General features: G+C 72.7%; 41 protein-coding genes and 1 pseudogene (1 of these 42 running past the window's edge). 13 read left to right on the forward strand and 29 right to left on the reverse strand.

Translation table 11 applies throughout. The features are described 5' to 3' along the window. Positions 1 to 230: 230 nt before the first annotated feature. The 5 genes from F8279_RS08300 to F8279_RS08320 all read right to left on the reverse strand — a co-directional run bounded on the left by F8279_RS08300 (position 231) and on the right by F8279_RS08320 (position 7,035). Positions 231 to 1,337, reverse strand: coding sequence for a glycosyltransferase family 39 protein (locus F8279_RS08300; protein WP_151499574.1), 1,107 nt, complete (start codon positions 1,335 to 1,337; stop codon positions 231 to 233). 207 nt (positions 1,338 to 1,544) lie between these two features. Then, positions 1,545 to 3,869, reverse strand: a complete 2,325-nt coding sequence (locus tag F8279_RS08305; protein WP_091417325.1) for a glycoside hydrolase family 3 N-terminal domain-containing protein — start codon at positions 3,867 to 3,869, stop codon at positions 1,545 to 1,547. A gap of 39 nt (positions 3,870 to 3,908) precedes the next feature. After that, on the reverse strand, positions 3,909 to 4,775 hold the full coding sequence (locus tag F8279_RS08310; RefSeq protein ID WP_091417322.1) for a carbohydrate ABC transporter permease: 867 nt from the start codon (positions 4,773 to 4,775) through the stop codon (positions 3,909 to 3,911). Continuing rightward, positions 4,772 to 5,770, reverse strand: a complete 999-nt coding sequence (locus F8279_RS08315) for a carbohydrate ABC transporter permease (RefSeq protein ID WP_151499575.1) — start codon at positions 5,768 to 5,770, stop codon at positions 4,772 to 4,774. Before F8279_RS08315 ends, F8279_RS08310 begins: the two co-directional genes overlap by 4 nt. Next, positions 5,767 to 7,035, reverse strand: a complete 1,269-nt coding sequence (locus tag F8279_RS08320; RefSeq protein ID WP_225853191.1) for an ABC transporter substrate-binding protein — start codon at positions 7,033 to 7,035, stop codon at positions 5,767 to 5,769. Before F8279_RS08320 ends, F8279_RS08315 begins: the two co-directional genes overlap by 4 nt. Positions 7,036 to 7,212: 177 nt before the next feature. Between F8279_RS08320 and F8279_RS08325 the strand changes: the two genes are divergently transcribed. Beyond that, the gene (locus F8279_RS08325; protein ID WP_091417312.1) at positions 7,213 to 8,217 is read left to right on the forward strand and encodes a LacI family DNA-binding transcriptional regulator; all 1,005 of its coding nucleotides are present in this window, start codon (positions 7,213 to 7,215) and stop codon (positions 8,215 to 8,217) included. A gap of 209 nt (positions 8,218 to 8,426) precedes the next feature. Next, complete coding sequence (locus F8279_RS08330; RefSeq protein WP_091417308.1) at positions 8,427 to 9,620, forward strand: endo-1,4-beta-xylanase; 1,194 nt, start codon at positions 8,427 to 8,429, stop codon at positions 9,618 to 9,620. A 69-nt stretch (positions 9,621 to 9,689) separates the two neighbouring features. Here the strand turns inward: F8279_RS08330 and F8279_RS08335 are convergent, their stop codons facing one another. From F8279_RS08335 to F8279_RS08350, 4 genes are all read right to left on the reverse strand, one after another. Continuing rightward, positions 9,690 to 10,250, reverse strand: a complete 561-nt coding sequence (locus F8279_RS08335) for a DUF5872 domain-containing protein (RefSeq protein WP_151499576.1) — start codon at positions 10,248 to 10,250, stop codon at positions 9,690 to 9,692. A 37-nt stretch (positions 10,251 to 10,287) separates the two neighbouring features. Continuing rightward, entirely contained in the window at positions 10,288 to 10,842 is a 555-nt protein-coding gene (locus F8279_RS08340) for a hypothetical protein (protein WP_151499577.1), read from the reverse strand. A gap of 67 nt (positions 10,843 to 10,909) precedes the next feature. Then, positions 10,910 to 11,623, reverse strand: a complete 714-nt coding sequence (locus F8279_RS08345; RefSeq protein WP_151499578.1) for a hypothetical protein — start codon at positions 11,621 to 11,623, stop codon at positions 10,910 to 10,912. Beyond that, a complete protein-coding gene (locus F8279_RS08350) occupies positions 11,616 to 12,227 on the reverse strand; it encodes an RNA polymerase sigma factor (protein ID WP_151499579.1) in 612 nt (203 codons plus the stop codon). The genes F8279_RS08345 and F8279_RS08350 overlap by 8 nt, the downstream gene beginning before the upstream one ends. A gap of 40 nt (positions 12,228 to 12,267) precedes the next feature. Between F8279_RS08350 and F8279_RS08355 the strand changes: the two genes are divergently transcribed. Both F8279_RS08355 and F8279_RS08360 read left to right on the forward strand, forming a co-directional pair. Beyond that, positions 12,268 to 13,842, forward strand: a complete 1,575-nt coding sequence (locus F8279_RS08355) for an FMN-binding glutamate synthase family protein (protein WP_151499580.1) — start codon at positions 12,268 to 12,270, stop codon at positions 13,840 to 13,842. Positions 13,843 to 13,898: 56 nt separating this feature from the next. Then, on the forward strand, positions 13,899 to 15,101 hold the full coding sequence (locus tag F8279_RS08360) for a sugar efflux transporter (protein WP_225853192.1): 1,203 nt from the start codon (positions 13,899 to 13,901) through the stop codon (positions 15,099 to 15,101). Positions 15,102 to 15,113: 12 nt separating this feature from the next. Here the strand turns inward: F8279_RS08360 and F8279_RS08365 are convergent, their stop codons facing one another. After that, positions 15,114 to 15,764, reverse strand: a complete 651-nt coding sequence (locus F8279_RS08365) for a bifunctional 2-polyprenyl-6-hydroxyphenol methylase/3-demethylubiquinol 3-O-methyltransferase UbiG (protein ID WP_151499581.1) — start codon at positions 15,762 to 15,764, stop codon at positions 15,114 to 15,116. Positions 15,765 to 15,939: 175 nt separating this feature from the next. Here F8279_RS08365 and F8279_RS08370 point away from each other — a divergent pair, with 175 nt between their 5' ends. The 3 genes and pseudogenes from F8279_RS08370 to F8279_RS30945 form a co-directional block, all read left to right on the forward strand. Further along, the gene (locus F8279_RS08370; RefSeq protein ID WP_013286814.1) at positions 15,940 to 16,170 is read left to right on the forward strand and encodes a DUF2188 domain-containing protein; all 231 of its coding nucleotides are present in this window, start codon (positions 15,940 to 15,942) and stop codon (positions 16,168 to 16,170) included. Between the two features lie 235 nt (positions 16,171 to 16,405). Beyond that, positions 16,406 to 21,868, forward strand: coding sequence for a carboxyl transferase domain-containing protein (locus F8279_RS08375; protein WP_151499582.1), 5,463 nt, complete (start codon positions 16,406 to 16,408; stop codon positions 21,866 to 21,868). 144 nt (positions 21,869 to 22,012) lie between these two features. Continuing rightward, a pseudogene (locus F8279_RS30945) lies at positions 22,013 to 22,216 on the forward strand (hypothetical protein); the annotation flags it as partial. On the opposite strand, the gene F8279_RS08380 reads toward F8279_RS30945, so the two are convergent. Further along, a complete protein-coding gene (locus tag F8279_RS08380) occupies positions 22,192 to 22,596 on the reverse strand; it encodes a Fur family transcriptional regulator (protein ID WP_013286817.1) in 405 nt (134 codons plus the stop codon). The pseudogene F8279_RS30945 and the gene F8279_RS08380 overlap by 25 nt on opposite strands. Positions 22,597 to 22,824: 228 nt before the next feature. On the opposite strand from F8279_RS08380, the gene F8279_RS08385 reads away from it, so the two are divergent. The 3 genes from F8279_RS08385 to F8279_RS08395 are packed head-to-tail and all read left to right on the forward strand — an operon-like array spanning position 22,825 to position 25,258. Beyond that, on the forward strand, positions 22,825 to 23,388 hold the full coding sequence (locus F8279_RS08385; protein WP_151499583.1) for a copper chaperone PCu(A)C: 564 nt from the start codon (positions 22,825 to 22,827) through the stop codon (positions 23,386 to 23,388). Continuing rightward, positions 23,385 to 24,611 carry a Dyp-type peroxidase gene (locus F8279_RS08390; RefSeq protein ID WP_091417273.1) on the forward strand — a complete coding sequence of 409 codons (1,227 nt, stop codon included), beginning with the start codon at positions 23,385 to 23,387 and terminating at the stop codon, positions 24,609 to 24,611. The genes F8279_RS08385 and F8279_RS08390 overlap by 4 nt, the downstream gene beginning before the upstream one ends. A 20-nt stretch (positions 24,612 to 24,631) precedes the next feature. Further along, positions 24,632 to 25,258, forward strand: coding sequence for a copper resistance CopC family protein (locus F8279_RS08395; protein ID WP_151499584.1), 627 nt, complete (start codon positions 24,632 to 24,634; stop codon positions 25,256 to 25,258). Between the two features lie 115 nt (positions 25,259 to 25,373). Here F8279_RS08395 and F8279_RS08400 read toward each other — a convergent pair whose 3' ends face one another. From F8279_RS08400 to araB, 9 genes are all read right to left on the reverse strand, one after another. Next, the gene (locus tag F8279_RS08400; protein WP_175438669.1) at positions 25,374 to 26,363 is read right to left on the reverse strand and encodes a LacI family DNA-binding transcriptional regulator; all 990 of its coding nucleotides are present in this window, start codon (positions 26,361 to 26,363) and stop codon (positions 25,374 to 25,376) included. 317 nt (positions 26,364 to 26,680) lie between these two features. Then, on the reverse strand, positions 26,681 to 28,750 hold the full coding sequence (locus tag F8279_RS08405) for an RICIN domain-containing protein (RefSeq protein ID WP_151499585.1): 2,070 nt from the start codon (positions 28,748 to 28,750) through the stop codon (positions 26,681 to 26,683). Between the two features lie 248 nt (positions 28,751 to 28,998). After that, on the reverse strand, positions 28,999 to 30,501 hold the full coding sequence (gene araA / locus F8279_RS08410) for an L-arabinose isomerase (RefSeq protein ID WP_091417261.1): 1,503 nt from the start codon (positions 30,499 to 30,501) through the stop codon (positions 28,999 to 29,001). Positions 30,502 to 30,527: 26 nt separating this feature from the next. Beyond that, positions 30,528 to 31,520 carry a galactofuranose ABC transporter, permease protein YjfF gene (gene yjfF / locus F8279_RS08415; RefSeq protein ID WP_091417258.1) on the reverse strand — a complete coding sequence of 331 codons (993 nt, stop codon included), beginning with the start codon at positions 31,518 to 31,520 and terminating at the stop codon, positions 30,528 to 30,530. Further along, positions 31,517 to 32,587 (reverse strand): ABC transporter permease, encoded by a 1,071-nt coding sequence (locus F8279_RS08420; RefSeq protein WP_151499586.1) that lies wholly within the window; start codon positions 32,585 to 32,587, stop codon positions 31,517 to 31,519. Before F8279_RS08420 ends, yjfF begins: the two co-directional genes overlap by 4 nt. After that, positions 32,584 to 34,125, reverse strand: coding sequence for a sugar ABC transporter ATP-binding protein (locus F8279_RS08425; protein WP_151499587.1), 1,542 nt, complete (start codon positions 34,123 to 34,125; stop codon positions 32,584 to 32,586). Before F8279_RS08425 ends, F8279_RS08420 begins: the two co-directional genes overlap by 4 nt. A 72-nt stretch (positions 34,126 to 34,197) precedes the next feature. After that, positions 34,198 to 35,193 carry an ABC transporter substrate-binding protein gene (locus F8279_RS08430; RefSeq protein WP_091417248.1) on the reverse strand — a complete coding sequence of 332 codons (996 nt, stop codon included), beginning with the start codon at positions 35,191 to 35,193 and terminating at the stop codon, positions 34,198 to 34,200. Positions 35,194 to 35,293: 100 nt separating this feature from the next. Then, positions 35,294 to 35,974 (reverse strand): L-ribulose-5-phosphate 4-epimerase, encoded by a 681-nt coding sequence (locus tag F8279_RS08435; protein WP_175438668.1) that lies wholly within the window; start codon positions 35,972 to 35,974, stop codon positions 35,294 to 35,296. Further along, a complete protein-coding gene (gene araB, locus F8279_RS08440; protein WP_091417244.1) occupies positions 35,971 to 37,653 on the reverse strand; it encodes a ribulokinase in 1,683 nt (560 codons plus the stop codon). The genes F8279_RS08435 and araB overlap by 4 nt, the downstream gene beginning before the upstream one ends. A gap of 640 nt (positions 37,654 to 38,293) precedes the next feature. Between araB and F8279_RS08445 the strand changes: the two genes are divergently transcribed. Further along, positions 38,294 to 39,949 (forward strand): glycoside hydrolase family 27 protein, encoded by a 1,656-nt coding sequence (locus F8279_RS08445; protein ID WP_151499588.1) that lies wholly within the window; start codon positions 38,294 to 38,296, stop codon positions 39,947 to 39,949. Positions 39,950 to 40,008: 59 nt separating this feature from the next. On the opposite strand, the gene mmsB is transcribed toward F8279_RS08445, so the two are convergent. The 7 genes from mmsB to rph form a co-directional block, all read right to left on the reverse strand. Beyond that, on the reverse strand, positions 40,009 to 41,259 hold the full coding sequence (mmsB, locus tag F8279_RS08450) for a multiple monosaccharide ABC transporter permease (RefSeq protein WP_091417239.1): 1,251 nt from the start codon (positions 41,257 to 41,259) through the stop codon (positions 40,009 to 40,011). Next, entirely contained in the window at positions 41,256 to 42,794 is a 1,539-nt protein-coding gene (mmsA, locus tag F8279_RS08455; RefSeq protein ID WP_091417233.1) for a multiple monosaccharide ABC transporter ATP-binding protein, read from the reverse strand. The genes mmsB and mmsA overlap by 4 nt, the downstream gene beginning before the upstream one ends. 82 nt (positions 42,795 to 42,876) lie before the next feature. Continuing rightward, a complete protein-coding gene (gene chvE, locus F8279_RS08460; protein ID WP_151499589.1) occupies positions 42,877 to 44,016 on the reverse strand; it encodes a multiple monosaccharide ABC transporter substrate-binding protein in 1,140 nt (379 codons plus the stop codon). 202 nt (positions 44,017 to 44,218) lie between these two features. After that, the gene (locus F8279_RS08465) at positions 44,219 to 45,568 is read right to left on the reverse strand and encodes an endo-1,4-beta-xylanase (RefSeq protein WP_151499590.1); all 1,350 of its coding nucleotides are present in this window, start codon (positions 45,566 to 45,568) and stop codon (positions 44,219 to 44,221) included. 184 nt (positions 45,569 to 45,752) lie between these two features. Continuing rightward, a complete protein-coding gene (locus F8279_RS08470) occupies positions 45,753 to 46,847 on the reverse strand; it encodes a 12-oxophytodienoate reductase (protein ID WP_151499591.1) in 1,095 nt (364 codons plus the stop codon). Between the two features lie 42 nt (positions 46,848 to 46,889). Further along, on the reverse strand, positions 46,890 to 47,258 hold the full coding sequence (locus tag F8279_RS08475) for a MerR family transcriptional regulator (protein WP_091417166.1): 369 nt from the start codon (positions 47,256 to 47,258) through the stop codon (positions 46,890 to 46,892). Positions 47,259 to 47,307: 49 nt separating this feature from the next. Further along, positions 47,308 to 49,902, reverse strand: a complete 2,595-nt coding sequence (rph, locus tag F8279_RS08480; RefSeq protein ID WP_192580655.1) for a rifamycin-inactivating phosphotransferase — start codon at positions 49,900 to 49,902, stop codon at positions 47,308 to 47,310. Between the two features lie 299 nt (positions 49,903 to 50,201). On the opposite strand from rph, the gene F8279_RS08485 reads away from it, so the two are divergent. Beyond that, positions 50,202 to 54,338 carry a SpoIIE family protein phosphatase gene (locus tag F8279_RS08485; protein WP_151499593.1) on the forward strand — a complete coding sequence of 1,379 codons (4,137 nt, stop codon included), beginning with the start codon at positions 50,202 to 50,204 and terminating at the stop codon, positions 54,336 to 54,338. Further along, the gene (locus F8279_RS08490; RefSeq protein WP_091417157.1) at positions 54,335 to 54,634 is read left to right on the forward strand and encodes an STAS domain-containing protein; all 300 of its coding nucleotides are present in this window, start codon (positions 54,335 to 54,337) and stop codon (positions 54,632 to 54,634) included. Before F8279_RS08485 ends, F8279_RS08490 begins: the two co-directional genes overlap by 4 nt. A 31-nt stretch (positions 54,635 to 54,665) precedes the next feature. Here F8279_RS08490 and F8279_RS08495 read toward each other — a convergent pair whose 3' ends face one another. Together F8279_RS08495 and F8279_RS08500 are read right to left on the reverse strand one after the other, a co-directional pair. Then, complete coding sequence (locus F8279_RS08495; RefSeq protein ID WP_151499594.1) at positions 54,666 to 55,547, reverse strand: universal stress protein; 882 nt, start codon at positions 55,545 to 55,547, stop codon at positions 54,666 to 54,668. A gap of 11 nt (positions 55,548 to 55,558) precedes the next feature. Then, positions 55,559 to 57,671, reverse strand: partial view of a cation-translocating P-type ATPase gene (locus F8279_RS08500; protein WP_368668784.1) — the 3' portion only. 695 nt of this gene lie beyond the right edge of the window; the window shows 2,113 of its 2,808 coding nt (coding positions 696–2,808); the start codon falls outside the window, past its right edge; the stop codon is at positions 55,559 to 55,561.

Below are 57,671 nucleotides of genomic sequence, written 5' to 3' on the forward strand. Positions count from 1 at the left end.
CGGACGTTGCGCTGCCGGCGGTCCGGATCGGCGGGCGTCCCGGGCGGGGCGGGCGCGATCGGGCGGGCGCCCGGTGTCCCGGCCGTCGTGGCGCGGGACGGGCGTGTATCGGCGGCGACGGCCACGTTTCCCCCATGGTCTGCATCCGGCTCAGGAGCCGTCCGAATGCTAAGCCGACAATCAACCGCAAAAAGGGCGAATCAGGCAGACATCGCCCGTTCGTCGACGGGTCACGACGGGAGTTGCGCCGCCACCCCGAGCACCGCGACGAGAGCCAGCACGGCGAGCGCACCGGCGGCACGCGCCCGGGACAGGGCGACCCCGCCGAGCACCGCCCAGGCCGGCACCGTGAACAGCAGGTTCGCCGCCGACCAGACCGGCACGGCCTGCGCCAGCCCCAGCAGCGCGAGCGCCGGCACCAGCGCCCAGGCGGTGCAGAGCGCGGCCGGGTACCGCAGCGGAAGGCTGAACAGGGCCAGCCCGGCCAGCACACCGCCGAGCGCGGCGACGCCGAACAGTTCCCCGGGCGTGGCCGCGAGCACCGCGGCGGCCGGCCGCGCGCCGGACGCCAGGCGCCCGCCGTCGCGCAGGGCGGAGCCGAGCAGCGCGGCGAGCGGGAGCAGCCCGAGGGCCACGGCGGCGAGCCACCGGAGAGCACCGGGGCGACGGAACGCCAGCACCGCCCAGCCGTGACCGGCGAGCAGCAGCAACGCCACCGGCTGGCACAGACCCAGCAGCAGCACCGCGCCCGCGTAGGGCAGGAGCCGGCGCGGACCCGGCCGGTCGAGCAGGGGCAGCAGCAGCCAGGTGGCCAGCACGGCGGCGAAGACCGCCAGGGCGTACGGCTGCGCCTCCTGCGCGTACCGGGTCGAGGTCGGCAGCACCGCGAAGATCACCCCGGCCGGCAGGCCGGCGGCGGGCGTGGCGGTCCGGGCGGCGAGCGCGCCGACGAGCGCGGCGGCCCCGACCATGGCCAGCAGGGACGGTACGCGCAGCGCGAGGTCCGCCGCGCCGAACAGCGCCGCCCAGCCGCGCATGAGCAGGTGGTACGGCCCGAGCGCGACGTCGCCGGTCAGCGCGGCGCCGATCCCCTGCCACTGCGACGTGGCCGCGCGCCGGGTCGCCAGTTCTCCGGCGCTCGGTCCCGATGTCGTGATCCGGGCGACGCCGAACGCGCCCATCAGGACCGCCGGCACCAGCCACGCCGCGATCCGCCATCGGAGCACGCCGGTCGCGGCGCGGACGGCGGCCCGGCGTGGCCGGTCCTCCTCGCCCCACGGGTCCTCGACCGCTGCGTCCCCGAGCCGGGGCAGGACCATGGTGTCCGCGTCCATCATCGTGACTCACGCATCCCTGTGGGTGCCGGCGACCGGGATCCAGCCGGCCGGGCGGCGAGACGCGAACCCGCGCACGGCGGGCGGCACCGGAAGCCCCGGCTCACGGGCTGGATGACATCCTGGAGCCTACTGAGTCAAAAACGACATAACGCCAATATGCGCTGAAAGGGTCCGCCGACCGCCCCGTGGACGACCGGCGGACCCGGCTCAGCGAAGGTCGGTCGTGGTCCAGCGGGGCGAGTCGGCGGTGACCGCGACGGTGTCGCCGGTCAGCGTCGTCCGCGCCTGGGCGTCACGCCGGGCGCTCGTGCCCACCCAGACGTCGACCTCACCGGGCTCCACCACGCGGGTCAGCGTGCGGTCGCTGAACGCCAGCCGCGTGGTCGGCACGGTCAGCTCGACCGTGACCGAGGCGCCCGGCTCCAGGCGCACCCGCCGGTAGCCGAGCAGCTGCGCGACCGGCCGGGTCACCGAGGCGACCAAGTCCCGGCCGTAGAGCTGCACCACGTCGTCACCGGCGACCGGGCCGGTGTTCGTCACACGCACCGACACCCGCAGCGCCCCGTCGGTCGGCACCTCGGCCGGCACGGTCAGATCGGCGTACGCGAACGTGGTGTAGGACAGCCCGTGCCCGAACGGCGCCACCGGCGTCGCCGGCAGGTTGGTGCCGTTCATACCCTCGCCCAGCTCCGGGTGCAGGTACGAGTACGGCTGCGCGCCGGCCGAGCCGGGCAGGCTGACCGGCAGCCGGCCGGACGGGTTGACCCGCCCGGAGAGCACACCCGCGATCGCCCCGGCGCCCTCCTCACCCGGGAAGAACGTCTGCACCACCGCCGCGCACCGGGTCAGCGCCCAGCCGAGCGCGTACGGGCGGCCGGTGAGCAGCACCAGGACGACCGGAGTGCCGGTGTCCAGCACCGCCTCGACGAGCTGCCGCTGCACGCCGGGCAGCTCCAGGTCGTCCCGGTCGCACCCCTCGCCGACCGTGCCGCGCCCGAACAGGCTGGCGTGGTCGCCCATCACGAGGACTGCCACGTCGGCGGCGGACGCGGCGGCGACCGCCTCGTCGAACCCGGACCGGTCCGCCGAGTCCACCGCGCAGCCGGCCGCGAAGGTGACCCGGTCGGCGCCGAATTCGCCGCGCACCGCCTCCAGCACGGTCGGCACCTCGAAGCCGGTCTCCACACCCGGGTGGTGGGCCAGCACGTGGTTGAGGAACGAGTAGCAGCCGAACAGCGCGCCCTGCCGGTCGGCGTTCGGCCCGACGACCGCCACCCGGCGGCCCGCCGGCAGCGGAAGCACGCCCTCGTTGGCGACCAGGACGACCGACTCCTCGGCGAGCCGGCGCGCGATCGACCGGTGCTCCGGCGAGTCGAGGTCGATCGCGCCCGGCGGCTGGTCGTCGAACGTGGCGTCGAGCAGTCCGAGTTCCTGCTTCTGGCGCAGGACGCGCAGCACCGCCCGGTCGACGAGCGCCTCGTCGACAGTGCCGGCCCGCACCGACTCGGTCAGGGTCAGGTAGGCGTCGCCGGTGGGCAGTTCGATGTCGAGACCCGCGCTCAGTGCCTGCACGGCCGCGTCCGCGTTGTCGGCCGCGACGTGGTGCAGCAGGTTGAGGAAGGCGACGCCGTAGTAGTCGGCCACCACCGTCCCGTCGAAGCCCCACCGGTCCCGCAGCAGGTCGGTGAGCATGGTCGGGTCGGCGGCGACCGGCACGCCGTCGATCTCGGCGTACGAGTGCATGACGCTGCGGGCGTCACCGTCGCGGATCGCCATCTCGAACGGCGGCAGCAGCACGTCGGCGAGTTCCCGGGGACCGGCGTGCACGGGCCCGAAGTTGCGCCCGGCCCGCGAGGCGGAGTAGCCGGCGAAGTGCTTCAGTGTCGCGAGCACGCCCTGCGACTGGAGTCCTCGCACGTACGAGGTGCCGATGGTCCCGACGAGGTACGGGTCCTCGGCGATGCACTCGTCGACCCGGCCCCAGCGCGGGTCCCGGATCACGTCCAGCACCGGGGACAGCCCCTGGTGGATGCCGAGCGCGCGCATCGAGGCCCCGATGGCCGCCGCCATCTCGGTGACCAGGTCGGGGTCGAACGCGGCGCCCCAGGCCAGCGGCGTCGGGAAGGTGGCCGCCTTCCACGCCGACAGGCCGGTCAGGCACTCCTCGTGCACGATGGCCGGGATGCCCAGCCGGGTGCCCGTCACCAGGTCCCGCTGGAACTTCCACAGCCAGGCCGCGCGGGCCGCGGAGTCGACCGGGCGGGTGCCGTAGGGGCGGGTCAGGTGACCCAGCCCGTGGCGGGAGAAGTCCTCGAGCCGGCCGGTGTCGGCGAACTCGCCCTGCAGGGGCGCGACCGCCTCACCGTCCTCCTTCTCCCAGAACCCGACGATCTGCGCGACCTTCTCCTCGATCGTCATGCGAGCGAGCAGTTCCCGTACGCGCGTCTCGGGGTCGTGTCCGTCCGGCCGGTCGTGGCCCGAACCTGCCTGAGCCGGTACCGGCCCGTCCACCACCGCGTGGACCTCTGTCATGGTGTGCCTTTCCACTGGTTGTGCTGGTACCGCTGCCGCTCAGCCCTTGACCGCGCCCTGGAGACCGCCCACGATCTGCTTCTCCGCCAGGGTGAAGAACAGCAGCGCCGGCAACATCGCCAGCGACGTGAAGGCGAGGACCCCCGCGGTGTCGGTGGTGTACTGGCTGGAGAAGTTCTGCACGCCCAGCGGCAGGGTGTGCAGGTTGACGTCCCCGAGGACGAGCAGCGGCAGGAGGAACGCGTTCCAGCTCGCCACGAACGCGAGGATGCCGACGGTGACGACCGCGGGCCGCGACAGCGGCAGCACGATCCGCCAGAGGAAGCCGAGCCGGCCGGCGCCGTCGATGGCGGCCGCGTCCTCCAGCTCCCGCGGGATGGCCGACAGGAACGGCCGCAGGATGACGATCGTGAGCGGCAGCGAGAAGGCCACCTGCGGAAGGATCACCGCGTAGTAGGAGTTGATCAGGTTCAGGTCACGCAGCAGGAGGTACAGCGGCAGGATCGCCGCGCCGGCCGGGAAGAGCAGGCCGAGGGTGAAGAAGGTGTAGAGCGCCTCGCGTCCCCGGAACGTGTACCGGGCCAGCACGAACGCGGCGGCCATGCCGAGCACCACCACGCCGAGCGTGGTGCCGAGCGCGACCACCGCGCTGTTGAACGCCTGCCGCCAGAACCCGCTCTGCGTGAGCACCCGGTAGTAGTTCTCCCAGACCCACGGGTCCGGCAGGCCGGCCGGGTCGTCCACGATCTGCGGCGTGGTGCGGAAACCACCGATGACGACGTACACGACGGGCGCGATCGACACGGCCGCGACCGCGAGCGCCAACGCGTACGTCAGCGGCGTGTTCCACTGCACCGGCCGGCGCCCGGCGGAGGGGGCGGGTACGGAGTTCACGGCCACTGTCACTTCCCCTTCCGGGTGATGGCGCCCTCGATGTCACGGCGGAGCAGGAACCGCTGGAACAGCAGCGCCGCGACGAAGGAGATGACGAACAGGATCACGGCCACCGCGTTGCCGTAGCCCCACAGCCGGGCGAAGAAGCCGTTGTCCACCATGTACGTGGCCATGGTGGCCGAGGCGCCGAGCGAGCGCACCGCGGGCACTGAGGTCACCCAGACCATGTCGAAGACCTGCAACGAACCGATCATCGACAGGAACATCCAGATCCGGATGGTGGGGCCGAGCAGCGGCAGCGTGACGTGGCGCTGGATCTGCCACCAGCTCGCGCCGTCGATCTCGGCCGCCTCGTTCAGCTCCGGTGGCACGTTCGACAGGCCGGCGAGCAGGAGGATGATGGCGAAGCCGACGTACTTCCAGGTGAGGACGAACAGCAGCGTCCAGATGACCACGTCGAGGTCGGCCAGCCACGCCTGCACGAAGCCGCCCAGTCCGACCGACCGCAGCAGCGCGTCGAGCGTGCCGCCGTCGGTCAGGATCAGCTTCCACATGATGCCGACGGTGACCTCGGCGAGCACGTACGGCACGAAGACCAGCAGGCGGAAGGCCGAGCGTCCGCGGAAGCGGCGGTTGAGCAGCAGGGCGATGCCGAGCGCGACGGGCCCCTGGATGAGCAGCGAGCCGAACACGATGATCGCGTTGTTGCGCAGCGCGTCGAGGAAGATCGGGTCCTGGAACGCGAGCGCGTAGTTGCGGAAGCCGACGTACTCGGTGGGCGGGCCGACGCCGCGCCAGCGGAACAGGCTGTAGTAGAACGCGAAGCCCATCGGCACCAGCACGAACAGCACGTAGATGAGGACCGCCGGCGTGGTGAGCCCGATGATCTCGTACCACTTGCGGCGGGTCTCGGCGCGGCGTGAGGCGGCTCGTGCGCCGGGCCGGAGGCCCGCCGGCGGCGCGGTCACGCCGCCGGCGGGCATACGGGTCTGCGATGCGGACGTCACTTGCTTGCGGCCGCCTTCATGGCCGAGACGACCTTCTCAGGTGTCCCGTTGCCGGCGAAGATCGCGACGATCGCGTCGTTCATCGCGTTGCCGACGGTGCTGCCGAAGGCGGTGTCGAGCCAGAGCTGCACGTAGGTGGCCGAGGAGGTGGACTCCAGGATGGACTTCAGGGCCGGGTCGGTGACGCCGTCCGCCGCGCCCTTGGCGACCGGCAGGCCGGTGCCGGTGGCGGCGTAGCCCTTCTGCACCTCGGGGCTGACGAGGTACTTGAGGAACTCGACGCACTCGGCCGGGGCGTTCTTGGAGCAGGCGAAGCCGTCGCCGCCGCCCAGGGCGGCCTTCGGGTCACCCGCGGAGCCGGAGATCGCCGGCACCGGGAACCAGCCGAGGAACTTGCCCAGGGCCGCCTTGTCGGTGGCGACGGTGTCCAGGGTGCCGCGGTTCCAGTCGCCCATCAGCTCCATCGCGGCCTTGCCGTTGGCGAGCAGGCCGTTGGCGCTGGTCGGGTCGTTCTGACCCGGCGTGGCGATGAAGTTGTTCTGGAACGGCTTGGTGTCGATGAAGGCCTTCAGGTCCTGCCCGGCCTTGACGAAGCACGGGTCGTCGAAGGTCCGGTCCTTGGTGGCCTTCTTCAGCGTGTCGACAGAGCAGGCACGCAGCGCGAAGTTGTACCACCAGTGCGCGGCGGGCCACTTGTCACCGGCGCCGAGGGCGATCGGGACGACGTTGATGGCCTTGAGCTTGGCGACCGCGGCGTTGAGTTCCTCGAAGGTGGTCGGCGGCGCCGTGATGCCCGCCTTCGCGAACATGTCCTTGTTGTACCAGATGCCCTCGATGCCCATCCGGTACGGCAGGCCGTACTGCTTGCCCTCCACCTGCCAGATCTCGGCGGCGTTGCCGATGTCGGCGACCTCGCCCTTCACCTGGTCGGTGATGTCCTTGAGGTAGTCGGCCTCGACCTGCTCGCGCATCTCGCCGCCGCCCCACGCCTGGAAGACGTCCGGCGGGTCGTTGCTCAGCAGCGCGGCGGGCAGCCGGGTGCGCTGGAGCTGGTTCGTCTCGATCGCCTCGATCTCGATCTTGACGGTCGGGTGGGCGGCGGAGAAGTCCTTGGCGACCTTCTCCCAGTACGTCTTGCCGGGCCCGTCCTGCGAGGCGTTGTGCCACCAGGTCAACGTCACCGGGTTCTTGTAAAGCTCGCTCTCGGCGGCCTTCTCGTCGTCGCCACCACCGCTGCACGCGGAGGCCAGCAGAGCGCTTGTCACAAACAGTGCCAGGACGGCACCAGCACGGCGCTTCATCGCCATAGATGTCTCCTCGACCACTTAGCCGGGTTACCTGCCGGGGAGTTTTACAGGGCCGTAACGTGAAGTCAATCGGTATCGATAACGTTTTCGACATCGTCTTCGATCCGGCCGGGAGCGCCCTCTATCATCGTCGGCGTGGTGTTCGAGCAGCGCGTCAAGATGTCGGACGTGGCACGTACGGCCGGCGTCTCGGTGGCAACCGTATCCAAGGTTGTCAATGGCCGGTACGGCGTCGCGCAGGCCACCGTCGAGCGCGTCCAGCAGGTCATCCACGAGCTCGGGTACGAGGCCAGCCTGGGGGCGCAGAGCCTGCGCAGCCACCGCACCAACGTGCTGGGCATCCTGGTCGCCGAGTTCGAGCCGTTCTCCACCGAGCTGCTCAAGGGCGCGTCCCGGGAGGTCGCCGGCAGCGGTTACCAGCTGCTCGCCTACTCCAGCGGTGACGGCGAGGGCGCGGCCATAGGGTGGGAGCGGCGCTCGCTGGCCCGGCTGTCCGGCACGCTCATCGACGGCGCGGTGATCGTGACGCCGACCGTGGTCGAGACCAAGCACGGCTTCCACGTGGTGGCCGTCGACCCGCACACCGGCCCGTCCGGCCTGCCCACGGTCGACTCCGACAACTTCGCCGGCGCGGTGCTGGCCACCGATCACCTGCTGTCGCTCGGGCACCGGCGGATCGCGCACATCAGCGGCCGGCCCGACCTGGAGTCGGCCCGCCTGCGCGAGGCCGGGTTCCGCAAGGCGATGGCCGACGCGGGCGTGCCGGTGGACGAGCGGCTCGTACGGGTCGGCGGCTTCCGCACCGAGACCGCCGCCAGCACGGCCGCCGAACTGCTCGCGCTCCCCGACCGGCCGACCGCGATCTTCGCCGGCAACGACCTCTCGGCGATCTCCACCGTGGACGTCGCCCGCGGCCTCGGCCTCGGCGTACCGGACGACCTGTCGGTCATCGGCTTCGACAACATCCCCGAGTCGGCACTCGTCGACCCTCCACTCACCACGATCCGGCAGCCGCTGCAACGCATGGGCGCCGAGTCGCTGCGCCTGCTGATCGACCTCATCGCGGGCGTCGAGCGGGACACGCACATCCAGCTCCCCACCGAGCTGGTCGTCCGGGCCTCCTGCCGCGCGCTGCGCTGAGGCACCACCCCACCCACCCGATCCGGGTGATTGACGGACGGCTATCGGCGTCCGTAATGTTTCGGGCTACTTCCGGAAGCCAGACCGGAAGTTTCGGAAGCCCGCACCGTCCGTCCACCCGGGCGCCCGCCGGTCCGTTCCACGCCGCGGCGTTCCCGGCACCGCCACCGCCGGCCCCGGCTGTGCGCACCCTCCCGAAAGGAACGACCATGAAGCTGAGACGTTGGCTCGCCGCAGGCGCCGTCGCCGTCGTGACCGCCACCGCCCTCAACGTCGTACCCGCGACGGCCGGACGGCCGTACGACCCGGCCGCGCAGAGCCTGCGGGAGCTGGCCAAGCGCCACGGCCTGTACGTGGGCACCGCCGTGGACATGGCCGCTCTCAACGACGCCGCCGAGCCGCGGTACCGCGAGTTGGCCGCGTCCGAGTTCTCCACGGTCACCGCCGAGAACGTGATGAAGTGGGAGAGCCTCGAACCCACCCGGGGCACCTACAACTGGGGCCCGGCCGACGAGCTGATCGACTTCGCCCGCAAGAACAACCAGCGGGTCCGGGGCCACGTGCTGGTCTGGCACAACCAGTTGCCCGCGTGGCTGACCAGCGGCGTCGCGGACGGCTCGATCAGCAAGGCCGAGCTGCGCCAGATCCTGCGCAACCACATCACCGCCGTGGTCACCCACTTCAAGGGCAAGATCTGGCAGTGGGACGTGGTGAACGAGGCGGTCAGCGACCCCTGGGACACCCCGTCCACCCTGCACTACAAGGGATTCTGGGCGCAGAACCTCGGGCCCGGCTACATCGCCGACGCGTTCCGCTGGGCCCGCGCCGCCGATCCGAAGGCGCTGCTGTTCTACAACGACTACAACATCGAGGCGTTCGGCTCCGGCAACCCGGCCGACGACAAGACGCAGTTCGTCTACAACATGGCCCGTGACCTGCGGGCCAAGGGCGTGCCGATCGACGGCGTGGGCGCACAGGGCCACCTGGGCACCCAGTACGGCAACTTCAGCACGCTCCAGGTGGCCGCGGCGCTGCGCAAGTTCGCCGGGCTCGGGCTGGCCACGGCCCTCACCGAGGTGGACGTGCGCAGCCAGATCACCGAGGGGGTGGAGGCCGGCGACTCCGCGGAGATCAACCCGCGCCTGCAGGCGTCCGCGGCGAACTTCAGCGTGCTGATGCAGGCCTGCCTGGCCGAGCGGCACTGCCTGTCGTTCACCCTCTGGGGCTTCACCGACAAGCACTCCTGGGTGCCCGGGGCGTTCTCCGACCCGCCGGAGGGCCTGGCCACCGTGTACGACGAGAACTACCAGCCGAAGCTCGCGTACCACGAGCTGAAGTCGGACCTGATCTTCTCCGGTCCGCCCTACGTGCTGCCGCGCATCCCGCAGCACCCGCGCCGCTAGACGACGAGCGCACCACGGCGGGGCCGGTCCGGTGACCGGCCCCGCCGCCTGTGTCCGGCCGGTCCGCGCTCACGCCGCCCGGCGCCGGCCCAGTTCCGACTCCAGCCGTCCGATGAGCGTCTTTCGGGCCTTGCCGCCGCGCTCCCGGCGCAGCGCCGCGTCGAGCTGGCGGGTGTCGAGGTCGCGGACCAGCTTGACCGCCTCGGTCACCGGCAACTCGTTGATCTGCTCGGCGGCCGTGGCGTCCCGGCGGGCCCGCTTCGCCGGGCCGGTGTTCGGCACGTACTGGCGGCCGGAGCGCGACGCGCGGCGCTTGCGGGTGTCGGTGGCGCGCCGTTCGTTCTCCGACAGCTCCTCCCACGCCTGTTCGGGCAGGTAACGGCGGGTTTCGCCGCCGTTGCGGGCGCGCGTGTCACCGCTGCGGGTCTGCCACTTCTCGCCGCCCCAGCGTTGCAGCGAGCGCTGCCGTGCGTCCTTCGGGCCCTCGAATCCCCCACCGGCCTTCTTGTACTCGTTCGTCAGCAGCTGCGACTTGCGGGCCGACCACTGCCCCGGCCGTCCGCCCTTGTCGGAGGCGCGGATCTCGGCCTTGAGGCGCTCCCGCAGTTCCGGCTCGGTGTACTTCGCCATGACGCAGCGTTACCCGGACCGGCAGCGGCCATGCCGGTCAGCGGGACGCCGGCCGGTAGACCAGATCCATCGTGTCGGTGCGGCCGGACCAGTCCAGGCGCAGCCGCCAGCACCCGGCGGCCGGCAGGTCGACGATGGACGGCCCGGGTCCGCCGTCCACCTCCCGGACGACCGGGGTGTCCGTCCCTACCCGCGTCGCGGTGATCACCAGCGGGGTCCGCCGCGCCGGATCGGACCGGCCGGTCTCGGGGCGGGCCACCCAGAGGATCTTGTTGTTCGCGCCGTCGTCGCGCGCGTGCACCAGCGGGTACGCGAACAGGATCGCGACGATGTCGCCCCGGGTGCCGAAGACGTGCCGCACCCGGGTGTCTCCGCTGAACCCGGCGTCCGCCCAGTCCGGCAGCCGGCCGGTCTCCAGCCGTTCGGCGCAGGCCGCAGGCACGGCCGGTTCGGTGGCGGACGTGGTGGCCGGAACCGTGGCGGGCGTGGTGTCCGGAACCGTGGCGGGCGTGGTGTCCGGGACAGCGGCCGGGCCGCTGCAACCGGCCAGCAGCAGGACCGACACCAGCAGGACTCTTCTCGGAACGGACATCCGGCCTCCCCCGTCGACGACTCTCGTCTTCAGGACACCGCCCGGCGCCCCGAGGTTCCCGCCGCGCTCACTCCACCGAGGACGCGACGTCGAGCGCCTGCTCACGGGTGAGATCCCCCTCCAGCCGGTAGCTCACCCCGGCCCGCTCCCAGATCAACGTGGCGGCGGACAACCGCGCGGTGGCGACCCGTTCCGTGCCCGAGCGGTCCACGTACGCCAGCGCGTGCGGACCCCCGACCCAGATCGCGAACTCGCCGCCGACCTGGGTGAGCGTCACGTCCGCCCCGGCGGACCGCTTGTGGAACACGATGTCGAGCGAGCCGTCGAAGGCGTCCAGCCGGACCGTCCCGCCGCGGTAGAGCAGGCTGACGACCCGGTGGGCGCCGGCACCGTCCGGATCGGCGACGAGCACGCGCTCCGGCGCGCCGAGTCGGCCCGGCACGCGGATCGGGAAGCGGACCTGCCGCTGCGCCTCGGCGAGCGCGACCTCGTGCTGCGCGGGCAGCGGCGAGGGCGTGCCGGTGGGTGGCGGCGCGGGTGCGGTGTCGACGACGACACCGGAGAACCGCAGCAGCCCGGTCACCGCGCCGGCGACCGCCGCCCGCCCCGGGGGCAGCGCCGCCACGAGCAGGGCGGCGAGCGCGGCGGCCAGCACGTACCGCCACCGCCGGCGCGGCGCCGGCGCGTCGAGCCGGGCGCGGACCCGCGTGGTGAGGTCGGGCGTACGCGCCGGCTCCAGCCAGCCGGTCAGCTCACGAAGCTCCCGTTCCAGGTCATCCACGTTGCGCCCCCTCCCGGTCCAGCAGGGCACGCAGCTTCGCGAGCGCCCGGTGGGTCCGTGACTTCACGGTGCCCCGGGGCAGCCCCAGCACGGTCACCGTCTCGTCCTCCCCGAGGTCGAGCAGGTAGCGGCAGACGATCACCTCGCGGTCGCGCTCGGGTAGCCGGCGCAGCGCCCCGACCATCGCGGCCCGTCGCTCGGCCGCCAGCACGGCGCCGAGCCCGTCGTCGGCGGTGACCGTCGCGACCGGGTCGGCTGCCGCCGCGCGCAGCGTCAGCCCGTCCCGCCGGTTGCGCGTCCGGTGCAGGTTCCGGGTCTCGTTGGCGACGATCGCGAGCAGCCAGGACCGGAACGACGCCTCGGACCGGTAGCGGGACAGTTTCCGGTACGCCTTCACGAACGCCTCCTGGACCACGTCCTCGGCGTCCGGACCGGCGCCGAGCAGCACCGCCGTCCGGTACGCGGACGCGGTGTGCCGGGCGACCAGGGCGTCGTACGCCTCCCGGTCGCCGGCGCGTACGCGGGTGACGAGTTCTTCGTCGTCCAGGGCAGCCTCCGCCGTCGGTCTGCTTCCATGACACCGCCCGGGGCGGCCGGGTTCCATCCGGCGTTTGACCGGGTGCCGGGCCGGAAAGAGTGGCGGGATGAGCTGGGCGAGAAGAGCCGTACCCGCAGCCGTCGCCGCCGTCGCCGCGCTGGCGGCGCGGGACCTGCTGCAACGCGACCACGCGCTGCGCCGCAACTTCCCGGTGCTGGGCCGGGCCCGGTACCTGATCGAGTCGATCGGCCCGGAGCTGCGGCAGTACATCGTGGCCGGCAACGACGAGGAGCGGCCGTTCACCCGCGACCAGCGGCGCTGGGTGTACGCCTCGGCCAAGCAGGAGAACAACTACTTCGGTTTCGGCACCGACAACGACATCGAGCACACCGCCGGCTATCCGATCATCAAGCACCGCACGTTCGGCCGGGCGGTGCCGCCGTCGACGCCGACCGCCGGGCACGACGTGACGCTGCCCTGCGCCAAGGTGCTCGGCGCAGCGCGCGGCCGGGCGCACGCGTTCCGGCCGGAGTCGGTGGTGAACATCTCCGGGATGAGCTTCGGGTCGCTGTCCGGCAACGCGGTGGAGGCGCTCAACCGGGGCGCCGCGCTGGCCGGCTGCCTGCACAACACCGGCGAGGGCGGGCTGTCGCCGTACCACCGCAACGGCGGTGAGCTGGTCTTCCAGCTCGGCACCGCGTACTTCGGCTGCCGCGACGAGCGCGGCCGGTTCAGCCTGGAACGGCTCAAGGACCTCGTCGCGGCCGAGCCGGTACGGGCCCTGGAGATCAAGCTGAGCCAGGGCGCCAAGCCGAGCCTGGGCGGCCTGCTGCCGGCGGCGAAGGTCTCCGCCGAGATCGCCGCCACCCGGGGCATCCCGGCCGGCCGCGACTGCGTCAGCCCGTCCCGGCACGCCGAGTTCTCCGACTGCGACAGCCTGCTGGACTGGGTGGAGCTGCTCGCCGCCGAGACCGGTCTGCCGGTCGGCATCAAGTCCGCGGTCGGCGACCTGGGGTTCTGGGAGGAGCTGACCACGCTGATGCGCGACACCGGGCGCGGCGTGGACTTCGTGACCGTCGACGGCGGCGAGGGCGGCACCGGCGCCGCACCGCTTATCTTCAGCGACTCGGTCTCGCTGCCGTTCCAGCAGGGCTTCTCCCGGGTCTACCGGACGTTCGCCGAACGCGACCTGCACGAGCAGGTGGTGTTCGTCGGCGCCGGCAAGCTCGGCCTGCCGGACAACGCGGTGGTGGCGTTCGCGCTCGGCGCCGACATGGTCAACGTCGGGCGGGAGGCGATGCTGGCGATCGGCTGCATCCAGGCGCAGAAGTGCCACACCGACACCTGCCCGACCGGCGTCGCCACGCAGAACGCCTGGCTGGCCCGGGGTCTGGACCCGGCCCGCAAGTCGGTGCGGGCCGCGAACTACATCCGTACGCTGCGCCGCGACCTGGTGAAGGTGGCCGAGGCGTGCGGCGTCGAGCATCCCGGACTGATCGGCACCGACTCGGTGGAGATCCTCGACGGCCGGACCTCGTCGATCCCGCTGGACCGGGCGTTCGGCTACCGGCCGGAGTGGGGGATGCCGTCGGCAGCGGACCGGGCGGAGATCGTCCGGCTGATGACGGCCGAGGCCCCGCAGGGCGGCAGCGCACCGCCCTCCCCCACCGCCGTCGGCTAGCCCGGGCAGCGGAAACTCGGTCGGCCGCCGCACCGCCGCCGCGTACAGTCCGCCGCATGGCTGTGGACACGAGGCCGGCGGTGCGCGCCGGCCGATTCCGGCTGCTCCCGCTGGGTGTGGTGTTCCTGACCGTCGGCCTGTCCACCGCCGTGGTGCTGCCGTTCCTGTCACTGTTCCTCGACCGGGAGGTCCACGCCGGCCCGTTACGGGTGACCGTGTTCCTGGTCGTCGCCCCGCTGTCCGGCGTGGTCGCCTCCGCGCTGATCGGCCGGCTGTCGGACCGCCGGCCGATCCGGCGCGCGCTGCTGGTCGGCGCCGCGCTGGCCGGCGTGGTGGGCACGGGCCTGACCGCGTACGTCCGCGACTACTGGATCCTGCTGGCGCTGACCGCGACCGCCACGGCACTGGCGAACTCGCTGTTCCCGCAGTCGTTCGCGTACACCCGGGCGCTGTTCGACAGGGACGATCCGGCACGGGCCGCGTTCGGCGTCAGCCTCATGCGTACCGTGTTCTCGCTGGCCTGGGTGGCCGGGCCGGCGCTGGCCGCGGTGCTGCTCGACGTCGGCGGCTTCCGCCTGGTGTACGGCATGGCCGCCGTCATGTACGCGCTGGCCGCGCTGGTGGCCGCGTTCCGGCTGGAGGAGCTGCCGCTGCCGGCGCGGCCGGTCGCGGCCGATTCGGACGGCGCCGCGCCCGGCCCGCCCGGCGCGTCCCGGCTGCGGCTGGCGCTGACGGCGCTCACGTTCGTCCTGCTCCAGTGCCCGCTGACGGTCGGCGTGCAGGCGATGCCGCTGTTGATCGACACCGAACTGAACGACGACCCCTCCCGCGCCGGGCTGGTGCTGGGCCTGTGCGCGGCGCTGGAGATCCCGCTGATCCTCGGGCTGGGCGCGCTGACCGCGCGGGTCCGGCTGCGGACGCTGGTCCTGGTCGGCGGCGCCTGCGGGGTCGCCTACTACGCGACCGCCGCGCTGGCGCCGAGCGTGCCGTTCCTGCTGTTCGCGCAGCCGGTGAACGCGCTGTTCATCGCCGCGGTGTCCGGCGTCGGCATCGCCTACGTGCAGGATCTGCTGCCGGGCGAGCCGGGCCGGGCCACCACGCTGTTCACCAACACGTTCCCGATCGGGGCCATGCTCGCCGGGCCGTTGCTCGGGATCTCCGCGCAGGTCGGCTACCGGTGGGCGTACGGCATGAGCACCGCGCTGTGCGCGGCCGGGCTGCTGGTGCTGCTGCTGACCCGGCCGTCCGCGCGGGCCTGACCGGCGCGGCGGTCAGCGCCGCCGCACCAGCACCACGTGGTCGATCAGCTCGCCGGTCTGGCCGTCCGGGCCGGTGGCGGTACGGCGCGCCGCGCCCAGCCGCTCGGTGTCCCAGCCGTCCGGGTCGAGGTTCATCGCGGCCAGGATCTCCTCCGGTTCGGCGAACCGGTGGTGGCCGGTGTCGGGCCCGGCCCAGGGCGGCGGCGCGCCGTGCTCGACGACGAGCAGCCGGCCGCCGGGCGCGACCGCCTCGGCCGTCGGGGGCAGCACCTTCTCCCGGGGCAGGACCAGCGTCGACTGGAAGAACTGCGCGGACACCAGGTCGTACCGGCCGGGCGGGAAGCCCTGGGTGAGGTCGTGCCGGACGGTGGTGATCCGCTCGGCCACCCCGGCCCGCTCGGCCTCCACGGCGAGGCGGTCCAGCGCGACGGACGAGATGTCCACGGCGGTGACCCGCCAGCCCTTCGACGCGAGCCACACCGCGTCGCCGCCCTCGCCGCTGCCCAGGTCGAGCACGGTGCCCGGGGTCAGCGTGCCGGCCACCTCGGCCAGGACGGGGTTGACCCGGCCGCTCCAGATCCGGTCCCGCTGGCCGTACCGCTCGTCCCAGAACCGGGCCGGATCGGTGTCCGCCGGGTGCTCGTGGTGGTGGTGCCCCGTCATGTCTGCCTCCTCGCCGCCGGTCGTCTCCCGACCGGCCCCGCCATCGTGCGTCGCCTCGGACCGAACAGCAAGGAACCTTGCCGTTCCGGCAAACCACTGAGCGATCGCAGGATTAACGCACCGCGCCCGTGGGCAGACATTTGTCATCGGACACGCGAACGAGGGAGCTGACGGCATGGCGAAGGGCGACATCGACACCTACCAGCAGGACGGGCAGTGGAAGAACCGCCCGGAGGGCAACGAGCGCGCGACCAGCCGCCACGACACCAAGGCGGAGGCCGAGGCGGCCGGCCGGGAGATGGCGGCCGAGCGCGGCGCCGAGCACGTGATCAAGAAGCAGGACGGCACGATCGGCGAGAAGAACACGTACCCCCGCAGCCGCGACCCCCGGGAGATCCCGGGCTGAGCACGCAGCGCAGACGCCATACGGCGCCGGACCCGAGCGGGTCCGGCGCCGTATCGCGTACCGACGGGTAGTGAGTGGCTGGCTAAAAACTTTTGTTCGGTTCCCACAACGGTCCCCGCTCAGGCTTCGGCCGTTACGACATGGCGCCGCCCGCGCACAGGCGGAAAGGTGAGGCGAGCCGGGGGCATCGCCGCGCCCGGCGCGCAGGAGTGGGTCAACCGAAGGGGACGGTCACGTGTTCACCCGTGTCGCCATCGTCAACCGTGGTGAGGCCGCGATGCGGCTCATCCACGCGGTCCGGGAACTGGCCGCGGAGACCGGCAGCCGGATCGAGACCGTCGCGCTGTACACCGACGTCGACCGTACCGCCACCTTCGTCCGCGAGGCGGACGTCGCCTACGACCTGGGCCCCGCGTCCGCCCGCCCGTACCTCGACCTCAAGGCCCTGGAGCGCGCGCTGGTCGAGACCGGCGCGGACGCCGCGTGGGTCGGCTGGGGTTTCGTGGCCGAGGACCCGGCGTTCGCCGAACTGTGCGAGAAGATCGGCGTGACGTTCGTCGGGCCGAGCCCGGACGCCATGCGCAAGCTCGGCGACAAGATCGGCGCGAAGCTGATCGCCGAGGAGGTCGGCGTGCCGGTCGCGCCGTGGAGCCGCGGCGCGGTGGAGAGCCTGGAGGACGCGCTGCGCGCGGCGGCCTCGATCGGCTATCCGCTGATGCTCAAGGCCACAGCCGGTGGCGGCGGGCGCGGCATCCGGGTGATCCGCAGCGACGCCGAGCTGGCCGACGCCTACGAGCGCACCAGCCAGGAGGCGGCGCGGGCGTTCGGCAGCGGCGTGGTGTTCCTGGAGCGCCTGGTCACCGGCGCCCGGCACGTCGAGGTCCAGGTGATCGCGGACGGCCAGGGCACCGCGTGGGCGCTCGGGGTACGGGACTGCTCGGTGCAGCGGCGCAACCAGAAGGTGATCGAGGAGTCCGCCTCGCCGGTGCTGAGCCCGGACCAGACCGCGGAGCTGAAGGCGTCGGCGGAGCGCTTGGCGGTGGCGGTCGGTTACCGGGGCGCGGCCACTGTCGAGTTCCTCTACCACCCGGGCGACCGGCTGTTCGCGTTCCTGGAGGTCAACACGCGCCTGCAGGTCGAGCATCCGATCACCGAGTCGACCACCGGATTCGACCTGGTCAAGGCGCAGCTGCACGTGGCCGGCGGCGGCCGGCTGACCGGTGAGCCGCCGGTCGAGCGCGGGCACGCCATCGAGGCGCGGCTCAACGCCGAGGACCCGGACCGCGACTTCGCCCCCTCCCCCGGCCGGATCACCCGGCTCGACCTGCCCGCCGGGCCCGGTATCCGGGTCGACACCGGGGTCAGTGAGGGCGACACCATCCCGGCCGACTTCGACTCCATGATCGCCAAGATCATCGCGTACGGCCGGGACCGGGACGAGGCGCTGGGCCGCCTGCGCCGGGCCATGGCGAACACCACTGTGGTCATCGCCGGCGGCGCGACGAACAAGAGCTTCGTGCTCGACCTGCTCGACCAGGCCGAGGTGATCGACGCCAGTGCGGACACCGGCTGGATCGACCGGGTACGCGGCGAGGGCCGCCTGGTCGCGCACCGGCACTCCGCCGTGGCGCTCGCCGCCGCCGCGATCGAGGCGTACGAGGAGGACGAGACCGCCGAACGGCAGCGGCTGCTGTCCACCGCGGCCGGTGGACGTCCGCAGGTGCAGCACCGCAGCGGCCGGCCGCTGGACCTGAAGCTGCGCGGCGTGACCTACCGGATGCGGGTGGCCCGGGTCGGCGCGCACCGGTTCCGCGTCGGCGTCGAGGCCGGGGGCGACGTCCGCACCGCCGACGTCGAGCTGGACCGCTTCGACCGGCACACCGGCCAGATCGCGGTGAACGGCGCCCGCTTCCGCCTGCTCACCGACACCCACGGCCCGATCCACCTGGTCGAGGTGGACGGCGTGACGCACCGGATCAGTCGCGACGAGGGCGGCGTGCTGCGCTCCCCCATGCCGGCGCTCGTGGTCGCCACGCCGCTCCAGGTCGGCGCGGAGGTCGAGGCCGGCGCGCCGGTGCTGGTGCTGGAGGCGATGAAGATGGAGACGGTGCTGCGGGCGCCGTTCCGGGCCCGCCTCAAGGAGTCGTCGGTGGCGGTGGGCACCCAGGTGGAGGCGGGCGCGCCGCTGCTGCGCCTGGAGCCGGTCGCCGAGGACGACGCCGAGGCCGCCGACGGCCCGGCCGGTCCCGTTGTCGAGCTGGACCTGCCCGTGGCGCCGGCGGACGTGCCGGCGCGGTCCCGGGCCGAGCGCGGCCAGGAGGACCTGTGCGCCCTGCTGCTCGGCTACGACGTCGACCCGCACGACGAGCGCCGGGTGCTCGACGACTACCTGGACGCGCGGCGCGCGGCCACCGAGGCGGGGCACCGGCCGCTGGCCGAGGAGCTGGAGCTGGTGAACGTCTTCGCCGACCTGGCCGAGCTGAGCCGCAACCGCCCCGGCGACGACGGGCCGGCCGGGCACGTGCACAGCGCCCGCGAATACTTCCACACCTACCTGCAGAGCCTCGACGTCGAGCGGGCCGGTTCCCCGGAGTCGTTCCGGACCCGCCTCGCGAAGGCGCTCGCCCACTACGACGTCACCGAACTGGACCGCTCCCCCGAGCTGGAGGCCGCGGTCTTCCGGATCTTCCTGGCCCAGCAGCGGGCCGCCGCGGACGCCGCGGTGATCGCCACGCTGCTGCGCTCCTGGCTGCGCGAGCCGCCGCCGGACGAGGCGCTGCGTGAGCCCGCCGGCCTCGCGCTGGAGCGCCTCGTCGCGGCGACGCAGGTCCGCTTCCCGGTCGTCGCCGACCTGGCCCGGGGCGTGGTGTTCGCCTGGTTCGCCCAGCCGCTGCTGCGCCGCAACCGGGCCCGCGTCTACGCCCAGGTCCGCACCCACCTGCGGCACCTCGACGCGCAGCCGGACGCGCCGGACCGCGCCGAGCGGGTCGCCGAGATGGTCCGCAGCACCGAACCGCTGGTCCGGCTGCTCGGTCAGCGCCTGGTCCGCGACGACCTGGACAACGTGGCCATGCTGGAGGTGCTGACCCGCCGCTACTACGGCAACAAGGCGGTCACCGAGGTCCGCACCCGCACCACCGGTGGTTGCACGTTCGTGGTGGCCGGGCGGGACGGGTCGAGCGTGGTCTCGGCCGCCGTACGCTTCGACGCGCTCGGCGACGCGCTGCGCGGCCTGGCCGAGGTGGCCCGCGACTGCGAGGCCGTCGACGCGGACGTCTACCTGGCCTGGGAGAACCAGCCCGAGGACCTGGACGCCACCGCCGCCGCGCTGCTGGACGTGGTCAACGCGCACCCCCTGCCGCAGCAGGTACGCCGCCTCACCACCACCGTGGCCGGGCGCGGCGGCGCGGTGATGCACCACCACGTCACGTTCCGCCCCGCCGAGGGCGGCGGGATGGCCGAGGAGCGGCTGATCCGCGGCCTGCACCCGTACATCGCGCAGCGGATGCAACTGGAACGGCTGCGCGAGTTCGACCTGACCCGGCTGCCGTCGCTGGACGAGGAGGTCTACCTGTTCCAGGCGGTGGCCCGGCAGAACCCGTCCGACCAGCGGCTGGTGGCGTTCGCGCAGGTGCGTGACCTGACCGGGCTGCGGGAGCAGGACGGCCGCCTGGTGGCGCTGCCGACCACCGAGGACACGGTGGCGGCCTGCATCGACTCGATCCGCCGGGCGCAGTCGCGGCGGCCGTCGAAGTCGCGGTTCCCGACCAACCGGATCGTCGTCTACGTGTGGCCGCCGAGCGAGCTGACCCGCGAGGAGATGGAGCTGATCGCCGGGCGGGTACGCCCGACCACTGTGGGCGCCGAACTGGAGGAGATCCTGTTCATCGCGCGGCAGCGCGACCGCCGTACCGGCGAGCTGACCAAGGTGGGCGTGCGGATCACGTTCGACGTGAGCGGGCACGCGCAGCTGACGGTGGGCGAGCCGCCGGCCGAACCGGTCGAGCCGCTGGACGACTACCGGCTGAAGGTGCTGCGCGCGGCCGGCCGCAACACGGTCTACCCGTACGAGCTGACCGGCCTGCTGGGCGACTTCGTCGAGCACGACCTGGACGCCGACCACCAGCTGGTGCCGGTGGACCGGCCGAAGGGCCGCAACACCGCCGCGATCGTGGCCGGAGTGGTGACCACGCCGACGCCGCGGCACCCGCAGGGCGTGACCCGGGTGGTGCTGCTCGGCGACCCGACCAAGTCGCTGGGCGCGCTGTCCGAGCCGGAGTGCCGGCGGGTGATCGCCGCGCTGGACCTGGCGCAGCGGATGGGCGTGCCGCTGGAGTGGTACGCGTTGAGCGCCGGCGCCCGGATCTCGATGACCTCCGGTACGGAGAACATGGACTGGGTGGCCGCGGCGCTCAAGCGCATCGTCGAGTTCACCCAGGACGGCGGTGAGATCAACATCGTGGTGGCGGGCATCAACGTCGGTGCCCAGCCGTACTGGAACGCCGAGGCGACGATGCTCATGCACACCAAGGGCGTGCTGGTCATGACGCCGGACTCGGCGATGGTGCTCACCGGCAAGCAGTCGCTCGACTTCTCCGGCGGCGTCTCCGCCGAGGACAACTTCGGCATCGGCGGCTACGACCGGGTGATGGGCCCGAACGGGCAGGCGCAGTACTGGGCGCCGGACCTGCCGGCCGCGCGGGACGTGCTGATGGCGCACTACGACCACACCTACGTCGCGCCGGGCGAGCACGCCCCACGCCGGGCCGTCACCATGGACCCGGTGGACCGGGACGTCTGCGGCTACCCGCACGCGGTCGCCGGCAGCGACTTCGCCACGGTCGGCGAGATCTTCTCCGCCACCGCCAACCCGGACCGCAAGAAGCCGTTCGACATCCGTACCGTCATGCGGGCGCTCGCGGACCAGGACCACCCGGTGCTGGAGCGGTGGGCCGGCATGGCCGACGCGGAGACCGCTGTGGTGCAGGACGTGCACCTCGGGGGCATCCCGGTGTGCCTGCTCGGCATCGAGTCCCGCTCGGTGCCCCGGCACGGCTTCCCGCCCACCGACGGCCCGGACACCTACACCGCGGGCACGCTGTTCCCGCGCTCGTCGAAGAAGGCCGCGCGGGCGATCAACGCGGCCAGCGGCAACCGGCCGCTGGTCGTGCTGGCCAACCTGTCCGGCTTCGACGGCTCACCCGAGTCGATGCGCAAGCTGCAACTGGAGTACGGCGCGGAGATCGGCCGGGCGATCGTCAACTTCCGCGGCCCGATCGTGTTCTGTGTGATCTCGCGCTACCACGGCGGCGCGTTCGTGGTCTTCTCCAAGGCGCTCAACCCGGACATGACGGTGCTGGCGATCGAGGGGTCGTTCGCCTCGGTGCTCGGTGGCGCGCCCGCCGCCGCCGTGGTGTTCGCCGGCGAGGTCGCCGCCCGCACCGCCGCCGACCCCCGGGTACGCGACCTGGAGGCGAAGGTCGCCGCCGCGGCCGGCACCGAGCGGGCGACGCTCACCGCCGAGCTGGACGAGCTGCGCTCGTCGGTGCGGGCAGAGAAGCTGGGCGAGGTGGCCGCCGAGTTCGACCGGGTGCACAGCATCCAGCGCGCGGTCGAGGTCGGTTCGGTCGACGCGGTGATCCGCGCCGCCGAGCTGCGTCCCCGTGTCATCGAGGCGATCGAGGCGCGCCTGCGCTGACACGTTCCACCGCCGGACGGCGGGCGGGCCTGCGGGTCCGCCCGCCGTTTCGCGTGCGCCGGTGCCTGACGGGCTGCCGGTCGCGTGGCGCGCTCAGTTGGTAATGGGAGCCGTGTTCGTTAGCGCTCCGGAGGAGACATGTCGTTCGCCGACAACGTGGTGCCGCCGCCCGGCGACGCCGAGCGCGGGCAACTGCTGCGCGCGCTGGCCGGCGACGCGATCCGCGCCGGCCTGGAGCGGCACTTCGGGGTGACGCCGGCGTTCCGGAACTGCCACCGGTCGCCGCGTTCCGTCCCGGCGCGGGCGGGTCACCGCGCGAGGGCTCAGGCGGCACAGCGGTCGCAGGTGCCGAAGATCTCCAGGGTGTGCCCGACGTCGGTGAAGCCGTGCTGCGCGGCGACCTGGTCGGCCCACCGCTCCACGGCCGGGCCGGCCACCTCCACGGCCCGGCCGCAGCGGCGGCAGACCAGGTGGTGGTGATGGCGGCTCTGGCTGCACCGGCGGTAGAGGTGCTCGCCGCCGGGCAGCCGGGCCGAATCGATCTCGCCGTTGTCGACGAGCATCTGGAGCGTCCGATACACCGTGGTGAGGCCGACCTTCGCCTGCCGCTGGACGAGCATCTGGTGCAGCTGCTGCGCGCTGTGGAAGCCGTCCAACTCCCGCAGCAGCGCCAGCACCTCGGCGCGCTGGCGGGTGTTGCGGGTCGCCCCGGTCGTCGCCTGGGTCACCGTCGCCTCCCTCGTCCGGGCGCCCGCCCGGCACCCTCGTCCGGCCGCGGCCGCGCCCGGCGCGCCACGTGACACCCGGAACCATTATGCCTTCCGGACGCACCGCCGATCCCGGGTCCACGACGGTCCGCCGGCCGGGTGTGACGTGCCTGACCGCCCCGGCCGGAACTATCCGGCGTACCGCGCCGACCAACGGTACGAACACCGGATCTTCGAGGGGACGACGTCATGCCCAGCACCACCAGCCGCCGGTTGCCGCGCACGGCGGCCCTGATCGGCGCCGCCGTGCTCGCCGCGTCGGTCACCGCCTGCGGATCCTCCGGCACGGAGTCCACCGCCCCGGCGGCATCGGGCTCGACGTCGGCGGCGGCGAGCGCGGCGGCGGGCGTGCTCACCGTCCGCGACCCGTGGGTGAAGGCCGCCGACAAGGGCATGACCGCCGCGTTCGCCACGCTCGCCAACGACGGCGACACCGACGTCACGATCACCGGGGTGAGCACCGACGTGTCCCGGGCCGAGATCCACGAGATGGCCATGACCGACGGGAAGATGGCGATGCGGCAGAAGCAGGGCGGCGTCGTGGTCGCCGCCCGGTCCCGGGCCGCCCTGGAACCCGGCGGCGACCACCTGATGCTGATGGACCTCACCCGCCCGGTGCGGGCCGGCGACCAGCTCGACATCACGCTCACCTTCGCCGACGGCCGGACCCAGACGTTCACCGCCGTGGCGAAGCCGTTCACCGGCGCCCAGGAGACGTACGCGCCCGGACACGGCGCGAGCCCGGCCTCATGACCGGCACCGGCGCACCCGCCCGCCGGGTGAGCCGGCGCGGCCTGCTCACCGGCGGCGCGATGGCCGCCGGGGGCGCGCTGGCCGGCGCGGGCACCCTTGCCGCCGTCCGTCCCCAGGGGGTACGCCCCGACAATCCCGTTCCGGTGGCACAGGTGGGCAGCGCGGTCGAGCCGTTCCACGGCGCCCGGCAGTCCGGGGTCACCACCGACCCGCAGGCGCATGCGGCGTTCGTCGCGTTCACGCTGCGCCCCGGCACCGACCGGGCGGCGCTCGGGCGGATGCTGCGGCTGCTCTCCGACGACGCGGCCCGGCTCACACAGGGCCGCCCGGCGCTGGCCGACACCGAGCCCGAACTGAGCGTGCTGCCGGCCCGGCTCACCGTCACGTTCGGCTTCGGTCCCGGGCTCTACGCCGCCGCCGGGCTCGACGAGCGCCGGCCCGCCTCGGTGGCCGAGCTGCCCGCGTTCGGCATCGACCGGCTGCAACCCCGCTGGTCCGGTGGGGACCTGCTGCTCCAGATCTGCGCCGACGACCCGCTCACCGTCGCCCACACCCAGCGGGTCCTGGTCAAGGACAGCCGCCCGTTCGCCGTCGTCCGCTGGGTGCAGCAGGGGTTCCGCCGGGCGGCCGGCGCCGAGCCGGGGCGTACCCAGCGCAACCTGTTCGGGCAGCTCGACGGCACCGCCAACCCGAAGCCCGGCGCGCCGGCCGACACCGCGGTGTGGGTGACCGACGGACCGGACTGGCTGCGCGACTCGACCACCCTCGTGGTGCGGCGGATCAGCATGAACCTGGAGACCTGGGACCTGCTGGGCCGCAGCGACCGGGAACTCGCCGTCGGGCGGCGCCTCGACACCGGCGCGCCGCTGACCGGCCGGACCGAACACGACGAGCCGGACTTCGCCGCGCTCGGCCCGGACGGGCTCACCGTCATCCCCGACTTCTCGCACCTGACCCGCGCCCGCGTCACCGACGACCGGCAGAAGATCCTGCGCCGGCCCTACAACTACGACGGCGTGCCGACCCCCGAGGGGAACGCGGACAGCGGGCTCGTCTTCGCCTCGTACCAGGCCGACATCGCCCGCCAGTTCCTGCCCGTCCAGCGCCGGCTCGCCGAGCGCGACCTGCTCAACGAGTGGACCACCCCGATCGGCTCCGCCGTGTTCGCCGTACCGCCCGGCTGCCCCGAGGGCGGCTGGATCGGCCGGCAACTGCTCGGCTGACCACCACAGGAAGGCGCGTCATGCGTACCCGATCCGTCACCGCGCTGCTCGCCGCGGTCCTCACCGCGCTGCTGCTGGTCCCGGCCACGCCCGCGGCGGCGCACAACTCGCTCCAGGAGGCCACGCCCGCGCGCGACGCCCGGCTCACCGCCGCGCCCACGCAGGTCACGCTGCGGTTCCTGCAACGGCTGAACCCCTCCTTCACCACCATCACGGTCAGCGACGCTGGCCAGCGCAAGGTGCCCACCTCCGCGCCGGCGGTGGACGGCGTCACCGGCACGGTGACGATCGACGAGCCGCTGGGCAACGGCACCTACACCGTCGCCTACCGGGTGGTGTCCAGCGACGGCCACCCGGTCCAGGGGTCGTACCGCTTCACCGTCGCCGACCCGGCCGCGCCCGCGCCGTCGGCTTCCGCGTCGGCGGCGGCGCCCGCGTCGACCGGCGCGGACACCACGGCGGGCGCGGGCAGCGCGTCCGGCGGCCCGTCGGCCGTGGACGAGCCGGACGCCTCCGGTCCGCGGGCCGGCGACGACGGCCCGCCGGTCGCGCTGCTCGCCGGTGGGGCGGTCGCCGGGCTGCTCGTGGTCGCCGGAATCGCGCTGCTGGTCGCGCGCCGGGCGCGCGCTCGTCGCACGGACCACTGACGACCGGACGCACGGCGGGATCGGCGGCGGGGTGCACGGGCCCTCGGCGGGCCGGCCCCGGGTGAGCGAGCGCCGGTCCCTCAAGCGGGCCGGCGACGGTGAGCGGGCCGCGGGCTCAGCGGGCGGGCGGCGGGCCGACGCTGCGGCGCGGCACCAGCGTCGGCGCGATCGTCTGCCGCAGCGGCCCGACGGTCGGCGACTCGATCTGGGCCAGGAGCAGGTCGAGGCTGGCCGCTGCGACCGCGCCGAAATCCGGCCGCACCGTGGTGAGCGGCGGGATGAAGTACGCCGCCTCGGGCACGTCGTCGAACCCGACCACGCTGATGTCGTCGGGGACCCGGCGGCCGTGCTCGTGCAGCGCCCGCAGCACGCCCAGCGCCAGGTGGTCGTTGGCGGTGAAGACGGCGGTGACCTCCGGCATCCGGGCCAGCATCTGCCCGCACCGGTAGCCCGCCGCCGCCGACCAGTCCGCCGGGACCAGCGGGGGGATCTCGGCGCCCGCCTGCCGCAGCGCCTCGCGCCAACCCTCGATGCGGCCGGCACTGTCGAACCAGTCCGACGGGCCGGACACGTGCCAGACGGTGCGGTGCCCGGCGGCGAGCAGGTGCTCGGTGGCCGCCCGGGCGCCGGCGACCTGGTCGACTGTCACCAGTGGGATCGGCCGCCGTGGGTCGCCGTCGACTGTCACCAGCGGTACGTCCTGGGGCAGCCGTTCCAGCGCCTCGCCGGCGGACTCGACCGGCGCGATGACCACTATGCCGGCGACCCGGTGCGCCAGGTGCCGTTCCACGGCGGCCGAGATGGAGCGGTGGTCGAGGTCGCTGACGCTGCCGACGCTCACCGCGAAACCGGCCTCGGCGGCCGCCTGCTCCAGCGCGGCCAGCAGTGACGCCGGGCCGTAGAGCGTGGTGTTCTGCGCGACCACGCCGATGACCTGGGACCGGCCGGTCACCAGCGCGCGGGCCGCGCGGTTGGGCCGGTAGCCGAGTTCGGTGATGGCGGCCTGCACCCGCAGCCGGGTCTGCTCACGCACGTTGGGATGCCCGTTGAGCACCCGGGAGACCGTCTGGTGCGACACCCCGGCGAGGCGGGCCACGTCCGTCATCGCAGGACCGCGCACGGCCACCTCACTTTCGCCACTGCCCGCGGCCACACCCGGTCGATCTCGACCGGACCGGCCCGGGTGGCGACAGTCTACGCCAGCGGTCCCATCGGTATCGGCACCGTGGATCGACCGTTCCCACCGTGGCGGGGCGATATCGCGGAATCGGCCGACGGCTCATTCCCTTCCGTTACGCAGCGGCGTGAACAGGCTGCTCGGGAGCGGTGGAATTGAGCCCGGGGTGCGGCATTTCCGGCGATTGCCGGTGCCCCACCCCGGGCTATTGAAGATGTGTCAACGGCCGCGAATGGTGACCGTTGTCACGGTGTTGTCAGCGAGAACTGCCGCACCGTCACCGCGCCACCGAGCGATTGGGTGGCGTAGTTGAAGAAGCCGAACCGGTACCCCATGAAGAACTGCCACGCGTTGTTGAGCGTCAGCGCGTTCCCGAGCGGTACGAAGTTCACCCCGTCGGTGCTGTACGAGAAGCGCGCCTGTCGTCCCGAGCCGGGCCGGATGTCGGCGTTGGCCCGCAGCCAGATCCGCCCGCCGGACACCGCCGCACCGGCGATCTCCGTACCGGTGCTGGTGGTGTTCCAGTTGTTCGAGCCCATGGTCAGGCCGTTCGTCATCACCACCCGGGTCGCGCCGTTGTCACGCCGTACGCCGATCCAGGCCGAACTGTCCCGCAGCATCGCCAGGCCGGCCCGGTCACCGTCGCGCATGCCCGAGTAGTCCAGCTCGATCGTGCCGGTCGAGGTGGGGCCCTGGATGCGGTGGGTCAGCGTGTTGCGGGCCCGGTACAGGTCGTTCGTGACACTCGCGGTCTGCAGGCGCAGGCCGTCGTTCACCGACCACCGGCTGTTGTCCGGGTTGTGGTTCCACTCGTACTGCACGCCGAGCGTGGTGCCGGAGAACGTGTCGGTGCCGGTGAGCGGCTTGACCGGGCGGGTCGGCAGCGGGTTGGGGTAGCTCGCACCCCAGGCGCCGTTGACGGTCTGCACCTGCGGCCAGCCGTCGGAGGTCCAGGTGATCGGCGCCAGCGTCGGCATCCGCCCGCCCGGGTACGCGTCGGTGAACGCCATGTAGTACCAGGCGCCGGTCTGCGTCTGCACCAGCCCGCCCTGGTGCGGCACGCCGCCGCCGGAGATCGGGCCGGGCAGGTTGAGCAGCACCTGCCGCTGCTCGTACGGGCCGAACGGACCGTTCGTGGACTTCAGCACGTACTGGCCGTTGGCCGGACGCGTCAACCAGATGTAGTACGCGCCGTTGCGCTTGTAGAAACGCGCGCCCTCCAGCGTGCCGATGCTCGACGGCGTCTGGTAGACCTGCTGGGCCCGGACCTGGCTGCGCCCGTCGGCGGAGAGCTGGGCCACGCTGATCGTGCCGTTGCCGTACGCGACGTACATGGTGTCGTTGTCGTCGATCAGCATGCCGGCGTCGTAGTAGCAGTTGGGGATGGTGGCCAGCCGGCTCCACGCGCCGTCGACGGCGCCCGCCGTGTAGATGTGGGTCTGCGCGAAGTCGATGCAGCCGGCCCAGTAGAACGTGCGGTTGCTCGGCCGGTAGTTCAACGTCGACGCCCAGATGCCGTCCACGTAGGCGTGCTCGCTGGCACTCAGGTCGTACTTCGAGCCGAAGTCCAGCCGCGGTACGGAATGCCCGGCGAACTCCCAGTTCACCAGGTCCCAGGAGCGCAGCACCGGCGCGCCGGGCGAGTAGTGCATGGTGGAGGCGGACATGTAGTAGACGTCGCCGACCCGGATGATGTCGACGTCGGCGAAGTCCTGCCAGACGGCCGGGTTGGTGAAGCTGCCGCCCGGGTTGCCCGGGTTGTCGCCGACGCGGACGAGCTGCCACTGCTGGTTCGCGCCGTTCCAGTCGTCGTACTGGACGATGTTGCCGCCGTCGGCGGTGGAGGCGTTCTGCACCTCCATCACCTTGTTCGAGTTCCGGTTGATCAGCCGGACGTACCCGCTGTCGGAGTCGGCCAGCCGGAACTGCTGGTTGGTGCCGCCGTGGTCGGTCCACTGCACCACCGCCGCGCCGTTGGCGGTGGACGCGCCGGTCACGTCGAGCACCTTGCCCGAGTGCCGGGAGCGCAGCCGGTAGTAGCCACCGCCGGAGTCCACGAACTGCCACTGCTGCCAGGCGCCGTCGTTGCGCGTCCACTGGGTGATCCGCGCGCCGTCGTTCGTCGCCTGGTTGTACAGGTCCAGCGCCTTGCCGCTGTTGCGGTTCACCAGCACGTAGTACGCGCTGGTGTCCACCGTGGCGGCCGATACCGGCGCGGGCACGGCACCCACCACCACGCCGCCGACAAGCAGCGCCACCACCCCGGCCAGCAGCCGGGACAGGCTTCCACGTCCACGGGACAGTCGAGCCGTCACCACGATCCTCCTTCGTCGACCGGAGCCCGGGCGCGGCGGCACGCGCCGACGACGGCAGCGTTATCGCTAACAGCGACGCCCACCCAGGCGAGAGTCGGATCCCTGGCAACTGCGGCGCAGATCGCGCCCGGAACGGCCCGCGAGCGGTGCCGGTGACCCTATCCATCGACTGTGAGCGATAACATGCCGTTCGTCAAGGCGTAACGTGCCGCCCACCGCGCGGGCCGGCACGGACGGCGCGCGGCGGCTCAGAAACCCCGGGCGAGCCGGTAGTACGCCTGGTTCCAGCGCAGCTCGTCGGCGAAGCGGTGCGGGCGCGTCTCGGCGTCGATGACCACCAGCTCGGTCCGCGCCATCGCGGCCAGGTCGCGCAACTCCTCCATGCCGACGGCCTGGGAGAGCACTGTGTGGTGCGGCGCGCCGGCGGTGATCCACGCCTCCGCCGAGCCGGCCAGGTCGGGCTGCGGACGCCAGACCGCGCGCGCCACCGGCAGGCGGCGCAGCGGGTGCGGCGGCGGCACCACGTCCACCGCGTTGGCGACCAGCCGGAACCGCTCTCCCATGTCCGCCATGCCCAGCACGACCGCCGGGCCGGGCGCCGCGTCGAAGACCAGGCGTACCGGATCCTCCCGCCCGCCGATGCTGAGCGGGTGCACCTCCGCGCTCGGCACGTCGGCGGCGATGCTCGGGCACACCTCCAGCATGTGCGCGCCGAGGATCAGCTCCTGACCGAACGTCAGGTCGTAGGTGTAGTCCTCCATGAACGAGGTGCCGCCCGGCACACCGACGGCCATCGCCTTGAGCGTGTGCACCAGCACCGAGGTCTTCCAGTCCCCCTCGCCGCCGAAGCCGTAGCCGTCGGCCATCAGGCGCTGCACCGCGATCCCGGGGAGCTGGCGCAACCCGCCGAGGTCCTCGAAGTTCGTGGTGAACGCCCGGAAACCACCGGCGTCGAGGAACGCGCGCAGGCCCAGCTCCTGACGCGCCGCGTACCGCAGCGAGTCGTGCCGGTCCCCGCCGGGCCGCAGCTCGGACGCGACCCGGTAGGTGTCGTCGTACTCCTTGACCAGGTCGTCGACCTGGGCGTCGGGCACCTGGTCGACGGCGGCGACCAGGTCGTTGACGCCGTAGGTGTTGACCGAGACGCCGAAGCGCAGCTCCGCCTCGACCTTGTCCCCCTCGGTGACCGCGACGTCGCGCATGTTGTCGCCGAAGCGGGCCAGCCGCAGCGTCCGCACCGCCGACCAGCCGATCGCGGCGCGGGCCCAGGCCGCGACCCGCCCGACGACCCGGGGGTCGGTGACGTGGCCGGCGACGGTCTTGCGGGCCACCCCGAGACGGGTCTGGATGAACCCGAACTCCCGGTCGCCGTGCGCGGCCTGGTTGAGGTTCATGAAGTCCATGTCGATCTCGTCCCACGGCAGCGCCACGTTGGCCTGCGTGTGCAGGTGCAGCAGCGGCGTGCGCAGCGCGTCCAGCCCGGAGATCCACATCTTGGCCGGGGAGAACGTATGCATCCAGGCGATCACCCCGACCGCGCCCTGCGCCGCCGCGTCCCGGCAGGCCGCGAGGATGTCCGCGCTCGAGGTGAGGACCGGCTTCCAGACCACGCGTACGGGGATGTCCGGCGACTCGTCCAGGCGCGCGGCGATCTGCCGGGACTGCTCGGCGACCTGCCGCAGGGTGTCCTCGCCGTAGAGGCCCTGGCTGCCGGTGAGGAACCAGACCTCGGGCTGGGGGTGAGTTGCCATGTTGTTGCCTTCCGCGCTAGGAACCGTCACTTGAACCGGATGCCGATGAGGCGCTGGAGGAGGATGAACGCGAACAGCAGGCCGCCGATCACGATCTTGGTCCACCAGGAGTTGAGGCTGCCGTCGAACGTGATCAGGGTCTGGATCACGCCCAACACCAGCACGCCGAGCACGGTGCCGAAGACGTACCCGGAGCCGCCGGTGAGCACGGTGCCGCCGATCACCACGGCGGCGATCACGTCCAGTTCCATCCCGACGGCGATCAGCGGCGCGCCGGAGAGCGTGTAGAACGACAGCAGGATCCCGCCGATCGCCGAGCAGAGCCCGCTGATCGTGTAGACGGCGATCCGGGTCCGCGCCACCGGCAGGCCCATCAGCAGCGCCGACTGCGCGTTGCCGCCGACCGCGTACACGTTGCGACCGAACCGGGTGTACGCCAGCACGTACGCCGCTATCAGCACCACCGCGAACGCGATCAGCACGCTGATCGAAACGAAGTTGCCGGCCGGATCGCCGATGCGCTGCTGCGACATCGAGGTCCAGAAACCGTCGGTGATGGAGATCGAGGAGTCGCTGATGAACGTGCACATGCCCCGGGCGAAGAACATCCCGGCGAGTGTCACGATGAACGGCTGGATCTCGAAGAAGTGGATCGCGCAGCCCATCAGGAAACCCAGCGTCGGGCCGATCAGCAGCGCGATCACCAGCACCAGGGCCGCGGGCAGGCCGTCGCGCAGCAACGACGCCGACACCATCGCGGTCATCGCCACCACCGAGCCGACGGACAGGTCGATGCCGCCGGTGAGGATCACGAACGTCATGCCCACCGCGACGACGAGCAGGAAGCCGTTGTCGATGAAGACGTTGAAGACGACCTGGACGTTGGAGAAGGCGCGGTACTGGGACACGCCGATGCCGTACATGACCAGCAGCAGGGCAAGCGTGGCCAGCACCGGGACGTGCCGCCGGGGCAGGCTGGGCCGCCAGGACCGGCCGGTGGTCAACGACGTGCTGCTCATGCCGGCACCTGCTCCTTCTCCCGCCGCGGGGCCGCCGGGCCGGGTTCGGCCCCGCGCCGTCGCCGGCGCAGCCGGGCGCGGAACGCCGGGGCCTGCACGAGGCAGACGGCGATGACGACGACCGCCTTGAACAGCAGCGACGTCTGCGGCGAGATGTTCATGGCGTACACGGTGGTGGTCAGCGTCTGGATGATCAGCGCGCCGAGGACGGTGCCGCCGAGGGAGAACCGGCCGCCGGCCAGCGAGGTGCCGCCGATGACGACGGCCAGGATCGCGTCCAGCTCGATCCACAGGCCGGCGGCGTTGCCGTCGGCGCTGGAGACGTTGGCGGTGACCATGAAACCGGCGAGCGCGGCGCAGACGGCGCTGATCACGTAGACGAGGAAGACGATGCGCCGCGACCGGATGCCGGCGAGGCGGCTGGCCTCGGCGTTGCCGCCGACCGACTCGACGATCAGCCCGAGCGCGGTGCGCCGGGTGAACGCGGCCACGAGCAGCGCGGCGGCGAGCGCGATCAGGATGGCCAGCGGCAGCGTCAGGAAGTGCCCGAGCCCGATCGCCCGGTACGGCCCGGAGTTGATCGTGATGATCTGGCCCTCGGTGACCAGCTGGGCGATGCCCCGCCCGGCCACCATGAGGATCAGCGTGGCGATGATCGGCTGGATGCCGATGACCGCGACCAGCACCCCGTTCCACGCTCCGAGCACCAGCGCGGCGCCGAAGGCCAGGGCGAGCGCGGTGGCCACCGTGGCCGGGCTGTTCTGGTCGGCCGCCCCGCTGATGTGCAGGCAGGCGATCGCGCCGCTGATCGCGCAGAGCGAGCCGACCGACAGGTCGATGCCGCCGGTGGCGATGACGAGCGTCATCCCGAGCGCGACCAGGATCAGCGGCGCGCTCAGCCGGAGGATGTCGATGGGCGTGCCGTACAGGTGGCCGTTCTTGACCTCGACGGCCAGGAAGCCGGGACGGTAGACGGTGTTCGCGGCGATCATCACCACGAGCACCAGCGCCGGCCAGAACAGGCGGTGGGCGGTCAGCGGGCGGAGGCGGTCGGCGACGGCGGTCATCGGGTCACCTCCTCCCGGGGCGTTCCACTGGCGATGGTGCGCATGACGCGGTCGGCGTCGAGCGTGTCGTCGTTGTCGAGCTGGGCGACCATCTCGCGGTCGCGCATCACCGCGACCCGGTGGCTCAGGCGCAGCACCTCCTCCAGCTCGGCGGAGATGAACAGCACCGCCATGCCGCCGTCGGAGAGCTGCACCACCAGCTTCTGGATCTCGGCCTTGGCGCCGACGTCGATGCCGCGGGTCGGCTCGTCCAGGATCAGCAGGCGCGGCTCGGTGATCAGCCAGCGGGCCAGCAGCACCTTCTGCTGGTTGCCGCCGGAGAGGTTGCGCACCGGCAGCTCCGGGTTGGCCGGACGGATGCTCAGCGCCTCCACGTACCTGCGGACCAGCTCGTCCTGGCGGCGGCGCGGGATCGGACGCAGCCAGCCGCGCGCGGCCTGCATCGCCAGGATCATGTTCTCCCGGACCGACAGCTCCGGGACGATGCCCTCGGCCCGGCGGTTCTCCGAGCAGAACCCGACGCCCTGGGCGATGGCCTGCATCGGGTTGCGCACCGGCGCCCGGCCGCCGTCGAGCCGGACCTGGCCGTGGTCGGCCCGGTCCGCGCCGAAGATCAGCCGCGCCACCTCGGTCCGGCCGGAGCCGAGCAGGCCGGCCAGGCCGACCACCTCACCGGCGTGGATGCGCAGGCTGAACGGGGCGACCGCGCCGCGCCGGCCCAGCTCGGCGGCGTCCACGAGCGGTGCCTCGCCGCCGGCCTCGACCGTGGCGCGCTTCTGCTGCTCGTCGAGCCGCTCCAGCACGTCCAGCTCCTGCCCGATCATCTTCTCGACCAGGCTGAACTGCGGCAGCTCCTCGGTGCGGTACTCCCCCACGAGCCGGCCGTTGCGCAGCACCGTGATCCGGTCGGCGATGCCGTAGACCTGGTCGAGGAAGTGGGTGACGAACAGGATCGCGATCCCCTCGTCACGCAGTTGCCGCATGATCCGGAACAGCTGCGCGACCTCACCGGCGTCCAGGCTGGACGTCGGCTCGTCCAGGATCAGAACCTGGGCCTGCACGTCGATCGCCCGGGCGATGGCGACCATCTGCTGGACCGCGAGCGAGTACGAGCCGAGCGGAGCGCTGACGTCGAGGTCGAGGTCGAGCCGGGCCAGCAGGTCGCGGGCCCGGCGGCGCATCTCGCCCCAGCGCACCGCGCCGAGCCGGCGGGGTTCCCGGCCGATGAAGACGTTCTCCGCCACCGACAGGTTGGTGCAGAGGTTGACCTCCTGGTAGACGGTGCTGACACCGGCTGCGGCGGCCTGCATCGGACCGGTGAACGAGACCTGTTCGCCGTCGAGCGTGACGACGCCCGCGTCGGTCCCGTAGACGCCTGTCAACACCTTGATCAGGGTGGACTTGCCGGCGCCGTTCTCACCCATCAGGGCGTGGACCTCGCCCGGGAACAGCCGGAAGTCGACGTCGTGCAGCGCGCGGACCCCGGGGAAGGTCTTGCTGATACCGGTCATGGTCAGGACCGGACGGTTACCCGTCATCCCATCGGACCTCTTCTTCGACGGTGGTGGTACGGGGGCCGCCGTCCGGTGCGACGGCGACCCCCGGGTGGCTCAGTACTTGCGGTTGGGCAGTGCCTCCTTGGCCTGCTCCTGGGTGAACGTGGTCTCCTCGGTCTCGATCCGGGCGGGCACTTCCTCGCCGGCCTTGACCTTCTTGGCCAGGTCCATCAGCTGCGGGCCGAGCAGCGGGCTGCACTCGGCGATGAAGTTGAACTTGCCGTCCGCGAGGGCCTGCATGCCGTCCTTCACCGCGTCGACGGTGATGATGGTGATGTCCTTGCCGGGCGTCTTGCCGGCAGCGGTGATCGCCTCGAGCGCGCCCAGGCCCATGTCGTCGTTGTGCGCGAAGAGCACGTCGATCTTCGGGTTGGCCTTGAGGAACTGCTCCATCACCTGCTTGCCGCCGGCGCGGGTGAAGTCACCGGACTGCGAGGCGACGATCTTCAGGTTGGGGTTGGCGGCGATCGCCTCGGCGAAGCCCTTCTTCCGGTCGTTCGCCGGGGCGGAGCCGGTGGTGCCCTGAAGCTCCACGATGTTCACCGGGCCGGACGCCGCCTTCTTCTGCTCGACCAGCCACTCGCCGGCGAGCCGGCCCTCCTTGACGAAGTCCGAGCCGAGGAACGTCTTGTAGAGCGACTTGTCGGCCGAGTCGACGGCGCGGTCGGTCAGGATCACCGGGATCTTCGCGTCCTTGGCCTCCTTGAGCACCGTGTCCCAGCCGGACTCCACCACCGGCGAGAAGGCGATCACGTCGACCTTCTGCTGGATGAAGTTGCGGATCGCCTTGATCTGGTTCTCCTGCTTCTGCTGCGCGTCGTCGAACTTCAGCTCGATGCCGGCCGCTGCCGCCGCCTCCTTGATCGAGGTGGTGTTGGCGGTGCGCCAGCCGCTCTCGGCGCCCACCTGGGAGAAGCCCAGGACGATCTTGTCGTTGCCGTCGCCGGAACCGCCGCCGGTGTCGCTGTTGCCGCACGCGGCCACGCTGGCGGCGAGCAGCACGCCGGCGAACGCCGCGATGACCGTGCGTGCCGTGCTCCTGCTTCTCATCGATTCTCCTCCGGGGTTGGATGTTCCGGGCGCGCGAGCCGGCGGAAGCCGGAGCGGCCCGGGTGTGGTGGTGGTGAGGGGTGCGCGGCGCTGTCCGGGGTCAGTGCGCCGGCGGGCGTTGGCCGTACACGTTCTGGTAGCGGTCGTAGAGCGAGTCGATGTCGGCCGGCGCGATCGGCACCGGCTGCCCGAGCGCGCGGGCCAGGTGTGCGGTACGGGCGACGTCCTCGCACATCACCGCGGCCTTGACCGCCGCCCGGGCGTCCTTGCCGATGGTGAAGACGCCGTGGTTGCGCATGAGCACCGCCGGTGAGCGGTGCCCGGACAGCGTGCTGACGATGCCCTTGCCGATGTCGTCGCCGCCGATCAACGCGAACGGGCCGATGGGGATCTCCCCGCCGAACTCGTCGGCCTGCGCGGTCAGCCAGCACGGGATCGCCTCGCCCCGGGCGGCCCAGGCGGTGGCGTATCCGCTGTGGGTGTGCACGACGCCGCCGACCTCGGGCATCGCGCGGTAGACGTAGGCGTGCGCGGCGGTGTCGCTGGACGGGGACGTGCCGTCGACGACCGTGCCGTTGAGGTCGCAGACCACCATGGTCTCGGCGGTCAGGTCGTCGTAGTCGACCCCGCTGGGCTTGATGACCATCAGCTCCTGACCGGGTACGCGGGCCGAGACGTTCCCGGAGGTCCAGGCCACCAGGTCGTAGCGGGTCAGCTCGCGGTGCAGCCGGGCCACCGTGTCGCGCAGCGCGGCGACCTGGCGGGTCACCTCGGTGTTCATCCGACCACCTCCAGGGTCGCGGCGGTACGGTCCGCGGCGGCGTCGACGGCCGCGTTCCGGATCGCCCGCAGGCGGAGCATGACGTCGTTCGCGCCGCGACCGAAGTGGTCGTGCAACGCGCGGTACTCGGCGTACAGGGCGTCGTAGGCCCGCACGTTCTCCGGTACGGGCCGGTAGACCGCCTCGTCGATGCGCCCCATGGCGTCGGACGCCTCGTGGATCGTCGGGTACGCCCCGGCGGCCACCGCCGCGTGGATGGCCGAGCCGAGCGCCGGGCCCTGGGCGGAGCCGATGATGCTCAGCGGCCGGTTCGTGACGTCGGCGTAGATCTGCATGAGCAGCCGGTTGGAGGTGAGCCCGCCGGCCACCACCAGATCGTCGACCGGCACGCCGGCCTGCGCGAACGCCTCGACGATCATCCGGGTGCCGTACGCGGTGGCCTCCAGCAGCGCCCGGTAGACGTCCGGCGGCCGGGTGGCCAGCGTCAGCCCGACGACCATCCCGCTGAGGTCGTGGTTGACCAGCAGGGACCGGTTGCCGTTCCACCAGTCCAGCGCCACCAGGCCGTGCGCTCCGACCGGCTGGGCGGCGGCGGCCTCGGTGAGCTGCTCGTGCGAGTCGAAACCGGCCGGGGCGGCGTGGCGTACGAACCAGCCGAAGATGTCCCCCACGCCGCTCTGCCCGGCCTCGAAGCCCCAGGCGCCGGGGCTGATGCCGCCGTCGACCACGCCGCACATGCCCGGCACCTCGGCGGGGTGCGTGCCGTTGAGGACGTGGCAGGTGGAGGTGCCCATGATGGCGACCAGCCGGCCGGGCCGCAGCGCCTGGGCCGCGGCGGCGGTGACGTGCGCGTCGACGTTGCCGGCCGCGACCGCGATGCCCTCGGGCAGGCCGGTCCAGGCGGCGGCGCGGGCGCTGAGCGTGCCGGCGCGCGCGCCGAGCGGCAGCAGCGGACCGTCCAGCTTGGTCACGAAGTCGGCGAAACCGGGGTCGAGCGCGGCCAGGTAGTCGGACGACGGGTACCGGCCGTCCTGCCGGATGCCCTTGTAGCCCGCGGTGCAGACGTTGCGCGTCTCGGCGCCGCAGAGCTGCCACACGATCCAGTCGGCGGCCTCGACGAAGCGCTCGGCCCGCCGGTAGACCTCCGGGTCCTCCTCCAGGATCTGCAGGCCCTTGGCGAACTGCCACTCCGCGGAGATCTTGCCGCCGTAGCGGCCGAGCCACGGCTCGCCGCGTTCGGCCGCCAGCGCGTTGATCCGGTCGGCGTGCGGCTGCGCGGCGTGGTGCTTCCAGAGCTTCACCCAGGCGTGCGGCCGGTCGCGCAGCTCGGGCGTCTCGCACAGCGGCGTGCCGTCGGCGAGCGTCGGGAGCACGGTGCAGGCGGTGAAGTCGGTGCCGATGCCGACCACCCGGGACGGGTCCACGCCGGCGTCGGCGAGCGCGGCCGGGACCGCGTGGCGCAGCACGTCGCGGTAGTCGTCCGGGTCCTGGAGGGCCCAGTCCGGGGGCAGCGGCGGACCGCCGTCGGGAAGCGCGGTCTCGATGACCCCGCGCCGGTACTCGTGCACCGCCGTGCCGAGTTCGGCGCCGTCACGGACGCGGACCACCAGCGCCCGTCCGGACAGCGTGCCGAAATCGACCCCGATCACGTACCGGTCGGACGCGTCCACTTCGCTCATTTGTCCCTCCGCCGTGTCACGGAGTTAGTGTTAGCGCTCACATATACATCCGTCAAGACACGTCCAAGCAACAGCTGCGTAACGAGCGGCGGCGCCCGGGACCGGCGTCCGCCGCCCCGCGCGGACCGGCCCGGCCGCCGGCCGGGAGATCCACGCCGACGGCGCGGCCCGACTTCGGGCCGGTGGCCTGTTAACGACAACAATCGATGGAACTTCCGGAAATTCTCTCGGCGCTCCCGCCACCCCGGGTCCGAACGCCCGGACGCCGCCGCCTGACCGCTCAGAGGGCCGCTCAGCGGCTCTTTTCCTCGCGGCGACGCCCCCGGCAGCCAGCCGTCCCGGGTCGCCCGAGGGCCGCCAGCCTATTTACAGTGTTTGATGTCAGCGATAACATTTCGCCATCCCCACGCACTGTGGCGCCGCTGTCCGGGAAACCCCGGCGCCGCAGTCGGGCGGCGACGGACGGCGACCCCGTCGACCGCCGGAACCCCACCACCCACGAGCGCCCGCCGGCACCGACCGGCCGCTGGAACTGCCGTGCCGCGTCCGTCCCCTGGACCACGGGCGACGCCGTGCGACCGGCGGGCCGCTCCCTTCCGGGCGCCGGCACGGACGGCGCCCGGCCACCGAGGAGGACCCAGTGCGCAAATGGACCCGACGGACGCTCGCCGTCCTGGGCGTCGCGGCGGTGGCGCTCGCCGCCACAGTCACCGACCAGGCCGTGGCCCCGCGTCCCGCCCGGGCGCTGGACAACGGCGTCGCCCGTACCCCGCCGATGGGGTGGAACACCTGGAACACCTTCGGCTGCAACATCAACGAGACCCTCATCCGACAGACCGCCGACGCGATCGTCAGCAACGGCCTGCGCGACCTCGGGTACAAGTACGTCGTCGTGGACGACTGCTGGTTCGACCCGAACCGGGACGCGCAGGGCAACCTCCAGGCGCACCCGCAGCGGTTCCCCAGCGGGATGAAGTCGCTCGGTGACTACCTGCACGCCCGCGGCCTGCTGTTCGGCATCTACCAGGTGCCGCTGGACAAGACCTGCGCCCAGGTCGGCGGCGCGTTCCCCGGTGCCACCGGCAGCCTCAACCACGAGTACCAGGACGCGCGGCAGTTCGCCGCGTGGGGCGTGGACTACCTCAAGTACGACTGGTGCTCCGGCACCGGGACGATCAACGACCAGGTGGCGCGGTTCGGCATCATGCGTGACGCGCTGGCCTCCACCGGCCGGCCGATCGTCTACAGCATCAACCCCAACAGCTACCACGCCAAGACCGGGCCGCAGCGCAACTGGAGCGACGTGGCGAACCTCTGGCGGACCACCGAGGACATCACCAACGCGTGGAACACCGGCCAGACCAACGGCTACCCGATGGGCATCCAGAACATCGTCGACGTCACGGTGCCCCTGGCCGGGTACGCCGCCCCCGGCGGGTTCAACGACCCGGACATGCTCGAAGTCGGCCGAGGGGGCATGAACGACACCGAGATGCGCAGCCACTTCGCGCTCTGGTCGATGCTCGCGGCGCCGCTGATGATGGGCAACGACGTACGTTCGGCGAACGCGGCCACGCTGGCGATCCTGCGCAACGCGAACCTGGTCGCGATCAACCAGGACACGCTCGGCCGCCAGGCGGTCCAGGTCTCCTTCGACGGCACCCGGCGGGTGCTGGCCAAGCCGCTCGCCAACGGCGACGTGGCGGTCGCCCTGTTCAACCAGGGCGGCTCGACCACCACCGTCTCCACCACGGCGGCGGCGGTCGGCAAGAGCGGCAGCTCGTTCACGCTGCGCGACGCCTGGACCGACGCCACCTCCAGCACCAGCGGCGCGATCTCCGCCAGCGTCCCGGCGCACGGCACCGTGGTCTACCGGGTCAGCGGCGGCGGCACCACCACCCCGCCGCCGGTCCCGACCACGTTCCGGCTGCGCAGTGAGTCGTCCGGCCGGTGCCTCGACGTCGACAACGCCGGCACCGCGAACGGCACCGGAACGCTGATCTGGGACTGCCACAACAACGCCAACCAGCAGTTCACCGCCAGCGGGCAGGCGTTGCAGGTGCTGGGCAAGTGCCTGGACGTGCCGACGAACGCGACGGCCGGCACGCGGGTGCAGATCTGGGACTGCAACGGCGGCACCAACCAGCAGTGGACGATCAACGGCAACGGCACGGTGAGCAACGTGCGCTTCCCGTCCCTGTGCCTCGACGTCGACAACGCGGGCACCACCAACGGCACCCGCGTGATCGTCTGGACCTGCCACGGCAACACCAACCAGCGGTGGAGCCGGGTGTGAGCGGCTGCGGCCGGTGAACGGCGGTCGGCCGGACGAAGGGGCGAGCGTCCGGCCGGCCGTCACCGGGCGCCGGCGGCCCGGCGCTTGTTCCAGATGTCGAACGCCACCGCGACGAGGAGCACCAGGCCCTTGACCACCGACTGGACGGACTGGTCGACGCCCATGAGCTGCATCCCGTTGCTCATCACCGCCATGATCAGGCCGCCCACCATGGCGCCGACCACGGTGCCGACGCCGCCGGTGACGGCCGCGCCGCCGATGAACGCCGCCGCGATCGCGTCCAGCTCGAACATGTTGCCCGCCGCCGGCTGGGCCCCGTTGGACCGGGACGAGTAGATCACGCCCGCCACGGCGGACAGGAAGCCCATGTTGACGAAGATCCAGAAGTTGACCCGCTTCACCCGTACGCCGGACAGCATCGCCGCGGGCAGGTTGCCGCCGATCGCGTACACCTGACGGCCGAACACCGTACGACGGGTGAGCAGGCCGTAGATCAGCACCAGCACGGCGAGCACGATCAGTACGATCGGCAGGCCCCGGGCGTGGGCGAGCTGCCAGGCGAACCACATGACCACGGCGCCGACCACCACGATGCGCAGGACGAACAGCGGGAACGACTCCACCGGCTGCTCGTGGCGCACCCGGGCGACCCGGGTCCGGAACACGCTCACCGCGTACCCGACCACGGCGAACGCGCCGATGAACAGCGTGAAGGCGTCGAAGCCCTGACCGCCCAGCAGGCCGTTGAGGAAGCCGGCGGCGACCCGCTGGTACTCCTCCGGGAACGGCGACAGCGAGATGTTGTCCAGCACGCGCAGCGTCAGGCCACGGAACAGCAGCATGCCGGCCAGGGTGACGATGAACGCCGGGATGCCGGCGTACGCGACCCAGAGCCCGTGCCACGCGCCGACCGCGACGCCCACCGCGAGCGCGGCCAGGACGCCGGCCCACCAGGGCATGCCCTCACGGATGACGAGCACCGCCGATACCGCTCCGGTGAGCGCCACCACCGATCCCACGGACAGGTCGATGTGCCCGCCGATGATCACGATGACCATGCCGATCGCGAGCACCAGGATGTAGGAGTACTGCAGGACGATGTTCGTCAGGTTGCCGGGGCTCAGCGAGACGCCGTCGGTGAGGACCGCGAACAGCGCCACGATCACCACCAGCGCGATGTAGATGCCGCTCTGCCGCAGGTTGCCCAGGATCAGCGCGCGCGGGTCGCTGGTGCCGGTGTGCAGGGTCGCCGCCGCGCCGGTGTCCGGAGTGGCGATCTTCGAGGCGGGGGGAGGCTTCGTGCTGGTCATCGGACGAGATCCCTGTCCTTGGTCATGAGTTCCATCAGGTTCTCCTGGGTGGCCTCGGCCACCGGCATCTCCCCGGTGACCCGGCCGGCCGCCAGGGTGTAGATCCGGTCGCACATGCCGAGCAGCTCGGGCAGTTCGGAGGAGATGAGCACGACGGCCTTGCCGTCGGCCACCAGCCGGTTGACGATCGTGTAGATCTCGAACTTCGCGCCCACGTCGATGCCCCGGGTCGGCTCGTCGAGGATCAGCACGTCCGGGTCGGTGAACAACCACTTCGCCAGCACGACCTTCTGCTGGTTGCCGCCGGAGAGCTTACCCACGACCGACATCACCGTCGGCGCCTTGATGTTCATGTCGCGCCGGCCCTGCTCGGCGACCTGGATCTCACGGTTGCCGTCGATCCAGCCGCGCCGGGCCAGCTTGTCGAGCGCGGCGGCCGAGACGTTTCCCCGCACGTCGTCGATGAGGTTGAGGCCGTAGTGCTTGCGGTCCTCGGTGGCGTACGCGATGCCGTTCGCGATCGCCTCGGCCACCGTCCGCGCCCGCACCTCGCGGCCCCTGAGGAAGAGCCGGCCGCTGATGTCCCGGCCGTACGCCCGGCCGAACACGCTCATCGCCAGCTCGGTGCGCCCGGCGCCCATCAGGCCGGCGATGCCGACGACCTCCCCGGCACGCACGTGCAGCGAGGCCCGGTCGACGACCAGGCGGTCCTGCGTCGGGTGGCGCACCGACCAGTCCTCGATGCGCAGCACCTCGTCGCCGGGCGTCACGCTGCGGGTCGGGTAGAAGGCGGCCAGGTCGCGCCCGACCATGCCGCGGATGATCCGGTCCTGGGTGACGGCGCCGTCGGACATGTCCAGCGTCTCGACGGTACGGCCGTCGCGGATCACCGTGGTCGAGTCGGAGACAGCGGTGATCTCGCCGAGCTTGTGCGAGATCATGATGCAGGTGATGCCCTGGTCGCGCAGCCGGCGCATCAGGTCCAGCAGGTGCGCCGAGTCGACGTCGTTGAGGGCGGCGGTCGGCTCGTCGAGGATCAGCAGCCGGACCTTCTTGGACAACGCCTTGGCGATCTCCACGAGCTGCTGCTTGCCGACACCGAGCTGGATGACCGGGGTGACCGGGTTCTCGTGCAGCCCGACCGACCGCAGCAGCGCCGCGGCCTCCGCGTTGGTCCGGTGCCAGTCGATGAGTCCGCCGCGGCCGCGGCGCTCGTTGCCGAGGAAGATGTTCTCGGCGATCGACAGGTAGGGCACCAGGGCGAGTTCCTGGTGGATGATGACGATGCCGCGGGCCTCGCTGTCCTGGATGCCCCGGAACCCGACCGGCTCGCCGTCGAAGACGATCTGGCCGTCGTAGCTGCCCGCCGGGTAGACGCCGGACAGCACCTTCATCAGGGTGGACTTGCCGGCGCCGTTCTCACCGCAGATCGCGTGGATCTCGCCGCGCCGTACGGCGAGCGAGACGTCCTGCAGCGCGGTCACGCCCGGGAAGGTCTTCGTGATGCCACGCATCTCGAGGATGTGATCGCTCATGGGTATCCGTCCTGCTCGTGGTCGTGGTGTCCGGAGCGGACGGGCCCGGTGGCGCGACGGCCGCCGGGCCCGTCGCCGCGGGTCAGCCGGCCCGGCCCGCGGCGACCTCCTGCTCGGTCAGGTAGCCGGAGTCGATCAGGACGGACTTGATGTCCTCCTTGTAGACGGTCTGCACCGGCAGCAGGAACGCGGGCACGACCTTGACGCCGTTGTTGTACGCCTTGGTCTCGTTGGCCTTCGGCTCCTCCTTGCGCAGGAACGCCTCGGCGGCGATGACCGCCTGCTCGGCCAGCAGCCGGGTGTCCTTGAACACCGTCGAGCTCTGCACGCCGTCGTTGACGAGCTTGACCGAGGCGACCTCGGCGTCCTGGCCGGTCACCACCGGCATCTTCTTGGCGCCGCCGCGGTATCCGGCGTTCTGCAGCGCGGTGATGATGCCCCGGGACAGGCCGTCGAACGGCGACAGCACGCCGTCGACCTTGCTGCCGTCGTTGTAGCTGGAGGTGAGCAGGTCCTCCATCCGCTTCTGCGCGGTCTCCTGCTGCCAGCGCAGGATGGCGGCCTGCTCGATCTTGGTCTGCCCGGACTTGACCTTCAGCGTCCCGGCGTCGAAGTACGGCTTGAGCGTGTCCATCGCGCCGTTGAAGAAGAACCCGGCGTTGTTGTCGTCGAGCGAGCCGGCGAACAGCTCCACGTTGAACGGACCGGTCGCGGTGCCCTTGGCGCCGTCCTTGGTGAGCAGGCCGAGCCCGACCAGGAGCGCGTTGGCCTGCGCCACGCCGACCTTGTAGTTGTCGAAGCTGACGTAGAAGCTGACGTTCGGGCTGTTGCGGATGAGCCGGTCGTAGGAGATCACCGGGATCTTCGCCGCCGCGGCGGCCTGGAGCTGGCCACTGAGCGCGGTGCCGTCGATCGGGGCGATGACCAGCACGTCCGCGCCCTGGGTGATCATCTGGTCGATCTGCTGCGACTGCGTCGGGATGTCGTCCCCGGCGTACTGCAGGTCGACCTTGTAGCCCTTCGCCTGGAGTTTCTCCTTCACCGAGTTGCCGTCGGCGATCCACCGTTCCGAGGTCTGCGTCGGCATCGAGACGCCGATCGTCAGGTCGCCGGGCTTGGCCGAGCTGGTGTCTCCGCCGCCTCCCGCGCCCTCGCCGCTGCAGGCGGCCAGGCTGATCGCGAGCGCGGCACCGCTGAGTGCGGCCAGAAGTCGTCTGCGCACGAGCGTCCTCCCTGTCGTGGCGGTCCCTGTGACACAGGTAACCCTCACGGGGAGTGTTAACGCTCACAAGTTGCCCCGTCAACCAATCGCGCGAAATGCGCATGTCTCTTTCTCGTAACAGAGACGGCAGTCCAGGTCGGACGGGACGACGTGGCGGAGCACCGCGGGGGGCGACCGTGCGTCGCCCCCGCGGTGGCCCGGCTCAGGTCGCGGAGCAGGTGGGCGTCATGCCCGATCCGCTGCCGTTGCCCTGGAACCCGAACTCGGTGCTCTGGCCGGCGCCGAGCTGGCCGTTGTAGTCGACGTTCGCGAACCGCACCGTGCCGCTGTTCCCGCTCGCGGTGGCGCTCCAGGTGTTGGTGATGCTCGCGCCGCCCGGCAACGTCATGGTGACAGTCCATCCCCGGGTGCCCGACGAGCCGGCTGTCACCTTCACGTTGGCGACGAAGCCACCGCTCCAGGAGTTCAGCGTCACCGAGGCCGAACACCCGCCCTGACCCGGCGGTGGCGTCGGGTTGTTCGGCGGCGGGGTCGTGGTCGGCGGCGGGTTGTTCCCGCCCGCGTTGAGCGCGTCCAGCACGGCGTTGTACGCCGCCTTCTTGTTGCCGGAGCAGTCGAACAGCAGCGCGTTGTCCGAGCCGCGCCACGAGTCGCAGTCCCGTACGCCCCACACCGTGATGCCGGTGCAGCGCGACACCGCCAGGCAGGCACGGGTGACGGCGGCGTAGATGTTCGCCTGGTTCCCGCCGGTCATCACGTCCAGCTCGGTGATCTGCACCTCCACGCCCAGGTCCGCGAAGCGCTGGAGGTTGGCCTGGTAGTCACCGGGGATCGTGGTGCCCAGGTGCGACTGGAAGCCGACGCAGTCGATCGGCACGCCACGCGACTTGAAGTCACGGACCATGTTGTAGATGCCCGTCGACTTCGCGTTGATGCCGTCGGTGTTGTAGTCGTTGTAGCAGAGCTTCGCGCCCGGGTCCGCGGCGCGGGCCGCGCGGAACGCGGCCTCGATCCAGTCGTTGCCGGTGCGCTGCAGGTTCGAGTCGCGACGCCCGCCGCTGCCGCCGTCGGCGAACGCCTCGTTCACCACGTCCCAGGCGTAGATCTGCCCCCGGAAGTGGGTGGCGACCTGGGTGACGTGGTTGATCGCGGCGTTGCGCAGCGCGCTGCCGGACAGACCCTGCGCCCACGACGGCTGCTGCTGGTGCCAGAGCAGCGCGTGCCCGCGCACCGACATCCCGTTCGCGCGGGCGTGGCTCACCAGCCGGTCGCCACCGCCGTAGCTGAACCGCCCCTGCTGCGGCTCGGTGGCGTCCCACTTCATCTCGTTCTCGGCCACCACGGAGTTGAACTCGCGGTTCAGCACCGTGGCGTACGTGTTGTCGGACAGCTTGCCGGTGGCGACAGCGGCGCCGAAGTAGCGGCCCTTCTCGGCCGCCGCCGCGCGCAGCGTGGTGCCGGCGCTCGCGGACGGCGCCAGGGCCACCGCCATCCCGGCGGCGAGCGCGCCGGCCAGGATGCCGGTGGTCAGCAAGGCTCTCTTTCGTCTCATGCGGATTCCTCTTCCGGGGGTTGCGCGATGGTGGTGGTGCGACTCCTCGACCCCCGCGTCCGGCGGCGGTGGTGTCGAGGTACGACCAGCGCGGCTCGCCCGGTGAGCCTTGCGGCGCTCATGCCCTGCCATCGACTGTGAGCGATAACATCCCCCGGCGTCAACCCCTGCGAGCACCCCGGTCCTAGGGGTACACGTCCTCGTGCGCCTTGCGGTAGTCGACGATCTCGCCCAGCCGGCCGGCGGCGGCGTGCGTCGCCCACGCCGGGTTGCCCAGCAGCGCGCGGCCGAGCGCGACCAGGTCGAACTCCCCGTCCACCAGCCGCGTGGCCAGGCCCACCACCGACTCCGGACCGTCCGGGCGCAGGAAGTCCCGCCGCAGCCCGACCGAGCCCACGGTGATCGACGGCAGACCGGTGAGCCGCTTCGCCCAGCCGGCCAGGTTCAGCCCCGAGCCGGGGAACGCGGGCTCCCAGAAGCGACGTTGCGAGGCGTGCAGCACGTCCGCGCCGGCCTCGGCGAACGCGGTGAGGATCTGCGCCAGCTCGGCCGGGGTCTCGGCGATCCGCGCGTCGAACGCCCGCTCCTTGAACTGGGAGAACCGGACGATCACCGGGCGGCCCGCCGGGACCTGCGCGCGTACCGCACGCACCACGGCAGCCGGGAACGCCGCACGCCGCGCCGGTGACCCGCCGAACGCGTCGGTCCGGCGGTTCGTGTACGGCCACAGGAACTCGTCCAGCAGGTAGCCGTGCGCGGCGTGGATCTCGATCGCGTCGAACCCGGCCCGCACGGCGACCCGGGCCGCGTCCGCGTACGCCGCCAGCAGCACGTCCGCGTCGGCGGCGGTCATCGCGTGCGGCGCCCGGCGGCCCGGCTCGCGTACCCCCGAGGGGGTCCACGCCGGACGGCCGTCGACCGGCTCGCGCAGGCTGCCCAGGTGCCACAGCTGCGCGGCGATCCGGCCGCCGGCGGCGTGCACCGCCTCGACCACGCCCCGCCAGCCGGCCTCGGCCGCACCCGCCGTCATCCGGGGAACGGCGTCCTCGTGGCCGGCGCTGGGATGGTCGACGAGCACGCCCTCGGTGACGATCAGGCCGATGCCCGCCGCGGCGCGGCGCCGGTAGTAGTCCGCCATCTCCGGCGTCGGCACGCCACCCGGCGCGCGGTTACGGGTCATCGGCGCCATCACGAAGCGGGACGGCAACGGCAGTCCGGCGACGGTGACCGGTTCCAGCAGCGGCGCCACCGGCGATGCGGTGTCCAGGGTCGCGTTCATGACCCGACGTTAGGAGTTGACACCGGTGTCAAGGGCAAGCGCTCAGGCGGCCGGATCCCGGGTGTCCTCGGTCACGCTCATGTCGGACACCACGTCGTCGAGCACCGCGACGGCGTGCGCGAGCCGTGCCATCTCCGCGGTCATCCGGGTCCGCTCCTCCCGCAGCCGGTCGGTGAGCCACGAGGTGCGGATCTCCGGATCGGTCACGCAGGGCAGCAGCTCGGCCATCCGGCGGCTGCTCAGCCCGGCGTCGAACAGCCGCTGGATGAGCCGGACCCGGTCCACCGCCGACTCGGCGAAGACCCGCTGCCCGCTCGCGGTGCGCATGGCGGCGAGCAGGCCCTGCTGCTCGTAGTACCGGATGGACCGGGCACTGACCCCGGTACGCGCCGACAGCTCCCCGATCCGCATCGCGCCTCCCCCGCTCGCCGGAGTTCCATCATCGAGCATGCCGCACCGGTCAGGACAGCAGCTCGACGTACCCGTCGGTGCCGTGCACGCGGATCCGCCCGCCGTCGGGGATCAGCCTGGTCGCGTCCGGCACCGCCACCACTGCGGGCAGGCCGTACTCGCGGGCGATCACCGCGCCGTGCGTCATCAGCCCGCCCACCTCCGTCACCAGGCCCGCGGCGCCCACGAACAGCGGCGTCCAGCTCGGGTCGGTGTGCGCGGTGACGAGGATGTCGCCCGGCTCCAGGTCGGCGCCGGCCAGGTCCGCCACCACCCGCGCCCGCCCCTCCACGACGCCGGCTGAGACCGGCAGCCCGACCAGGGCGCCGGCGGGCACGTCGTCGCGCCGGTACGAGCCGTTGATCGCCTCGCCCTCGGAGGTGAGGACCCGGGGCGGGGTGAGCGCCTGGTGCGCCCGGAACTCCTCCCGGCGCCCGCGGATCAGCCCGACGTCGACCCGGCCGGTGGCCGCGACCTCGCGGAACTCGTCGAACGTCAGGTAGAAGACGTCCTCGGCAGCGGCGAGCACACCGGCGCGCGCCAGCCGGCCGGCCTCGGCCATGAGCGCCTGCTTGTAGACGGCGTAGCGGCTCACGATGTCGTACTTCGGGTACTCGCGGTAGCCGACGAACGTCCGTACCCGCTCGATCATCGCCTGCGTCTCGGCGGCCCTGCGCTCACCGTCGGGCAGCGCGCGCAGGCGGTCGAGCACCTCCCGGGCCTTCTCCTCGGCCCGCTCCCGGCCGTGGGCGAAGCGGCGCGCGGCCGCGCCCGGTGCGAAGTTGCGGACGTTGTCCAGGATCAGCGGCACGAGCGTGGCGGGACGCTCGCTCCACCGGGGCCGGGTGATGTCGATCTCGCCGACGCAGCGCATGCCGTACCGGTCGAGGTAGCCCTCGACGGCCGCGCGCGCCTGCGCGCCGCCCGGCAGTTTCGGCAGCTCGTCCAGGAACCCGTCGTCGGCGACGTCCCGCAGGAAAGCGACCACCTCGGGGTACGCGCGGATCACGTCGGCCACGTCGAGCAGCGCCAGCCCCATCTCGGAGGTGACGTTGCCGGGCGCGGACAGCGTGAGCGTGTCGGCCGCGTCGCGCTCGCCGAGCCACTCCCCCAGCTTGTCGTTGAGCCACCAGGTGGCCTGCATTCCCGCCATGATCGCCTGGCCGCTCAGCGGATCGGTGAGCACCCGCTTGTGCTCGGCGAACGCCTCGACCAGGAAGTCGAACAGCTCTGGTCCGGTCCGGGCGCTGATGTCGCGGCGCAGGGCGGCGAGGGACTCCCGGCTGCGCTCGACGAGCGTGGCGACGATCGCCGGGTCGGTGTCGATCGGGAGCGGCGGGCCGCCCGCGGGCGGGCCGGCCGGGGCCGGGTCCGGCGCGGACGGCACGACGTCCCGGGCGAGGACCGTCTCCAGCGCGTCCCGGGTGAGCGGGTCGGCCCGGCCGATCATGCCCAGGAACGCGGTACGGCCCGCCGGGGTGGACAGGTGCGGCGTGGCGTCGACGAACAACCGGCCGCCCGCCTCGTGCATCGGCGCCATCGCGGTGAGCCGCCACATCGACAGGCCCAGCGGCTTCATGGCGTCGGTCATCATCTGCTGGTGGCCGACCGACAGGTAGACGTGGAAGCGTCCGTCGACGGCGGCCGCCGGCACCGGGAACAGCGTGGTGATCGGCCGGCTCTGCAGGACGTGAATGTCGTCGCCGGTCAGGGCCCACTCGATGTCCTGCGGGCACCCGAAGCGCGCCTCGATCCGCCGGCCCAGCGCGGCGAGGCGTACCGCCTGCGCGTCGGTCAGCGCGGCAGACGCCTGGCGCGCCGGGTCGACCGGCGTCTCCCGGGTGCCGCCGCCCGGCGCCGCGTGCACCGCCCGCGACTTCGCGCCGATCGTCCGGCTGGCCACAGCGCCGTCGCGCACCGTGAAGACGTCCGGGTTCACCAGGCCGGAGACAAGGGCCTCGCCGAGACCGAAGCCGGCCTCCACCGAGACCACCGTCCGGTTCCCGGTGACCGGGTCGGCGGTGAACATGATCCCGGCCGCGTCCGGGAAGACCATCCGCTGGACCACCACGGCCATGTCCACGGCCCGGTCGTCGATGCCGTGGCGCCCCCGGTAGGTCACCGCCCGGTCGGTGAACAGCGAAGCCCAGCAGCGGCTGACGTGCCGCAGCACCTCTGCCGTGCCGACCACGTTCAGATAGGTGTCCTGCTGGCCCGCGAACGAGGCGGTCGGCAGGTCCTCCGCCGTCGCGCTCGACCGCACCGCGTACGCGGCGTCCGGACCGAGCCGGGACAGCGCGGCGGTGACCGCCGCCGCGACGTCGGCGGGCAACGCGGTCCGCTCGACTGCGCGACGGACCTCGGCGGCGGCCGTCCGGATCGCCGCCGGGTCCTCCGCGTCCGCGCCGGCGAGCCGGTCCAGTGGACCGGCCAGCGACGGTGTCCGCGCCACCAGCCGGAAGGCGTCCGTCGTGACGCAGAAACCACTGGGTACGCGCACCCCGTCGATCCGCGTCAACGCCCCCAGATGCGCGCCCTTGCCGCCGACCGCGCCGATCCGCGACTCGTCCACCTCGTGCAGTTCCCACACGTACCGTCCGGTCATGCCGTGCCCCCGTTTTCGCAGCTCAACCCGCATCGGCCGATGATTGTGCGGCATGACCGGGGCCTTGCGGCAAGGCCCGGGGTGCGGTATATGTTGATGGTGGCGAGGAGACCTGTCTCTTTGCCTTTCTTTTTGTGGTCGTCACGTCCCCCTGCCCTGACCCGCCGCCGTCACGTGAGTCAGATCTCCCCGCCCCGGGTGGAGTGCCGAGGGCGCCACGGGGCAAGAAGCGACCACGAGGCCGCGGTGCGACATGGCCCGGACGAGCGGGATCGGGTGGGGTGGGGGAGACTCGTGCGATGAGCGGCGCTGACACCGACCCGCGTACGCGTGCCGACGTCTTCGCCGTCGACGGTGAGATCGGGCCGGACCTGGCGCGGGTCGACTGGTCGAAGCACCCCCTGGGGCCGCCGGACACCTGGCCGCAGAGCCTGCGGACCGCGGTGCGGATCCTGCTGTCCTCCCGGTTCCCGATGTGGATGGCCTGGGGGCCGCAGCTCACCTTCTTCTGCAACGCCGCCTACCGGCGGGACACGCTCGGCCGCAAGTACCCGTGGGCACTGGGGCGCCCGGCGAACGAGGTGTGGGCGGAGATCTGGGACGACATCGGCCCCCGCGTCGACACCGTGCTGCGCACCGGCGAGGCGACCTGGGACGAGGGCCTGCTGCTGTTCCTGGAGCGGGCCGGCTACCGCGAGGAGACGTACCACACGTTCTCCTACAGCCCGTTGCGCGCCGACGACGGCAGCCTGGTCGGGATGCTCTGCGTGGTCAGCGAGGACACCGAACGGGTCATCGGTGAGCGGCGGATGGCCACGCTGCGCGACCTCGGCTCGGACCCGAGCGTCATCCGCACCGAGCAGGAGACGCTCGCGTTCGTCAGCCGCCAGCTGGCGCGCAACCCGCAGGACCTGCCGTTCACCCTCACCTACCTGTACGACGGCGACGGCGGCGCCCGGCTGGTGGAGGCGACCGGGCTGGCGGCGGACCACCCGGCGGCCCCGGCCACGCTGTCCCCCGGCGACCCGGCCGCCCCGTGGCCGGCCGACGCCCTGACCGAGGGCGATCCGGTGCGGGTCGCGCTCGACGGCCCGGCCTTCACGGACCTGCCCACGGGTGGCTGGCCCGCCGCGCCGACCGAGGCGCTCCTGGTGCCGCTGCGGCAGCAGGGCGGGGCGCCGTACGGGTTCCTGGTCGCCGGGCTGAACCGCTACCGGGCGCTGGACGACGGGTACCGCGGCTTCGTCGAGCTGACCGCCGGGCATCTGGCCACCGGCATCGCCAGCGCCCGCAGCTACCAGGCGCAGCAGCGGCGCGCCGAGGAGCTCGCCGAGCTGGACCGCGCGAAGACCGCGTTCTTCTCCAACATCAGCCACGAGTTCCGCACCCCGCTCACCCTGATCATGGGCCCGCTGGACGAGCTGCGCGGCCGGTTGCAGGGCGCCGACGAGCGGGTCCGCGCCGAGCTGGACGTGATCCGCCGCAACGGGCTGCGCCTGGGCAAGCTGGTAAACAGCCTGCTGGACTTCTCCCGGATCGAGGCCGGGCGGATGCAGGCCCGCTACGAGCCGGTGGACCTGGCCGCCGTGACCGCCGACCTGGCGAGCGTCTTCCGGTCGGCGATCGAACGGGCCGGCCTGTCCTTCGAGGTGGACTGCCCGCCCCTGTCCGAGCCGGTGCACCTGGACCGCGGCATGTGGGAGAAGGTGGTGCTCAACCTGCTCAGCAACGCGCTGAAGTTCACCTTCGACGGCACGATCCGGGTGGAGCTGCGCGACGAGGGCGTCTCGGCGGTGCTGCGGATCTCCGACACCGGCATCGGCGTCCCCGCCGACGAGATGCCGCGCCTGTTCGAGCGGTTCCACCGCATCGAGAACGCCCGCTCCCGTTCCGACGAGGGCAGCGGGATCGGCCTCGCCCTGGTCAAGGAGCTGGTCATGCTGCACGGCGGCGACATCGACGCGGACAGCGCGGTGGGCCGGGGCACCACCTTCACGATCCGGTTGCCGTTCGGCACCGCGCACCTGCCCGCCGACGCGCTCGCCCCGGCGGGAAGCGGCCGGACGCCGGCGTCGGCCGAGCCGTTCGTGCAGGAGGCGCTGCGCTGGCTGCCCGCCGACCCGGGCGACGCCGTCGCCGGGGACGCCCCGGTGCAGCCGCTGCCCGGCGGGGCGCCGGCCCGCGTCCTGGTGGCCGACGACAACGCCGACATGCGGGAGTACCTCACCCGGCTGCTGCGCTCGGCCGGGCACGAGGTGCAGGCGGTCGCCGACGGGCGGGCCGCGCTGGACGCCGCCCGCGCGCACACCCCCGACCTGGTGGTCAGCGACGTGATGATGCCCCGCCTCGACGGCCTGCAGCTGGTCGCCGCGCTGCGCGCCGACCAGCGTACGGCCGGTACTCCGGTGCTGCTGCTGTCCGCCCGCGCCGGTCAGGAGGCCTCGATCGAGGGGTTGGAGGCCGGCGCCGACGACTACCTGGTCAAGCCGTTCCCGGCCGCCGAGCTGCTGGCCCGCGTACGCGCGAACGTGGAGCTGGCCCGGCTGCGCAACCACCACGCCCGCTGGCGTACCGCGCTCGTCGACTCGTTGCAGGAGGCGTTCTTCGTCTGCGACGAGGAGGGCGCGGTCGTCGAGATCAACGCGGCGTTCACCGGCATCCTCGGCTACGGCACCGAAGGGCTGCCCTACCCGGCGGTGCACCCCTGGTGGCCGGACCGGGAGGCCGAGCCCGAGGCGCACCGCCAGGTGGCGGCCGCGTTCTCGACGCTCGTGGGGCAGACCCGTGGCACCTACACCGTGCCGGTCACCCACCGCGACGGGCACCGGATCTGGATCTCGGCCGCGTTCAACCAGGTCGACGACCCGGACAGCGGCCGCCGGATGATCGTCGGCACGTTCCGCGACGTCACCGCGGAGCACTACGCCGTGCAGCGGGAGACCGCCCTGGCCGGGCTCAGCATGCGGCTGTCGCAGGCAGACGACCTCACCGACGCGCTGCTCGGGGTGCTGGACGAGCTGCGCAAGCTGTGGCGGGCCGCCGGCGTGCTCACCGCCGTCTTCAGTGACCTGCCGACCCCCGACGTGACCGCCACCGACCCGGCGGCACGCTGGGACACGTTGCCGCAGGAGCGTCGTCAGGCGTTGCTCGCGCTGCGGGACACCCCGCTGCTGACGCCGGTGGCGACGCGTACGCACGGCGCCGGCATCGCCGTCGAGCACCCGCACGGCACCATGGCGCTCTGGATCGACCTGGGCGAGAAGCGGCCCTTCACCGAGCAGGACCAGACCCTGCTGGCGCTGCTGGCCGGCCACATCGGTCAGGGACTGCACCGGGCGCACCAGATCGACCAGCAGCGGGAGACCGCCCTGGCCCTGCAACGGGCGATCCTCGGCCCGGCGCAGCTGCCCGCCGGGTTCGCGGTCCGGTACTCCCCCGCCGCGATGCCGCTCAAGGTCGGCGGCGACTGGTACGACACGGTGGAACTGCCGGACGGGCGGATCGGCATCGTGGTCGGCGACTGCGTGGGACACGGCCTCGGGGCCGCGACAGTGATGGGCCAGCTGCGCAGCGCCTGCCGCGCGCTGCTGTTGCAGGATCCGAGCCCGGCCCGGACGCTCGCGGCCCTGGACCGGTTCGCCGCGCTGCTGCCGGGCGCCTCCTGCGCCACCGTCTTCTGCGGCGTCCTCGACCCGGCCACCGGCCAGATGCGCTACTCCAGCGCCGGTCACCCACCGGCCATCGTGGTCCGCGCCGACGGCACCCCCGAGCTGCTGCAACACGGCCGGTCCCGGCCGCTGGCCGTACGTCCGGGCCAGGAACGCCCGGAGGCGGAGGCGACGGTGCAGCCGCGGGCCACCCTGATGCTCTACACCGACGGCCTGGTGGAACGGCGCCGCCAGCCGATCACCGCCGGCATCGCCCGCGCCACCGACGCCATCCAGCGGGGGCACCGCGCGCCGGTCGAGGTCCTGGCGACCGAGATCATGGAACGGCTCACCCCCGACGGCGGCTACCACGACGACGTGGCCCTGCTGCTCTACCGCCACCCCGGGCCGTTGGAGCTGGAGTTCCCCGCCGAGTCGACCCGGCTGGCCGAGGTCCGCACCGCGCTGCGGGGATGGCTGGACCGCTGCGGGCTGGCCCCGGCCCACGCCTACAACATCCTGGTGGCGGCCGGTGAGGCGTGCGCCAACGCGATCGAACACGGGCACCGCGACGATCCGGGCGGGCGGATCCGGCTGCGCGCCGCCGCCACGGCCGGCGACCTGCGCCTGAGCGTCACCGACAGCGGCCGATGGCGGGACCGGAACCGGCCTCCCGACCCGCACCGCGGCCGGGGACTTGTGCTCATGCGCGCGCTGATGGACAACATCAGCGTCACCCCGGGAGCCACCGGCACCACAGTCGACATGCAGGCGAGGATCACGCCATGAGCACGTCCCTGACCCTGACCACGAGCGACAGTCCCGACGGCGCCCGCGTGCTGGCCGCCGTCGGTGAGATCGACATGAGCAACGCGTCTGCCTTCGCCGACGCGCTGGCCGAAGCGGTACGCCCCGACGGTGAGCCTCTGGTCGTGGACCTCACCAAGGTGGAGTACCTGGACAGCGCCGGGCTGGCCGCGCTGTTCCCGCACGCCGGCCGGATCGCGCTGATCGCGGGCCCGCTGCTGGAGCCGCTGCTGACCATCTCCGGGCTGGCCGACCTCACCACGGTCCGCAGCGCCTGACGCCGTCGCGGGGTCAGGCGCCGTCGCGGCGTCAGGCGCGGTCGCGCACGATCATCAGCGGCGAGTGGGCGTGGTGCAGCACCGCGTGGCTGACCGAGCCGAGCAGCAGCCCGCCGAGCGCGCCCCGGCCGTGCGCGCCGACCACCACCAGCTGGGCGTCCTTCGACTCCTCCACCAGCACCCGGGCCGGGGCGCCGCGGATCGACCGCTGCCGCACCGGCACGTCCGGGTAGCGCTCGGCCCAGCCGGCGATCGACTCGGCGACGACCCGCCGGGACTCCTCGGCGAAGGCCTCGGGGTCGTACACCAGCGGCAGGATGTCGCCGGGGCCGATCGGCGTGGGGTACAGCCAGGCGTGCACCACGATCAGCGGCGCGCCGCGGCGGGCGGCCTCCTCGTACGCGGACCCGACCGCCGCGGTGGACAGCTCGGAGCCGTCGACACCGACCACGACCGGGCCGTCGGCGCGCGCCTCGCCGCGCGTCACCAGCACCGGGCACTGCGCGCGGGCCGACACCTGGAGCGTGACCGAGCCGATCAGCAGGCCGGCGAACCCGCCCAGGCCGCGGTGGCCGAGCACGATCAGCGCGGCGTCGCGGGACTCGGCGACCAGCACCGCCGCCGCCGCGCCGTCGACCACCACGCCGGTGACCGGCACGTCCGGCGCGACCTTGCCGGCCTCGGCGACCGCCTCGGCGACGCACCGCTCCGCCTGGTTGCGCAGGCCGGCGCCAGCGGGCGCGCCCGGGGCCGGGGTGAGCGGCGCGCGGGTCAGCGGCCAGATGAACGCGTGCACCACCTGCAGCGGCCGGTTCCGGTCGGCGGCCTCGCGGGCGGCCACCCGGACCGCGTCCAGCGAGGCGGCCGACCCGTCCACGCCCACCACGACGGGGGCCTGCGAGTGGATCGTCATGACGTCCTCCTTCACTCGTCCTCAGCCTGCCCGTCCGGCGGCCGACCCGGCAGGGCCAGCGGTCCCGGCGTTGGGTCGTCGGTCCCGGCGTTGGGGTCGTCGGTCCCGGCGTTGGGGTCGTCGGTCCCGGCGTTGGGGTCGTCGGTCCCGGCGTTGGGGTCGTCGGTCCCGGCGTTGGGGTCGTCGGTCCCGGTCCGGGAGGCGTTGCTCCCGCGGAAGCGGCGGGTCAGCCGCAGCACCAGACCGGGCAGCACGCCGATCGCGGCGCAGGCGAGCAGGTCGAGCGCGCCGAGCGGGGACGTGCCGAGCAGCTCCCGAAGCGGCGGCAGCAGCACGCCCGCCACCTGGAGGACCGCGGAGACCGCGACCGCCACCGGCAGCGCGAGGTTGCGCTCGCGCGAGCCCGGGGTACGGGTGGCGCGAACGGCCAGCGCCACACCGAGCTGGGCCAGGCCGAGCACCACGAACACCACCGACTGCCACGGCCGGTCCGCCGCGGCGGCCCACACGCCGGCGCCGAGCGTCGCCGCGGCGATCAGCCCGCCAGTGAGCAGCACGTCCCGGCCCAGGCCGCCGCCAAGCACCGACTCCTGCGGCGAGCGGGGCGGCCGGCGCAGCGTGCCCGGCTCGGCCGGTTCCGCGCCGAGCGCCACACCGGGAACGCCGTGGGTGAGCAGGTTGATCCAGAGGATCTGCGCCGGCAGCAGCGGCACCGGCAGGCCGAACAGCGGGCCGAGCAGCATCACCGCGATCTCGGCGACGCCACCGGCGAGCGCGTACCGCAGGAACCGGCGGATGTTGTCGTAAATCCGGCGGCCCTCGCCGATGGCGGTCGCCACAGTGGTCAGGTCGTCGTCGACGAGCACCAGGTCGGAGGCCTGCCGGGCCACCTCGGTGCCGCCGCCCATCGCCACGCCGATGTCCGCGCGGCGCAGCGCCGGGGCGTCGTTGACGCCGTCGCCGGTCATCGCCACCACGTGCCCCTGGGTCTGCAGGCCGGCGATGATGTCGAGCTTCTGTTCCGGCTGGGTCCGCGCGTACACCCGGGTCTCGGGGTGGGCGCGGCCGGGGTCGCCGTCGTCGCCGTTCGCCAGCGGGTCGCCGTCGCGCCAGAGCCCGAGCCGCCCGCCGATGGCGGCGGCGGTCGCCGGGTGGTCGCCGGTGATGAGGACCAGCCGGATGCCGGCCTCCTCGAAGCCCGCGGCGATGCCCGGCGCCGCCGCGCGCAGCGGGTCGCCGACCGCGACCAGGCCCAGCGGGCGCAGGCCGGCCGGCCGGGCCGGGTCCGGCAGGGTGTCGACCACTGCCGAGGCCACCGCCAGCACCCGCAGCCCTTCGGTGGCGAGCCGGTGCGCGGCGCCGGTCAGCTCGGCCAGTTCCCCGGCGTCGGCGTCCACCAGCGGCGCGGCCAGCAGGTTCTCCGGCGCGCCCTTGCAGACCACCAGGTAGCGCCCGTCGCAGCGGCGGTGCAGCGTGGTCATCCGGCGCAGGTCCTGGTCGAACGGCGCCTCCGCCACCCGGGGCCAGGCCTCGCGGGTGGTGTCCGGGTCCAGGCCGCAGCGGGCGCCGAACGTGACCAGCGCCGCCTCCAGCGGGTCACCGATCGCGGTCCACTCCGGCCGCTCGTCGGTCGGCGGCGTCACTGTGGCGTCGTTGCAGAGCAGCCCGGCGCGGGCGAGGGCGCGCAGTTCCTCCGGGGCGCTCACCGGTTCGCCCCGGTGGTGCACCTCGCCGTCGGGCGCGTAGCCGGTGCCGGTGACGGCGTAGCGGTCGCGGCCGGGGACGACGGCGTACTGCACCGCCATCCGGCCCTCGGTGAGCGTGCCGGTCTTGTCGGAGGCGATCACGGTGACCGAGCCGAGGGTCTCCACCGCGTGCAGCCGGCGGGGGATGGCCCGGCTGCCGGCCATCCGGCGCGCGCCCAGGGCGAGCGCGAGCGTGACGACAGCGGGCAGCGACTCCGGCACGGCCGCCACCACGAGGCTGACGGCGGTGACCGCCATCTGCGTGACCGGCCGCCCGTCGAGCACGCCGATCGCGAAGACCAGCCCGGAGAGCACCACGGCGGTCAGGCCGAGCACCCGGCCGAGCGAGGACAGGCGTCGTTGCAGCGGGGTGGGCGCC

Source organism: Micromonospora sp. AMSO1212t, from assembly GCF_008868145.1.
GTDB classification, from domain to species: Bacteria; Actinomycetota; Actinomycetes; order Mycobacteriales; family Micromonosporaceae; genus Micromonospora; species Micromonospora tulbaghiae.

Coding starts and splice junctions, on each gene's coding strand:
- F8279_RS08400 (WP_175438669.1), bottom strand. CDS start 26,363: ATGACGGACGTGGCCCGCCTCGCCGGGGTGTCGCACCAGACGGTCTCC.
- F8279_RS08495 (WP_151499594.1), bottom strand. CDS start 55,547: ATGACGATCCACTCGCAGGCCCCCGTCGTGGTGGGCGTGGACGGGTCG.
- araB (WP_091417244.1), bottom strand. CDS start 37,653: ATGAGCGAAGTGGACGCGTCCGACCGGTACGTGATCGGGGTCGATTTC.
- F8279_RS08370 (WP_013286814.1), top strand. CDS start 15,940: ATGGCGAAGGGCGACATCGACACCTACCAGCAGGACGGGCAGTGGAAG.
- F8279_RS08335 (WP_151499576.1), bottom strand. CDS start 10,250: ATGGCGAAGTACACCGAGCCGGAACTGCGGGAGCGCCTCAAGGCCGAG.
- F8279_RS08470 (WP_151499591.1), bottom strand. CDS start 46,847: ATGAACGCGACCCTGGACACCGCATCGCCGGTGGCGCCGCTGCTGGAA.
- yjfF (WP_091417258.1), bottom strand. CDS start 31,520: ATGAGCAGCACGTCGTTGACCACCGGCCGGTCCTGGCGGCCCAGCCTG.
- F8279_RS08355 (WP_151499580.1), top strand. CDS start 12,268: ATGAGCTGGGCGAGAAGAGCCGTACCCGCAGCCGTCGCCGCCGTCGCC.
- F8279_RS08365 (WP_151499581.1), bottom strand. CDS start 15,764: ATGACGGGGCACCACCACCACGAGCACCCGGCGGACACCGATCCGGCC.
- F8279_RS08490 (WP_091417157.1), top strand. CDS start 54,335: ATGAGCACGTCCCTGACCCTGACCACGAGCGACAGTCCCGACGGCGCC.
- F8279_RS08300 (WP_151499574.1), bottom strand. CDS start 1,337: ATGATGGACGCGGACACCATGGTCCTGCCCCGGCTCGGGGACGCAGCG.
- F8279_RS08475 (WP_091417166.1), bottom strand. CDS start 47,258: ATGCGGATCGGGGAGCTGTCGGCGCGTACCGGGGTCAGTGCCCGGTCC.
- F8279_RS08425 (WP_151499587.1), bottom strand. CDS start 34,125: ATGACGGGTAACCGTCCGGTCCTGACCATGACCGGTATCAGCAAGACC.
- F8279_RS08305 (WP_091417325.1), bottom strand. CDS start 3,869: ATGACAGAGGTCCACGCGGTGGTGGACGGGCCGGTACCGGCTCAGGCA.
- F8279_RS08360 (WP_225853192.1), top strand. CDS start 13,899: ATGGCTGTGGACACGAGGCCGGCGGTGCGCGCCGGCCGATTCCGGCTG.
- F8279_RS08465 (WP_151499590.1), bottom strand. CDS start 45,568: ATGAGACGAAAGAGAGCCTTGCTGACCACCGGCATCCTGGCCGGCGCG.
- F8279_RS08330 (WP_091417308.1), top strand. CDS start 8,427: ATGAAGCTGAGACGTTGGCTCGCCGCAGGCGCCGTCGCCGTCGTGACC.
- araA (WP_091417261.1), bottom strand. CDS start 30,501: ATGGCAACTCACCCCCAGCCCGAGGTCTGGTTCCTCACCGGCAGCCAG.
- F8279_RS08430 (WP_091417248.1), bottom strand. CDS start 35,193: ATGAGAAGCAGGAGCACGGCACGCACGGTCATCGCGGCGTTCGCCGGC.
- F8279_RS08435 (WP_175438668.1), bottom strand. CDS start 35,974: ATGAACACCGAGGTGACCCGCCAGGTCGCCGCGCTGCGCGACACGGTG.
- F8279_RS08385 (WP_151499583.1), top strand. CDS start 22,825: ATGCCCAGCACCACCAGCCGCCGGTTGCCGCGCACGGCGGCCCTGATC.
- mmsB (WP_091417239.1), bottom strand. CDS start 41,259: ATGACCAGCACGAAGCCTCCCCCCGCCTCGAAGATCGCCACTCCGGAC.
- mmsA (WP_091417233.1), bottom strand. CDS start 42,794: ATGAGCGATCACATCCTCGAGATGCGTGGCATCACGAAGACCTTCCCG.
- F8279_RS08340 (WP_151499577.1), bottom strand. CDS start 10,842: ATGTCCGTTCCGAGAAGAGTCCTGCTGGTGTCGGTCCTGCTGCTGGCC.
- F8279_RS08485 (WP_151499593.1), top strand. CDS start 50,202: ATGAGCGGCGCTGACACCGACCCGCGTACGCGTGCCGACGTCTTCGCC.
- F8279_RS08350 (WP_151499579.1), bottom strand. CDS start 12,227: ATGGAACCCGGCCGCCCCGGGCGGTGTCATGGAAGCAGACCGACGGCG.
- F8279_RS08420 (WP_151499586.1), bottom strand. CDS start 32,587: ATGACCGCCGTCGCCGACCGCCTCCGCCCGCTGACCGCCCACCGCCTG.
- F8279_RS08390 (WP_091417273.1), top strand. CDS start 23,385: ATGACCGGCACCGGCGCACCCGCCCGCCGGGTGAGCCGGCGCGGCCTG.
- F8279_RS08395 (WP_151499584.1), top strand. CDS start 24,632: ATGCGTACCCGATCCGTCACCGCGCTGCTCGCCGCGGTCCTCACCGCG.
- rph (WP_192580655.1), bottom strand. CDS start 49,902: ATGACCGGACGGTACGTGTGGGAACTGCACGAGGTGGACGAGTCGCGG.